This is a genomic window from Frigidibacter albus (assembly GCF_009908165.1).
In the GTDB taxonomy this organism is placed as follows: Bacteria; Pseudomonadota; Alphaproteobacteria; order Rhodobacterales; family Rhodobacteraceae; genus Frigidibacter; species Frigidibacter albus.
The window spans coordinates 1-55672 of record NZ_JAAAUC010000011.1; the positions used below are offsets into that span (position 1 = coordinate 1).

Genomic DNA, 55672 nt, shown 5'->3' on the forward strand with positions numbered 1-55672 from the left:
CGACTACATCGAGCGCTTCTACAATCCGCGGCGACGCCACTCGAAGCTGGGCTATCTCAGCCCCATGGCGTCCGAGGACCGCGATATGCAAACCTAACCCCGTGTCCACGGAACCGGCAGCAGCCCATTCATCGACCGCTGGCCGAAGGGCTTCTTTGAAGAACGCGCCGAGGAGCTCTTCTGATGCTCTTCGAATACGCGGTGGAGCCGCAGGCAATCGGCTCAAGCTGGCAGACGTTCCTGTACCTAATCGAGAAGTTCGGTTTTGATCGGGGGCGGCTGATTTCGCGGTTGCCGGGAAAATGGGAGAAGAAGGTCATACAGGCCGCGAAAGAGGCGGGCGTTCCGGACATTCGGATGGCAAGCATTGTCGAGCGCCTGAGGAACGCCAAGTTGGCTGTGGTTGATCTTAATCGACCCTATGATTCTGAAAAGTCGTGGATTGAAAATGCTCTGACCGAGCACGGGCGCGCCCCTTTCCATGCGATCATTGCCCGGCAAAATCTTGGCGGAAACGCGGTCGTATTACCTGTCGCGGATATCGACGAGAACCGGCCGCTGATGGCAGCGGCACAAGATCGCGCGGTACCACGGGAGAGTGAATCCATCGCTGGAGCGCTGAGTGGCTTTCTTCGAGCCAGCACTCGCATTCTTTTCGTCGATCCGTTTTTTGACCCGTACAACGCGCGCTACAAGAGCACGCTTCGGGCGTGCCTCGCAGTCGTAAAAACGGATAACCCAGGCGCGGCTTGCGAAATCCACTACCGCTACCACAACAACAAGCCGACCAATGCCGAACTGGAGCGGGAGGCGGCCCGGCTGTTCAATGGAGTGATCCCAGAGGGTCTGGCCGTTTCAGTCTATTGCTGGCGGGAGAGGAACGGCGGAGCCGATTTCCACGCACGTTACCTGCTAACCGACCGTGGCGGTGTCGGCATCGACGCTGGATTCTCGGCCGAAGGCGGGCATCAAACTACGGACATGCATCTCATGGGCGTCATGCTATCGCAGGTCAGACTTGCAGCGTTCTCGAGAGATGCAACCGAATTCGAGCTTATGGAGCCAGTCTTGGAGATCCGATCGGATGGCAGTGTTCGTCGAATTTGAACCATTGGGCACATGTGCTTGCCTATCGCGCACCCGGGCGTAGTCCAGCATTGCCCGTTCCAAAGCCGCGCGGGGTGGCATGCGTTCGATTTTGTCCGGAAGCCGTTCTTCGAAGGCAGGGCGGTAAGCCGCGGCCGGAGGGCAGACAATGGTGGGCTGAGAAGGTGCCGTCGCGTAGGCGGTAGGCGGTAGGCGAAGGTGTCGCGGTCACGAGGAGTGGCCGCGCCTGCGCTGAGCATGCGGTCCTTGGCGTCACAGCATCCAACTTGATCGACTTCGATCCAGAACTGGCGGAAGTTCGATTTCTGTTCCTTCTCGAAACGTGCCCCTGAAATCGAAGTGTTCAGCTGACACGTGATTATCCAACGCAATTTCAACAGCTTGGTGGAAATTCACCAAATAGGCGCAGTCATGAGGTCCGGAGAATTTCGGCCCTGAGAGACCGCTTCCGGACCTTCTGGCGCCGGCACCAGTGCTCAGCCCCACCCGCATAACCCTCGAATACAACGGGAAAATCCTGCCGCAGCCGGATCGGGAGAACGCTTTCGCTGGGGCAAGTGGCGGAGCCGAAGGGATTCGAACCCTCGAGACGTTGCCGTCTGCACCCTTAGCAGGGGTGTGCCTTCGACCACTCGGCCACAGCTCCGCCGATGCGTATAGGGGGGAGACAACCGGGAAACAAGGCCGAAAATCCGGGGCGGGTGCCGCCCGCAACGCAAAGGGCCCCCGCCTTTCGGCAGAGGCCCCGTCAGCAGGCAGACGACTGGCTTACACCACCCGTTCGACCATCATCTTCTTGATCTCGGCAATCGCCTTGGCCGGATTCAGCCCCTTGGGGCAGGTCTTGGCGCAGTTCATGATCGTGTGGCAGCGGTAGAGCTTGAACGGATCTTCCAGATCGTCCAGACGCTCACCCGTCGCCTCGTCGCGGCTGTCGATGATCCAGCGATAGGCGTGCAGCAGGGCCGCCGGCCCGAGGTAACGGTCAGAGTTCCACCAGTAGCTGGGGCAGGAGGTCGAGCAGCAGGCGCACATCACGCATTCATAAAGGCCGTCAAGCTTCTTGCGGTCGCCGATGGACTGCTGCCATTCCCGCGCAGGCTCGTTGGTCTTGGTTTCCAGCCAGGGCATGATGCTGGCATGCTGGGCGTAGAACAGCGTCAGGTCGGGGATCAGGTCCTTGACCACCGGCATATGCGGCAGCGGGTAGATCTTGACGTCATCCTTCACCTCATCGAGGCCATAGATGCAGGCCAGCGTGTTGATGCCGTCGATGTTCATCGCGCAGGACCCGCAGATCCCCTCGCGGCAGGACCGGCGGAAGGTCAGGGTGGGGTCGACCTCGTTCTTGATCTTGATCAGCGCGTCCAGGATCATCGGGCCGCACTTGTCCATGTCGAGGAAGTAGGTGTCCACCCGCGGGTTTTCCCCGTCATCGGGGTTCCAGCGGTAGATCTTGAACTTGCGGACGTTCTTGCCGTCCGGCTTCGGCCAGGTCTTGCCGACGCGGATCTTCGAGTTCTTGGGAAGTGTGAACTGAACCATTTGTTAGGTTTCCCTTCCAGTCATTCCGGGGGTCTGGCGGCCAAGGCGGGTGCTGGCCGGAGGTCTGGCATCTGCGGGGCGGGGCGGCGGGTCATGGCGCGGCGCCGCGTTGATAGAGCGGGCGGGTCGGGTATTCACCGGACTTGCGCACCACGCAGGCGGTATAGGCCGCCGACGGGTCGCCAGAGCTGATGCTGGGGGCGAACTCCACCTCGAAATCGGTGACGACACCGCCGTTCGAGGAGACTCCTGCCTTCGCCCTGCCCGAGATCGGCGGCGGGGTGGCAAAGCGGTCGGCGCAGAAGGCTTCGGCCCGGGCAACCGGGATCGGGCCGCAGCTGGCGAGGGCAAGCCCCGCCAGCGCCAGCACATATCCCGGCCGCAGCGGCATCAGTAGACCCGTGCCTTCGGCGCGATCTTCTTCATGTCGATCCCGCCCTGCGCCTCGGTGGTCAGCGGTTCCAGATGCACCGGACGGCTGGACAGCGAGACAGAAGCGCCATCGACATGCGCAAGGCTGTGAACACGCCAGTTCACGTCATCGCGGCTGGGGTAATCCTCATGCGCATGGGCGCCGCGGGACTCCTTGCGCGCCTCGGCCGCCACGATGGTGGCAAGCGCGTTCGGCATCAGGTTCTGCAGCTCCAGCGTTTCCATCAGGTCGCTGTTCCACACCAGGCTGCGGTCGGTGACCTTGATGTCGGCCATCTTGCCGGCCACCGCGATCATCTTCTCGACGCCTTCGGCCAGCGTTTTGTCGGTGCGGAACACCGCCGCGTCCGATTGCATGGTGCGCTGCATTTCCAGCCGCAGGTCGGCCGTCGGGATCGCGCCCGAGGCATGGCGGGCGGCGTCGAAGCGGGCCAGGCCCTGATCGATGCTGGCCTTGTTAGCTGCCGGGGTCGCATCGGCCGGGTTCACGATTTCCGCAGCGCGGATCGCGGCGGCGCGGCCGAAGACCACGAGGTCGATCAGCGAGTTCGAGCCCAGACGGTTGGCCCCGTGGACCGATGCGCAACCGGCCTCACCCACCGCCATCAGGCCCGGGAACACCGCATCGGGGTTGCCCGGCTGCGGGTTGAGCACTTCGCCCCAATAGTTGGTGGGGATGCCGCCCATGTTGTAATGCACGGTCGGCAGCACCGGGATCGGCTCTTTCGTCAGATCGACACCGGCAAAGATCCGGGCGCTTTCGGAAATGCCCGGCAGACGCTCGTTCAGCGTTTCCGGCGGCAGGTGGTTGAGGTGCAGGTAGATGTGGTCCTTGTCGGGGCCCACGCCGCGGCCCTCGCGGATTTCCATCGTCATGCAGCGGCTGACCACATCCCGCGAGGCCAGATCCTTGTAGGTCGGTGCGTAGCGTTCCATGAACCGCTCGCCTTCCGAGTTGGTCAGGTAGCCGCCTTCGCCGCGGGCGCCCTCGGTGATCAGGCAGCCCGAGCCATAGATGCCGGTCGGGTGGAACTGCACGAACTCCATGTCCTGCAGCGGCAGGCCGGCGCGGGCAACCATGCCGCCCCCGTCGCCGGTGCAGGTATGGGCGCTTGTCGCGCTGAAATAGGCGCGGCCATAGCCGCCCGTGGCCAGCACGACCATCTTGGCGCTGAACACATGCATGGTACCGTCATCGAGCTTCCAGGCCAGAACGCCGGTGCAGCGGCCATTCTCCATGATCAGGTCGATGGCGAAATACTCGATGTAGAATTCCGCGTTGTGCTTGAGCGACTGGCCATAGAGCGTGTGCAGGATGGCGTGGCCGGTGCGGTCGGCGGCGGCGCAGGTGCGCTGCACCGGCGGGCCTTCGCCGTATTCGGTGGTGTGGCCGCCGAAGGGGCGCTGGTAGATCCGGCCCTCCTCGGTGCGGCTGAACGGCACGCCGTAATGCTCCAGCTCATACACCGCCTTGGGCGCTTCCCGCGCGAGGTATTCCATCGCGTCGGTATCGCCCAGCCAGTCCGACCCCTTTACGGTGTCGTACATATGCCATTGCCAGCTGTCGGGGCCCATGTTGCCAAGGCTGGCGGCGATGCCGCCCTGGGCTGCCACGGTATGGGACCGGGTCGGGAACACCTTGGTCACGCAGGCGGTGCGAAGCCCCTGTTCCGCCATGCCCAGTGTCGCGCGAAGGCCAGAGCCCCCGGCGCCAACCACCACGACGTCATAGATATGCGTCTCGTAATCGTAAGCTGCCATTTGTCTTCGTCCTTGCCTCAGAGCGCGATCTTCGCCAGGGCGAACAGCCCCGTCGCCGTCACCGCCCAAGAGAGCGAAATGGCGCCGATGATCAGCGCCTTGCGGGTGGTGCCTTGTGCATAGTCCTCGATCATCGTCGTCGCACCCTTGGCGAAGTGCCGCATCGAGGCCACCAGCGTCAGGCCGGTGAGGATGGCGATGAAGGGCCGCGCGAAGAAGGCCAGAACCTCTTCATGCGAGCCGCCAAGTGCGCGCCCGAAGGCGATCACGAAGGCGGGGATCAGGAAGGCCAGCGCCACCGAGGACACCATCATGAACCAGTGATGCTCGGTGCCGGTATGTGCGGCGCCCTTGGGATTGGCGCGCTTGCGGTCGGTGATGTAACGCATGTCAGCCCCCTCAGATCACGATCAAGGTCAGCACGGTCAGCACGACCGAGCCGATGACGACACCCCAGCCCAGCTTCTCGGCCGTCGGAATGTCGAGGCCATGGCCCGAATCCCAGATCAGGTGCCGCAGCCCCGCCAGGTAGTGATAAGCCACCGCCCAGAGCGAGAGGAACAGCACGATATTGCCGAACCACGAGGTGACGACCGCATCGGCGGTGGCGAACTGTTCGGGGCCTGCCGCCGCTGCCACCAGCCACCACACGAACAGCACGGTCCCGACGATCAGGCCGTTGCCGGTGATCCGGGTCAGGATCGAGGTGATCGAGGTCAGCTGCGGGCGATAGACCTGAAGGTGGGGGGAGAGTGGCCGGATGACCCGGTTGGACTCAGCCATGATGGATTCCTTCTGTGTCTGGCAACCCGTCGGAGATGTCGGCGGGCGGGCTTGTTTTCCCGATATTCAATAGCGGGTTTTTCGGGCAAGTCACGCCCCGGATGCTTTCAAAGCGTCGGACGATGGGTATTGCACTGCAGAAAATCAGCTTTGTGATCACCAATTTTCGGGGCGTGATCACAGTTTGCGCTAACGCCGGGCGGTGTGGCGGGGGAGGCGGCGTCCTGCGCAGGCGGTCAATGCGCCACGTTGTTGGGCGGGATGGCGGCGGACTATGCTAGGATCGGGGTCAGGTGCCGCCATGAACCGCTGCCCGGCCCGGCAGCACCCGGCAGGGGAGGATCGCGCGTGACCCAAAAGCCCGAGGACCGGCCCGGTTTCGCCGAGATGTCGGCCCTGTTCTGGCCGGCAGCCACCGGGGCCGCGCTCACCACCGCCTGGTTCGATGCCTGGCACAGGGAGTTCAGCTTTGCCGCCGCAGCCGCGGGAATGATGGCGCGGCCACCGCCGGACTGGGCCAGCCCGAACCGCGTGGCGCTCGACCTTGCCACGATGGAGCTGCGCGACTTCTCGGCTCCGGCCCCGGCCCCGGACCCGCGGGCAGAGGCGGTGCCGGTCCTGATCGCCGCGCCCCATGCCGGCAACAGCCCCACGCTGGTCGATCTGGCGCCGGGGCAGAGCCTGGTGCAGGTTCTGCTGGAAGCTGGGCTGCAGCGGGTGCTGGTCACCGACTGGAAGACGGCGACCCATCCGATGCGCGATCTGGGCATCGACGCCTATCTGGCCGATCTGGATATGGCGGTGGATGGCCTCGGCGGACAGGTCAATCTGGTCGGCATCTGCCAGGGCGGCTGGATGTCGGCCATGTATGCGGCACTGTTCCCGGGGAAGGTGCGCAGCCTCGTGCTGGCCGGCGCGCCCATCGACACGGCGGCCGGGGCGGGACGGCCGGGGATGCTCGCGAGCAGCCTGCCGCTCGGGGTCTATCGGCAACTGGTCGGCATGGGGCAGGGCCGGATGTCCGGCCGCTACCTGATGGAAAGCTGGAAAACCCTGCATCCCGGCCATTACCTCGGCCGGATGCTGGAGCTGCACCGCGACTTCGCCGCCCATGGCGATCTGGCCCGCAGCGACGCCTTCCAGCGCTGGATCGACGCCGCGCTGGACCTGCCCGGCCGCTATTACCTGCAGGTGATCGAAGAGCTGTTCCAGCAGAACCAGCTGGCGCGGGGATGCTTTGCCGGGCTGGGCCGCACCCTGTCGCTAGGGGACGTCATGTGCCCGGTCTGGCTGCTGGCGGGCGAGGCCGATGACATCGCCCCCGCCGCGCAGGTGCTGGCCGCCGCCGCCCTGCTGGGCACGCCCGAGGCCGAGATCGTGCAGCAAAGCCTGCCCGCCGATCACCTCGGCCTGTTCATCGGCGCGCCCGCCTTGCAGGAGGCCTGGCCCGCCATCGCCCGCTGGATCGCCGACAAGGGCGGCGCCTAGAGCGGCATCAGCGCCCAATAGTCGAGGTCCAGCAGCACCTCGGGCAGATACTTGCCATCGGTTCCGCGCAGCGCAAACGGCTCTGCGCCCTGCTTGGTCGCCACCAGCCGCAGCCGGATCGCGCCGACGCCGGGCGCCGAAGTCTCCGCCTTGTCCAGCACCTCGGACCAGGCCTTGACGGTATCGCCTGCGAAGCACGGGTTGGCATGGGCACCGCCGTTCAGCGCCACGATCATCTGCGCATTCGCGAGCCCGTTGAAGGACAGCGCCCGCGCCAGGCTGATGACATGGCCGCCATAGATCAGCCGCCGCCCGTCGGGCCGGAAGGTGGCATCGAAATGCACCTTGGCGGTGTTTTGCCACAGGCGCGTGGCGATCATGTGCTCGGCTTCCTCGATGGTCACGCCATCGACATGGTCGATCTGCTCGCCCACCGCATAGTCACTCCAGCGATGCGGTTCGCCCGCCAGCGCGAAATCGTAGCCCTCGAAGGTCAGACCCTCCGGCACTACCAGATCCGCAGGCGCCACCACCTTGGCCAGCACCGGCACCACCGGATCGGGCGCAGGCGCATCGGCCCGCGCCTTGCGGACCATCACCCACCGCACATATTCCAGCACCGTCTCGCCGCGCTGGTTCAAACCCCGCGTGCGCACATACACATTCCCCGAAGCGCCATTCGAGTTCTCTTTCAGTCCGATCACCTCGGACTGCGCGCGCAGCGTGTCGCCGGGATAGACCGCTCCCAGCCAGCGCCCCTCGGCATAGCCAAGGTTGGCCACCGCGTTCAGGCTGATATCCGGCACTGTCTTGCCGAACACCGTGTGAAAGGCGATCAGGTCATCCACCGGGCTTTGCGGCAGCCCGCAGGCCTGCGCGAAGGCGTCCGACGAATAGAGCGCCCCCCGGGCCGGGTAGAGCGCGTGATACAAGGCGCGCTCCCCGCCCGAGACGGTGCGCGGCACCGCATGGTCGATCACCTCGCCGATGCGATACTCCTCAAAGAACCGGCCCGGGTTGGTCTTCATTCACTGCTCTCCCAGCTTCATCTCGGGGTGGTAGTCCCCGGGCACTTCCTTCACCACCGCCTGACCGCAGCGCATCACACCGCGCGCCGCGTCAAAGGCATAGGTCGGACTGCCATGCAACTCCCACCCCTTGGACAGGGCAAGGCTGACCTTGTGGCAAAAGGCCGAGGTGTCGTCTTCGGTCAGCAGGCGATAGAGTTTCATTTTCATCCGTAGGTTCCCAGGAATGGATTGTAGCCGAGCCAGATGTGGACAGCGGCGATCAGCCCGAACAACACCAGCGTGCCGACAAGGTTCATCGCGTCGCCCTTGACTCCGCGCACCGGCGCCGGTCGCTGCCACGGCGTGCGGTTGATGACGGCCATTTCCACCAGCGCCCAGAGGCCGATGCCGCCGAACAGCACCAGCGAGGCGAGATCGCCGTTGACCAGCAGGTGTGCGCCCGACCAGATCACCGTGCCCCACAGCATCGGATGGCGCATCTTCGGGTACAGCGTGCCCTTGGTGCCGCCGACCCCGAACAGGAAGACCGAGATCAGCATCAGCGTGTTGTTGGCATGGCCCATGCCCGGCAGCGGCGTATAGACCGGCATATGCCCCGCACTGCGGTAGCCGATCACCATCAGTACCAGCGCGGCACCGAGCGCGATGGCGACATAGCCCTTGCCGCGGTCACCCAGATTGGCGCGGGCATCGGGCGCCGCGCGCTTGAACAGATGCGCGCCCCACCACAGCAGGAGTCCCAAGATCAGAAGCGTCATGGCTGGCCTTTCAGCTTGCGTGCAATGCGGCAATCGCCTCCGCTTTTGCCAGAGTCTGCCGCGCGGTCACGATATGCAGGTTTTCGACGATCCTGCCATCCACGACTGCGACACCCAGCCCCTGCGCCTCGGCCTCCTCGAAGGCGGCGATCTGCCGGCGGGCGAGGTCGATCTCGGCCTGCGACGGCGCAAAGGCGGTGTTCGCGATGTCCAGCTGCGCGGGATGGATCAGCGTCTTGCCGTCAAAGCCCATGTCGCGGCCCTGCTCGCATTCGGCCAGCAGGCCAGCCTCATCCTTGAAGGCATTGTAGACGCCATCGACGATGGTCAGCCCATGCGCCCGCGCCGCCAGCAGGCACAGCCCCAGCCCCGCCTGCATGGCAAGGCGGTCGGCGCGGAAGCGGCTGCCGAGCTCCTTGGCGAGGTCATTGGTGCCCATCACCATCCCCGCCAGCCGCGGATGCGCGGCGATGCTGGCAGCGTTCAGCATCCCCAGCGCGGTTTCCATCATCGCCCAGAGCGGCACATCCGGAATCAGCGCCGCGACGGCATCGAGGTCTGCGGGGGTAGAGACCTTGGGGATCAGGATCGCATCCACCTTCGCCCCGGCTGCAATCGCCGTGGCAAAGGCTGCCACGTCATCCCGGCCCCAGTCGCTGTCCAGCCCGTTGATCCGCACGATCCGCGCGCGCGGGCCATAATCGGCCTCGGCCAGAACCTGCGCCAGCAGCGCCCGCGCCGCCGGTTTCTCCTCCGCCGCCACGGCATCCTCGAGGTCGAAGATGATCGCATCGGCCGGCAGATCCTTGGCCTTCTCCAGCGCCCGCTCCTTGGAGCCGGGGATATACAGCACCGACCGGAAGGGGCGGGCGCGCCCGTCTGTGACCGCAGCCATGATTCTCTCCTCGCAACTTTGTTTCGCCAAGGACCACATACGCGGCAGATTCGGCAACCCCGGAATTGCCGCAGCGCAGCGGGCGCTTGGCATCGGCGCGCATCGTTAACCAATTATTACCAAGGTAGGCCGCAGTCTTTGCCCATACCGCGCCCCTTGCCGGGGCAGAGTCATCGGGGCACAGGTCATGCAACACAAACTCTTCGCACTCTCGCTCGGCTTTGCAGGAATGTTCCTCGCGGCGCAGGCCGCCTTTGCGGAAGGCGGCCCCAGCTGCGGCATCCGCGCCTCGGTGGTGGAACGGCTCGCCGCCACCTACGGCGAAACCCGCCGCGGCATCGGCCTTGCCACCGGCAACGCTGTCGTGGAGGTCTTCGCCTCGGATGCCACCGGCACCTGGACGATCACCGTCACCCTGCCCGATGGCCGCACCTGCCTCATGGCCTCGGGCCAGCATTACGAGGCGATGGTCGAGTCCCTGCCGCCCGAAGGCACCGACGCCTGACCCTCAGCCCGCCGCCGCCTGCCACAGCAGCCGCAGCGAGACCAGCAGCAGCGCCCATGTCACCAGCGCGAAGAACAGCTTCTCGGGCAGCACCTTGACCAGCTTCAAGCCGGCGAACACCGCAAGGCTCGCCGGCAGCATCAGCACCGCCGCCACCTTCAGATTTTCCACCGACAATTGCCCCAGCGCCCAGTAGGGGACCAGCTTCACCGCATTCACCACGGCAAAGAACAGCGTCGTGGTGCCGGCGAAGACCGTCTTCTCCATCCGCTGCGGCAGCACATAGACCTGAAAGGGCGGCGCGCCGGCATGGCTGACAAAGCTGGTGAACCCCGCCAGCGCGCCCCAGAACAGCCCCGGCCCCACATCGGCGCCGCGCTGCTCCGGGATCGTCCGGCGCAGCAGCAGGTTCAACGAGAACACCAGCCCGATCAGCCCCACCAGCCCGGTCACCGCGCGTTCCGGCACCACGCTGGCCGTCGCCCAGCCAAGCGCGATGCCCACGACCGCGCCCGGGATCAGGATCGCCAGATTGCGCCGGTCGAACGACCGCCGGAACGCCCAGACCCCGAACATGTCCGACACCACATAGACTGGCAGCAGCAGCCCCGCCGCCATCACCGGCGGCATCACCAGCGACAGGATCGGCACCGACAGCATCCCGGTCACCGGCAGCCCGCCCTTGGCCGCGCCGACCAGCACGGCGGCGGTCAGTGCCGCCACCCAGAACAGCACGGAATCTTCCACGCCCGCCTCGCATTTCACAGAATCGCCCGCCCACCGCAGGCCCCCGCGCCCGGTTTTCGGGCGGCGGCCGCCCGGCGCGCCGGCTCTTTAGCGCAAACATCGGCGCTGATCCATCCGCAAACCCCGCCGGGCCCGCGCCGCACTTGCACGGCGGGCCGTGACAGACTACGCATCCCCGCGTCAGCTGCGCTTCCCATGCTGGAAGCGCCTGCGTCACAGTCATAACCTGACCCGGAGGAATTCATGGCCAGACCCAAGATTGCGCTGATCGGCGCCGGTCAGATCGGCGGCACGCTCGCCCATCTCGCTGCGATCAAGGAACTCGGGGATGTCGTCCTGTTCGACATCTCGGAAGGCACGCCGCAGGGCAAGGCGCTCGACATCGCCGAATCCGGCCCCTCCGAAGGCTTCGATGCCGTGATGAAGGGCACCAACGATTACGCCGACATCGCCGGTGCCGATGTCTGCATCGTCACCGCCGGCGTCCCGCGCAAGCCGGGGATGAGCCGCGATGACCTGCTGGGCATCAACCTCAAGGTGATGAAGGCCGTGGGCGAGGGCATCAAGACCCACGCGCCGGACGCCTTCGTGATCTGCATCACCAACCCGCTTGACGCGATGGTCTGGGCGCTGCGCGAATTCTCGGGCCTGCCGCACAACAAGGTCGTCGGCATGGCCGGCGTGCTGGATAGCGCCCGCTTCCGCCACTTCCTGTCGGTGGAATTCGGCGTGTCGATGCGCGACGTCACCGCCTTCGTGCTGGGCGGCCATGGCGACACGATGGTGCCGCTGGTCCGCTACTCGACCGTTGGCGGCATCCCGCTGCCCGACCTCGTGGACCTCGGCTGGACCACGCAGGACAAGCTTGACGCGATCGTGCAGCGCACCCGCGATGGCGGCGCCGAGATCGTCGGCCTGCTGAAGACCGGCTCGGCCTTCTACGCGCCGGCGACCAGCGCCATCGAGATGGCCGAGGCCTATCTCAAGGACCAGAAGCGCGTGCTGCCCTGCGCCGCCTATGTGAAGGGCGCGCTCGGCCTCGACGGGATGTATGTGGGCGTGCCCACCATCATCGGCGCCGGCGGGATCGAGAAGGTCATCGACATCAAGATGACCAAGGACGAACAGGCGATGTTCCAGAAGTCGGTCGACGCCGTGAAGGGCCTCGTCGACGCCTGCAAGGCCATCGACCCCTCGCTGGCCTGATCTTCCGCCTTGTTGCACGAAGGGCCGCGCCGCCAAGGCGCGGCCCTTTCCGTTTGCGCGCCCGTGTGCAAGCCGGCCATTTCCCCCGCGACCGGTCTGTGGCAGGTAAGCAGACAGACCGACGAGGAGTGCCCCGGATGACCGACCCCACCTCCGCTGATCCCCGCGACGGCGTCGTCTTCGCCGCCACCGGCGAGGGCTTCACCCGGCTGGCGATCGAGGCGGCGCGCAGCCTGCGCGCCACCAATCCCGGCCTTGCGGTTGACCTGTTCACCGATGGTCCCGTAGACGACCCGGTCTTCGACCGCGTCCACCAGCTTGGCCGCAGCTGGTTCCGCCCCAAGTTCGAGGCGCTGCGCCGCTCGCGGTTCCAGCGCACGATCTGCCTTGATGCCGATGTGATCATCGTGGCCGACCTGCGCGACGTGTTCGAGGTGCTGGGCCGCTTCGATCTCGTCGCCACGCATGAACAGCGCCGCAATACCGCCTCGGCGATGCGGCAACTGACGCGGCCGATGCCCGCCGCCTTCCCGCAGATCAACGGCGGCATGATCGGTATCCGCCAGTCGCCCGCCACACTGGCCTTCATCGACCTTGTGGAGCGCACCATGGTCGAGGGCAATCACGGCCGCGACCAGTATGTGCTGCGCGAGCTGCTGTTCGACAGCGACCTGCGGATCTGGGTGCTGCCGCCCGAATACAACCTGATGGCGGTACGGCAGGTCGAGGTGCAGGGGACCAAGTTCACCGCCCCGCGGGTGCTGCACCTGCCGCGGCTGCATGACCATGTGAAGGGCAGCACAAAGCGGCTGGAAAGCCCGGCCGCGGTGATCGGCCCGGCGCTGTGGCGGCACATCCAGCGGATGATCGCCGCCGACATGACGCTTGGCGGCACCGGCAAGCGCCTTGCCCGGCCAGTGGACCGGGGCGTCTTCGGCAGCCTGCGGGCGATTTCGGCCAATGCGGCGCTGGGGCTGTCGCGGTTGCTCGGCCGCTGACCTGTTAGCGCCACCTGATTCGGCGCCCGTCACAGGGGCGATTCATGCGAAATCCAGGCATGAATCGGATTGTGATCACAGGTTTCAAACCCGTGATCACAAAACCCGCAAAAGCGGCTGCAAACCGCCGATCCCACCGAAATTCCTTTTGCCGCCAAGGAAGCTGTGCCATTCAGCCCCAAATTGAACCAGCATGGGACGCTACCATGAACATCCACGAATACCAGGCGAAGGCGCTTCTGCGCAGCTACGGCTGCCCGGTCTCGGACGGCCGGATCGTCCTGCGCGCCGAAGAGGCCAAGACCTGCGCCAGCGAGCTTGACGGCCCGCTCTGGGTCATCAAGGCCCAGATCCATGCAGGCGGCCGCGGCAAGGGCTCCTTCAAGGAGGCCGAGGCCGGCGAAAAAGGCGGCGTGCGCCTTGCCAAATCGGTCGAAGAGGCCGAGGCGATGACCAAGCAGATGCTGGGCCGCACCCTCGTGACCCACCAGACCGGCCCCGCCGGCAAGCAGGTCAACCGCATCTACATCGAGGACGGCAGCGACATCGCCCGCGAGCTGTATCTTGCGCTGCTGGTCGACCGCGCTTCCAGCCGCGTGTCCTTCGTCGTCTCGACCGAGGGCGGCATGGACATCGAGGAAGTGGCAGCCCACACCCCCGAGAAGATCATGTCCTTCAGCGTCGATCCGGCCTCGGGCCTGTCCGACTTCCACGGCCGCCGCGTCGCCTTCGCCCTCGGGCTTGAAGGCGGGCAGGTCAAGCAATGCGTCCAGCTGGTCAAGAACCTCTACCGCGCCTTCATCGAGAAGGACATGGAGATGCTCGAGATCAACCCGCTGATCGTGACCCCCGACGGGATGATCAAGTGCCTCGACGCCAAGATCGGCTTCGACAACAACGCCCTCTACCGCCAGTCCGACATCATGGCGCTGCGCGACGAGACCGAGGAAGACTCCAAGGAACTCGCCGCCTCGAAGTTCGACCTGAACTACATCGCGCTCGATGGTGAGATCGGCTGCATGGTCAACGGCGCCGGTCTGGCGATGGCGACGATGGACATCATCAAGCTCTACGGCGCCGAGCCTGCCAACTTCCTCGACGTCGGCGGCGGCGCCACCAAGGAGAAGGTGACCGAGGCGTTCAAGATCATCACCTCTGACCCCAACGTCAAAGGCATCCTCGTGAACATCTTCGGCGGCATCATGCGCTGCGACATCATCGCCGAGGGCGTCATCGCCGCGGTGAAGGAAGTCGGCCTGCAGGTTCCGCTGGTCGTGCGCCTTGAGGGCACGAACGTCGAACTGGGGAAAGAGATCATCCGGAACTCCGGCCTCAACGTGATCGCGGCCGACGATCTGTCGGACGCGGCCAAGAAAATCGTCAAAGCGGTGAAGGGCTGAGAACTTGCGTCGTAAACTTCCTGCTCTGGTTCTATGTGTCATCGGGAGTGCAGCTTCTGCTGTCTCTGCCGGTGACGAAGAGACCTTTGTCAGGGAGTTTATGAGCCTCTGCGTCCGTCACATGCCCTCCTTCGATTCTGCAACGACTGTCGCGGTTTCGATGGGATACAGACCAGTGTCACCCGAGGAGTTCGGCATTGCTCTCCAAGAAAACACCCTTGGGACGTGGGGTAGGCAAATCTCGGAAGACAACATCGCGCTGTTCGAGCTGAGCGACGCAGCGATTCCGGACGAAGTAAAGCCAATGTTTGGCGAAGATCGCCTTTCACGATGCTCGCTTGGGTTGCTTCCGCAAAGTGCGGGCGTCAGCGCAGACGTGGTCTCTCGAGTTATTTCCGACGAATTTCGCCTTGGCCCCTATCGCTCGGAATTTGTGAACAGCGGAAACAGAACACGTGTTTGGACGACCTACACAAACTTCGTGAAGTCGGACCTTTCACTCTTAGAAATCCAGAGCGCCGACGGATCGACCGTCAATCTGGCGCTCGTTGCACCTTACTCGGAATAAGGACAAGTCATGGCCGTTCTCGTCAATTCGAACACCAAGGTCATCTGTCAGGGCTTCACCGGCTCGCAGGGCACCTTCCACTCCGAACAAGCCATCGCCTACGGCACCAAGATGGTCGGCGGCGTGACCCCGGGCAAGGGCGGCACCACGCACCTGAACCTGCCGGTCTTCAACTCGGTCCACGAGGCCAAGGAACGCACCGGCGCCAATGCCTCGGCGATCTACGTTCCGCCGCCCTTCGCCGCCGACTCGATCCTCGAGGCGATCGACGCCGAGATGGAGCTGATCGTCTGCATCACCGAAGGCATCCCGGTGCTGGACATGATGCGCGTCAAGCGCGCCCTGCTGAACTCGAAATCGCGCCTGATCGGCCCGAACTGCCCCGGCGTGATGACGCCGGACGAATGCAAGATCGGCATCATGCCGGGCAGCATCTTCAAGCGCGGTTCGGTCGGCGTCGTGTCCCGGTCGGGCACGCTGACCTATGAGGCCGTGAAGCAGACCACCGACGTTGGCCTTGGCCAGTCCTCGGCTGTCGGCATCGGCGGCGACCCGATCAAGGGCACCGAGCACCTTGACGTGCTCGAGATGTTCCTGGCCGACCCCGAAACCCACTCGATCATCATGATCGGGGAAATCGGCGGCGCTGCCGAAGAAGAAGCCGCGCAGTTCCTGGCCGATGAAAAGCGGCGCGGCCGCTGGAAGCCCACCGCGGGCTTCATCGCCGGGCGCACCGCGCCTCCGGGCCGCCGCATGGGCCATGCCGGTGCCATCGTTTCGGGCGGCAAGGGCGACGCGGAGTCGAAGATCGAGGCGATGAAATCCGCCGGGATCATCGTTGCCGACAGCCCCGCCGGTCTGGGCGAAGCCGTGCTGAAGGCCATCAGCCTGTAATCAGGCCGCAAATCTGTGCCGGAGCGGTCCCCGCTCCGGCACTGTGTTCACCTGCAAAGGCCCTTCGCCGCGCTGCGGCACGGGCCAACCCGGAGCCCGACCCTCGATGGTCATGGTCAGCCATAGGCGCGACGCCCCCCGCCGGGCGCGCAACACGGCAGGCGCCCAAGCCCGGATGCGGCAGGCGCCGCTGGTGTGGCCTTTGGCATCGCTTCCCGCGACTTCGCCGCTTGCAATCCCGCCTGTCGCGCCGCGCGCGCCCACCTTGACGTGTCGTCAGGGTGCGTGCCCGGCTTGCACTCGCAACCCCGGCGCTTCGGCCCGCGTTGGTTCCCTGAACCTCCGCGCCAACTCCGGCCCCCGCTCCGGCCGCGCCGCCCGATCATCCCGGCTCTGCCCGGCCCCGCTCTCCCGCCCGATCCCGGGCACCGACAACCGGCTTGCCGCCAACGAGGTCCAGACATGACCGACCAGTCCCCCAACGATCTTCTGCACGCCTCCAGCTTCCTGCAGGGCCATAACGCGGAATATATCGAGCAACTTTATGCCCGCTATGCCGCCGACCCCTCTGCGGTTGATGCCGCTTGGGCCGATTTCTTCAAAAGCCTCGGCGATGCCGAGATGGACGTGAAGAAAGAGGCCGCCGGCGCCTCCTGGACGCGCGCCGACTGGCCGCCGATGCCGAATGACGACCTGACCGCGGCGCTGACCGGCGAATGGCCGGCTGCCATGCGCGAGATCAAGGGCGCCGGCGCCAAGATCAAGGAAGTTGCCGCCGAAAAGGGCGTGTCCGTCAGCGACGAGCAGGTCAAGCGCGCCGTGCTGGATTCGATCCGCGCGATCATGATCATCCGCGCCTACCGGATCCGCGGCCACCTTGCAGCCGACCTCGACCCGCTGGGGATGACCAGCCAGACCCCGCACCCGGAACTCGACCCCAAATCCTACGGCTTCACCGAAGCCGACATGGACCGCCCGATCTTCCTCGACAACGTCCTCGGCCTGCAGATCGCTTCGATGCGGCAGATCCTCGACATCGTGAAGCGCACCTATTGCGGCACCTTCGCCTTGCAATACATGCACATCTCCGATCCCGAGCAGGCCAGCTGGCTGAAGGAACGGATCGAAGGCTATGGCAAGGAAATCACCTTCACCCGCGAAGGCCGCCGCGCCATCCTGAACAAGCTGGTCGAGGCCGAGGGCTTCGAAAAGTTCCTGCATGTCAAATACATGGGCACCAAGCGCTTCGGCCTCGATGGCGGCGAGGCGCTGATCCCGGCGATGGAACAGATCATCAAGCGCGGCGGCAGTCTTGGCGTGCGTGACGTGGTGATCGGCATGCCGCATCGCGGCCGCCTGTCGGTGCTGGCCAATGTCATGTCCAAGCCGTATCGCGCCATCTTCCACGAATTCCAGGGCGGCAGCTTCAAGCCCGAGGATGTGGATGGTTCGGGCGACGTGAAATACCACCTCGGCGCCTCGTCGGACCGCAGCTTTGACGGCAACACCGTCCACCTGTCGCTGACCGCCAACCCCTCGCACCTCGAGGCGGTGAACCCGGTCGTTCTCGGCAAGGTCCGCGCCAAGCAGTTCCAACTCGGCGACACCACCCGCCATCAGGTGCTGCCCGTGCTGCTGCACGGCGATGCCGCCTTTGCGGGCCAGGGCGTCGTGGCCGAATGCTTCGGCCTCTCGGGCCTGACCGGCCACCGCACCGGCGGGACCATGCATATCGTGGTGAACAACCAGATCGGCTTCACCACCGCGCCGCATTTCAGCCGCTCGTCGCCCTATCCGACCGACATCGCGCTGATGGTCGAGGCGCCGATCTTCCACGTCAACGGCGATGACCCGGAGGCCGTGGTCCACGCCGCGAAGGTCGCCACCGAATTCCGCCAGAAATTCCACAAGGACGTGGTTCTGGACATCTTCTGCTACCGCCGCTTCGGTCACAACGAGGGCGACGAGCCGATGTTCACCAACCCGGCGATGTACAAGCGCATCAAGTCGCACAAGACCACGCTGCAGCTCTATACCGAACGCCTCGTCAAGGACGGGCTGATCCCCGAGGGCGAGATCGAGGACATGAAGGCCGCCTTCCAGGCCAAGCTGAACGAGGAATTCGAGGCCGGCAAGGACTTCAAGCCCAACCGCGCCGACTGGCTGGATGGCCGCTGGTCCGGGCTCGATGCCGAGGGCGCCGAGTATCAGGCCGGCAAGACCGCCATCGCGCCCGAGACGATGGCAGAGATCGGTGCCGCGCTGACCCGCGCGCCCGAAGGCTTCGATCTGCACAAGACCGTCGCCCGCCAGCTCGACTCCAAGGCCAAGATGTTCGAGACCGGCGTCGGCTTCGACTGGGCGACCGCCGAGGCGCTTGCCTTCGGCTCGCTCGCCGTCGAGGGCTATCCGGTGCGCCTGTCCGGCCAGGACTGCATCCGCGGCACCTTCAGCCAGCGGCATTCGGCCTTCATCGACCAGACCACGGAAGAGCGGTACTTCCCGCTCAACCACATCCGCGCGGGTCAGGCCAAGTATGAAGCCATCGACTCGATGCTGTCGGAATACGCGGTGCTCGGCTTCGAATACGGCTACAGCCTTGCCGAACCCAACGCCCTGGTGATGTGGGAGGCGCAGTTCGGCGACTTTGCCAACGGCGCGCAGATCATGTTCGACCAGTTCATCTGCTCGGGTGAGCGCAAGTGGCTGCGGATGTCGGGCCTTGTCATGCTGCTGCCGCACGGCTTCGAAGGGCAGGGGCCGGAACACTCCTCCGCCCGCCTCGAACGCTTCTTGCAGAACTCGGCCGAGGATAACTGGATCGTCGCCAACTGCTCGACCCCGGCGAACTACTTCCACATCCTGCGCCGCCAGATCCACCGCAGCTTCCGCAAGCCGCTGGTGCTGATGACGCCGAAATCGCTGCTGCGCCATCCGCTTGCGGTGTCGGACGCGGCCGCCTTCACCACCGGCTCGCAATTCCACCGCGTGCTGTGGGACGATGCCGAAACCGGCCATTCCGCCACCAAGCTGGCCCCGGATGCCGACATCAAGCGCGTCGTCATGTGTTCGGGCAAGGTCTATTACGACCTGCTGGCCGAACGCGACAAGCGCGGCATCGACGATGTCTACCTGCTGCGGCTGGAACAGTTCTACCCGTTCCCGGCGCAATCCATCGTCAAGGAACTCAGCCGCTTCCTGGGCGCCGAAATCGTCTGGTGCCAGGAAGAACCCAAGAACCAGGGCGCCTGGACCTTCCTCGAACCCAACCTCGAATGGGTTCTGGGCCGCATCGGCGCCACCCACGGCCGTGCCCGCTATGTCGGCCGCGCCGCCTCGGCCTCGCCGGCCACCGGCCTCGCCTCTCGCCACAAGGCAGAGCAGGAAACGCTGGTCAACGAAGCCCTAACGGTCGGAGGATAACCCATGGCCATCGAAGTCCGCGTCCCCACCCTTGGCGAAAGCGTCTCCGAAGCGACCGTTGCCACCTGGTTCAAGAAGGTCGGTGACACCGTCGCCGCCGACGAGATGCTGTGCGAGCTTGAAACCGACAAGGTGACGGTGGAGGTTCCCGCCCCCGCCGCCGGAAAACTGATCGAGATCGTGGCGCCCGAAGGCACCACGGTCGGGGTTGCCGCGCTGCTTGCGCAGATCGCCGAGGCCGGAAATGCCGGCCCCGAAGAAGTGAAGCCGAAGAAAGGCGCCGAAGCCGAAGCTGGCGCGAAAGAGGGCAAGATGACCGATGTGATGGTGCCGACGCTGGGTGAAAGCGTGACCGAGGCGACCGTGGCCACCTGGTTCAAGAAGGTGGGCGACGCGGTCGCGCAGGATGAAATGCTGTGCGAGCTGGAAACCGACAAGGTGTCGGTCGAGGTTCCCAGCCCGGTCGCCGGCGTGCTGACCGAGATCCTGGCGCCCGAAGGCACCACCGTCGATGCCAAGGCCAAGCTGGCCGTCGTGTCGGAAGGCGCCGCCGCGGCGCCCTCCGCGCCGAAGTCGGAAGACGTCTCGCCGGCGCCGGCTGCGGCCACCCCCACCGCCAAGACCAAGGACGTCGAAGACGCGCCCTCGGCCAAGAAGGCGATGGCCGAGGCTGGCCTCTCCTCCGATCAGGTCACCGGCTCGGGCCGCGATGGCCGGATCATGAAGGAAGACGTTGCCCGCGCCGCATCGGCCCCCAAGGCCCCGGCTGCATCGACCTCCGCCCCGACCCCGGCCGCCGCCCCGCGCGCCCCGGTCCCGGCCGAGGATGCCGCCCGCGAAGAGCGGGTGAAGATGACCCGCCTGCGCGCCACCATCGCCCGCCGCCTGAAGGAAGCGCAGAACACCGCCGCCATGCTGACCACCTATAACGAGGTGGACATGTCCGGCATCATGGAGCTGCGCAACGCCTACAAGGACGCCTTCGAGAAGAAGCACGGCGTGAAGATGGGCTTCATGTCCTTCTTCGTGAAGGCCTGCTGCCACGCGCTGAAGGAAGTGCCCGAGGTCAATGCCGAGATCGACGGCGGCGATGTCGTCTACAAGCATTACGTCCACATGGGCGTTGCCGTTGGCACCCCCTCGGGCCTCGTGGTTCCGGTGGTGCGCGACGCCGACCAGATGGGCTTTGCCCAGATCGAGAAGAAGATCGGCGAACTTGGCCTGCGCGCCCGCGACGGCAAGCTGTCGATGGCCGAAATGCAGGGCGGCAGCTTCACCATCTCCAACGGCGGCGTCTATGGCTCGCTGATGTCCTCGCCGATCCTGAACCCGCCGCAATCGGGCATCCTCGGCATGCACAAGATCCAGGACCGCCCGGTCGTGGTGAACGGCCAGATCGTGATCCGCCCGATGATGTATCTGGCGCTGAGCTACGATCACCGGATCGTCGACGGCAAGGGGGCGGTGACGTTCCTGGTGCGGGTCAAGGAAGCGCTGGAGGATCCGCGGCGGTTGCTGGTGGATATTTGAGCTACGTCCCCGTCGTACTTGAAACTTAGGAGACCCGCCCTTGTCACAAGCTAATGCACTTATGGTGACAGGGGCGGTCATCGGTCTTGTTCTTGGCACGTCGATGGGGATTGCCGTTGGCGGAACAGCCTACAACGCAGCTGTTTTTCTGACTCCTCTGGGTGCGTTCATTGGGTGGCTGATCTCCAGAAGTATTGGCGGCCCAACGAAGCATGCGGCAGCAGGCGTAGAGCCGGCGGCCAGCCTGCAGGACAGGCCTCAAGATGCGCTTTCAGAAAACTCGGTTAGTGAAGTGCCAAACCGGAATTTCTTCGAGCATCTTGTCTGGTCTGTGCTCGCACTCTTCGCCACCCTCTGGAATTTTCAAATTGATCTACTGGATAAGGTCGGAGTTCTTCCCACCTTCGTGCGCCAGCCGCTCTTGTTTGTCGGTCTGTGCGTAGTGATCTCGGCATTTTTCCCTCCGGCTCTCGTGATCTACTTTTTCGCGTGGCTGGGTGCCAACCACTTCAAGATATCTGAAGAAACCAGCTACAGGGCCACGATCAAATGACCCCCGAACTCACAGCCCTCGCCCTCGCCGGCCTCCTGCAAGCGGTCCAGTACATGCTCTTCGCCCTTCCGGCGAATATGGAGCTGGGGACCGGCTACACCTCCAGCGCCCGCGACCGGCCGCCGTCCCGCTCGCTAAGCCCGCGCACCGGCCGGCTGCAGCGCGCGCTGAACAACCATTTCGAGGGGCTGATCCTCTTCACCCTCGCCGTGGTCGTGGTCACGCTTGGCGGCCAGGCGACCGGCTTCACCGCCGCCTGCGGCTGGGTCTATCTGGCGATGCGGGTGCTCTACGTGCCCGCCTATGCCCTCGGCTGGGCCCCCTGGCGCTCGGCGATCTGGGGCATCGGCTTCCTTGCGACGGTGGCGATGATCCTCGCCGCCCTGTTCTGACCAAATTCCCATACGGCAATCGTATGTATGAAAACCATATCGTTTCCATACGGTTTCCAGACACCAAAAAGCCTGAAGGAGACTACCATGGCGAGCTTTGATGTGATCGTGATCGGCGCCGGCCCCGGCGGCTATGTCTGCGCCATCCGCTGCGCGCAACTCGGCCTCAAGGTCGCCTGCGTCGAGGGGCGCGAGACGCTTGGCGGCACCTGCCTGAACATCGGCTGCATCCCGTCCAAGGCGCTGCTGAACGCCACCCACCACCTGCACGAGGCGGAACACAACTTCGCCAAGATGGGCCTGAAGGGCAAATCGCCCTCTGTCGATTGGCCGCAGATGCAGGCCTACAAACAAGATGTGGTAGATGGCAATACCAAGGGCATCGAGTTCTTGTTCAAGAAGAACAAGATCACCTGGCTGAAAGGCTGGGGCTCGATACCTGAGCCCGGCAAGGTCAAGGTCGGGGATGAGGTGCATGAGGCGAAGTCCATCGTCATCGCCACCGGCTCCGAACCCGCCTCGCTGCCGGGCGTGGAAGTGGATGAACAGACCGTCGTCACCTCCACCGGCGCGCTCAGCCTGGGCAAGATCCCGAAATCCCTGGTCGTCATCGGCGCCGGCGTGATCGGCCTCGAAATGGGCTCCGTCTACGCCCGCCTCGGCACCAAGGTGACGGTGGTCGAATACCTCGACGCCATCACCCCCGGCATGGACGCGGAAGTCGCCAAGGCCTTCCAGAAAATGCTTGTGAAACAAGGCTTTGAATTCATCATGGGCGCCGCCGTGCAGAAGGTGGACGTGGCCAAAGGCAAGGCCACCGTCACCTACAAACTGCGCAAGGACGACAGCGAAGCGACGCTGGAGGCCGAGACCGTCCTGCTGGCGACGGGCCGCAAACCCTACACCGCCGGCCTCGGGCTGGAGGCGCTTGGCGTCGAAATGCTGCCCCGCGGCATGGTCAAGATCGACGACCATTTCCAGACCAGTGTGAAAGGCATCTACGCCATCGGCGACGCCGTTCCCGGCCCGATGCTGGCGCATAAAGCCGAAGACGAAGGCATGGCCGCGGCCGAAGTTCTTGCAGGAAAACATGGGCATGTGAACTATGGCGTCATCCCCGGCGTCATCTACACCTCGCCCGAGGTGGCCAGCGTCGGCCAGACCGAAGAGCAGCTGAAAGAGGCCGGCCGCGCCTACAAGGTGGGCAAGTTCCCCTTCATGGGCAACGCCCGCGCCAAGGCGGTGTTCATGGGCGACGGCTTCGTGAAGATCCTCGCCGACAAGGACACCGACCGGGTTCTGGGTTGCCACATCATCGGCCCGGCGGCGGGCGACCTGATCCACGAGATCTGCGTGGCGATGGAATTCGGCGCCTCGGCCCAGGATGTCGCGCTGACCTGCCACGCCCACCCCACCTTCTCGGAAGCGGTGCGCGAGGCGGCGCTGGCCTGCGGCGACGGCGCCATACACGCCTGAGATTTCATGGAAATTTCCGGCCCGGGCAGACCGGGCCGGCCCCTACGCCGCCAGATGCCGCAGCCCCTGCGTCACGTCGGTGCGCACCGCCAGCCGCAGCCCCGGCTCGTCGCCGGCCTTCAGCGCGGCAATGATGATCCGGTGATGCGGCGGCGCCTCCGACCGGCGCAGCTTGCCATACAGCGCCCGCATCGTCGGCCCCAGTTGCAACCACACCGTCTCCACAATCGCCAGCATCGCCGGCGCCTGCGCCCGCAGGTAGAGCGTGCGGTGAAATTCAAGGTTGGTGCGGATGTAGCCGACCGCATCCTGCTTCACCACCGCCTCGGCATTGGCCATGTTGATCGTCTGCAACCGCTCGATCAGCGCCATATGCGCGCGCGGCAGCGCCCGGCTGGCCAGTTCCGGCTCGATCAGCGCCCGCAGCATCGCCAGCTCCTCGATGCGCTCGTTCGACAGCTCCGGCGTGCCCACCCGGCCCGAGGCCGACAGCGACAGCGCCCCTTCGGCCGCCAGCCGTCGCAGCGCCTCGCGCGCCGGGGTCATCGACACGCCATGCGCCTTGCCAAGCCCCCGCAGCGTCAGCGCCTGGCCGGGCGCCAGCTCGCCATGCATGATCTGCTGGCGCAGGGCACGGTAGATCCGCTCATGCGCGGCGGTTTCTGGCGGGCGGACGGGCTTGTGCATCCGGCAGCGTGATCACGGAACGGGCCGCCGCGTCAACTGTCCGCGTGCAGCCGCAGCCGGTGCAGCGTCGCACCCTCGGCGCGCAGCCAGGCCCGGTGGCGGGCATAGTCCGGCATCAGCCGCGCCACCACCGCCCAGAAGGCCGGCGAGTGGTTCATCTCGGCCAGATGCGCCACCTCATGCGCGGCGACGTAGTCCAGCACCTCGGGTGGCGCCAGAACCAGCCGCCAGGAATACATCAGCGCCCCGTCCGAGGTGCAGGAGCCCCAGCGGGACCGGGTATCGCGCAGCGTGATCCGGCTGTAGCGCAGGCCAAGCGCGGCGGCGTGGCGGTCCGACGCCTCGGTCAGCCGGTCCCGCGCCGCCAGCTTCAGGAAGGCCGTCAGCCGTGCCGCAACCCGCGCCGGATCGGCGGGCATCAGCAGCGCGCCCCCCTCCACCCGCGGGCTGCGGATCGCAGCCGGTGTCAGCACCAGCGCCCGGCCCTCGAACGGCACCGCGTCGCCAAAGCGCAGGCCCGGTTCGGCAACGGCCCCCGGTCCGAAGCCCATCTGGACCAGCACCTGCCGGATCCAGCCATCCTTGCCGCGGGCAAAGGCCAGCGCCTCGGCCTCGCGCGCATGGTGCGGCAGGGTCAACGTTACCCGCCCGTCGAGCCGCGACACCCGCAGCGAAAAGCGCCGCGCCTGCGCGGACCGGCGCAGCGCAATCTCCAGCGGCGGTGTGCCATCAAGGCGGGCGATACGGGTCATGCGGGCTCCGGTCGGGCTCCGGTGGGGGACGCGTGCAGCATAGCTGAGCCTGCGCTGGCGGAAAGCCCGTCCTGACACACGGGACTGTGGGTGGAAAGGCTTTGACACCCCCCGGCACTTGTGGCAGTTGACGCCGACTCTGCACTCAGCTTTTGCCACGGAAAGGGACGTTCATGCCCAAGGAAGAATGGGGCGTCAAGCGCCTGTGCCCGCACTGCGCCAGCCGGTTCTACGACCTTCAGCGCGACCCGATGACCTGCCCGGAATGCGGCCAGAGCTTCACCGCCGACAGCCTGATCGTCAGCCGCGGCCGCTCGATGATCGCCGAGAAGGCCGCCGTGCGCGACCGGGATCGTGAGCGCGTGCGCGCCGCCGAGAGCGACGAGCTGGTCGATGAGGAAGTGCTGGAAGACGAAACCGCCGACGTCGATCTGGATGACGATCTGCTGGAAGACGACGAGGACGACAACGTCTCGCTGGACGAGATCGCCGACGTCGCCGGCACCGAAGACGAGGTTTGACACGGGCTGCGGGGCAGGGCCCGGGGCGCCGTTCGGCGCCTCGCCCGCTCCCCGGCGTTTCTGCGGCAGGCGCACCGATTTTCTCTTGCGCCCGCCTTTGCACTTGCCTATACGGCGCGACACGGGCAGCGACGGCATCCGCCAAGCTGACCGGACCTCCGGTGGGGCCATAGCTCAGTTGGGAGAGCGCTTGAATGGCATTCAAGAGGTCAGCGGTTCGATCCCGCTTGGCTCCACCAAAAAAATCAAAGACTTACGACGCACATAGCCCCGCCCATTCGGCGGGGTTTTGCTTTTGGAGCGTCGTTGGAAAGGGAAACTGCGCAACATGGTTTGCCCCTCATTCTTCAAGGCGCAGGCGTCGCCAGCGGTGAGTCTTTTATCACGCAGGCAAAGCCAGATTTGCCGGATGCGGATTGACGAAGGCCCTACCGGAGGAGCAAAAATGCACTACATAGTTGTCGTGACAGGGAAGTGAGGGTGGCGAAAAAGCGGGCGATCCTCGAGCGGATGCAGGAAAATCCCGCAGGGGATTGGAAGATCGATGACTTCATCGAGGAAGCGCGGCGGGTTGGCCTCGTCGTTAGGGCACCGGCGAGAGGAAGCCACTACACCTTCGCCAGCCCGCATGTCGAGGTCATCGTCACTGTCCCTTTTCGCCGCCCGATCAAGCCGACTTATCCCCGCCAGTTCGTGTCCCTTGTCCGGCGGCACCTGGCCGAAAAGGAGAAGCTGAATGGCTGATTATGCAATCGTGATCATGCCGCTCTCCGTTGAAGACGGGGGCGGATTTGCAGGCTATGTCCCCGATCTTCCTGGGTGCATCAGCGACGGCGAGACCTATGAGGAGGCGCTGGCGAATACCCAAGATGCCATCGCTGCGTGGATCGACATGAACACCGAAATGGGCAGATCTGCCCCTCAGCCCGGGACTGCTGCAGAGCGGATGCGTGCGCGGGACGAGGCGCTGTTTTCGGCGCTGCGCGCCGCCTTCAATTATGCTGATGCTGCGGACGGAAAGATTTCTGACCTTGAGCGCAAGGTCGAGACGCTCCTACGGCTCATGCAAGACGAGGTGGCTCCGCGGCGGACGTTGTTCGAGGCTGTCGTTTCTGACAGACGGTCCATCACGCGGGCAAACTGACGCCCCATCCGCGTTACGCCTTGCGGGTCGGGTTTGGCGCACGGCGCAGTCCACCTGCAGCCCAGGTGCGCTGCCATCCCCCCCAAATCGGAAAGGGCCGTTTCCTGTCCGGAAACGGCCCCCGAGATCTACGGAGATGGGCCAGTTAGGGTGTCGAAGCTCGACGAGGCCCAGTCAGGGATCAAAGCCTTCGGGGCTGCCCTCAGGCCACGGCCCCCCTGACTGTCCCGACACCTCTCTCCACTATCACTCTAGACACTGGACCACCTCCTTTCAATGCGTTGCCGTTAAGCCAAGGTTGCCACAGATTTTGTGTGTGTCAAACTTTTTTACGCAATGGGTGCGGTGTTTCCCAATAGCCTTGAAACGATCAGGCGGAAGGGTACCAGTGCTGCCAAAGCCAGCGCCAGCTTGACCAGCCAGTCGGCGACGGCCAGCGAGACCCACAGCGGGGCCACCGGGCCGAGGCCCAGAAGCGGCAGCATCTCGCCGGCCCAGGACACGTCATTGCCGGGTTCGAGGACCGCCAGCGCGCCCGAGAAGGCGACCGTGAAGAAGATCGCGGTATCGAGCGACGATCCGACCAGGGTAGAGACCAGCGGCGCGCGCCACCAGGCGCCACTGCGCATCCGGTCGAACACCGCCACATCCATCATCTGCGCGACAAGGAACGCGAGGCCCGAGCCAAGCGCCACGCGCAGCGTGACCAGCGGGCCGAACTCGCCGACGATCTGAGTGCCGATCAGCGAGCAGGCGATGCCGGTGACGAACCCCGCCAGCACCACGCGACGGGCGGCAGCCGGGCCATAGACGCGGTTCATCACATCGGTGACGAGGAAGGCGAGGGGATAGGTGAACGCACCCCAGGTGAGCCAGTCCCCCAGCAGGATCTGCACGAGGATGTTCGAGGCCACGACGATGGCGGCCATGGCAAGGATGCCAGGAAGGTATCGGGTCATGTTTGATCCGTTTTGACAAGGTTGCGGACACTTGGCCCCGCGCGGCGGGACGCGGCGGGATAGGGCCGAAGCGGGTGCCGGGTCAAGCGGTTTCGGTCAGGGCAGCCTGTTCAGGGCGCCAGCCGGTAGTCCACGAACTCGGTCCGCTGCACCAAGAAGAAATTGTCGTCCGAGATCATGGTCAGCCGGATCGCGCCGGCCGCGTCCCGCCACACCGCGATGCCTTCGAGGTTGTCATGGGCGGCGGTGCGGGTCTGCAGCAGCACCTCGCCGCCGGTCGCGCTGTCGCCCTCGATCCCGAAGCGCCGGACGCGGCTGAGGAAGCCGATGCCGAAAAAGTCCCGCTCCAGCAGGTAGAACTGCCCGTCCGGTCCGAAATCGGCGCCCACCGGCAGCCAGTTGCCATCGCGCGGCAGGGCGAAGGGCTGGTCCCACTCGCCGCTCCTGAAGCGCCAGACCGGGAAGGCGCGGTCCTTGGCGCCCGACCGCTCCGGCAGGGTGTAGAGCGCGCCATCCGGCCCGATCGCCAGCGCCTCCAGCGAGGAGTTGTTCTGCATCGCGTCGAAGGCCTCGGGGCGTGGCAGCCGCTCGGCCGCCGCCTCGGGGCTCGGATACTGCGCCACCCGTGCATAGCCCTCGAATGAGACGTAGAGGCTGCCATCAGGCGCCATCGCCAGCCCTTCGGCATCGGTGAAGCGGCCGGTCAGGGCCTCGCCCTTGCTGTCGCGCAGGGGCAGCAGCGTCGCCTGCTCCACCCCGATGACGCGCCCGTCCGCGTCGCGCTTCAGCCGCCCCTGCGCCAGCGTCCCACGATCCGACACCGCGGCAAAACCCAGCCCGTCCGCCGACAGCTCCAGCCCGGAAAACCCGCCGAACCGCGCGACGCTGCTGCGCCAGACCCAGCTGCCGACATGCTCGGCCGCCTGCGGTTCGGCAGCGCCGCCAAGGCGGGCGTTGATGCCGAAAGCCAGCGGCAGGCAGGCCAGCGCCGCGATCAGTCCGAGGCGAGAACGGCGGCGCATTGGCTGGGCAGGTCGGCCATGGTGAATTCCCTGGGCGTCTTCGCGCGCGGGCCGGGCACCTTGGGCCGTTTGGGCGGGTTGCGCAGTTCCTCAAGATAGGTGGTCACCCACCACTGCAGGCTCTCGTCGCAGCCATCGTCGCCCTTGGACAGTTCATCGACCGTCGGCGTCTGCGTCTCGCACAGGCGGTCGCCGCGCGGGCATTTCAGGCGCACATGGAAATGGGTGTTATGGCCATAGATCGGGCGGATCTTCTGCAGCCACTTCGCGTCGCGCGGGCGGGCGGTCTTGCACATCTCGACCTTGACGGCGGCGGCGACAAAGATCCGGTCCACCCGCGGATCGGCAGCGGCCGATGCCAGCAGCGCCTGATGCTGCGGGGTCCAGTTGCCGTTGACCCGCGTCTGGTCCTCGGTCCGGACCGAGATCGAGGACAGGTTCTCGCGCTCCTGCCGCGTCAGGTTCAGCCGCTGCGGCGGCAGCATCCAGATATCGGCATCGAGGCCCATCTGGTGGCTGTTATGCCCGCCGGTCATCGGCCCACCGCGCGGCTGGCTGATATCGCCGATATAGAGCCCGGCCCATCCCAGCTTGCGCGCCGTCTGCGACAGGTCCACCAGATAGCCGATCATTTCGGGGTGGCCCCAGTTGCGGTTGCGCGACAGCCGCATCGCCTGCCAGGTCGGCCCGGATTCGGGCATCGCCTGCAACCCCGCCGCGCAGCCCTTGGCATAGCTGCCGATGGCGGCGGGGGCTTGGGCCGAGGGGGCAGGCTGCGCGCCGAACAGGTTGCGGGCCAGTTGTTGGGCACTGACCGGCAGCGCCAGCCCGGCCAACGTGGCAACCAAAAGTGCGAAACGGATCATGCCGTGGCCTCCTCTCCATCGGGTTTCACCCAGACTAGCAGGACCAGCCCCAGAAGGAACAACACGATGAGGGGAGAAATCCCCGCCTGCTGGCTGCCGGTCAGATGGGTGACCACCCCGATCGACAGCGGCGCGATGAACGAGGTGGCCTTGCCGGCGAGGGCGTAGAGGCCAAACGCCTCTGTCATCCGCGTGACGTCTGCCTGCCGGACCAGCATGGTGCGGCTGGCCGATTGCAGCGCGCCCCCCGCCGCGCCGATCAGCGCGCCCATGGCATAGAAGGCGATGTCGGGCAGGGCGCTGTCCGGCCCCACGGGCATCCCGAAGACCGACGTGCGCGAGATGTAGATGACCCCAAGCGCCACCAAAGACAGCACCACGACGTTGAAGGCGATCACCGGCTTTGGCCCGAAGCGCGCGTCGGCCCGCCCGCCGATCCAGGCGAACAGCGCCCCGGTCAGCACCGCCAGCAGCCCGAACTTGCCGACATCGGTCACCGTCCAGTCCAGCACACCCGCCGCATAGATGCCGCCAAAGACATACATGCCGTTCAGCGCATCGCGGTAGAACATCGACGACAGCAGATAGGCCGACAGGCTGCGCCGCGCGGGCAGGGTGGCCAGCGTCTGGCGCAGCTGCGGCACCGCCTCGCGCGCGGCCTGCAGCACCGGCACCGCGCCCGGCACCCGCGGCTCTCGCACCCACAAGAAGAACGGCACCATGAACAGCGCATACCAGATCGCGGTCAGCGGCCCCACGGCCCGGGTGCCCTCGCGCAGCTCCGGGTCCAGTCCAAGGATCGGGGCGATGTTGATCATCGTGCGCCCGGTCTCGCCATTTTCGGCCAGCAACGCCAGCATCAGGATCAGCGCCAGCAGTCCGCCCAGATAGCCGAACGCCCAGCCAGAGCCCGAGATGCGGCCGATCTCGGCGCGGCTGCCAAGGCCGGGCAGCATCGCATTGGTGAAGATCGTGGCGAATTCCATCGCCGCCAGCCCCACGCCGAAGCACAACATCACCAGCAGCAGGTTGAAGTCCCCCGGCGCCGCGAACCACAGCCCCCAGGCCCCCAGCACGTAAAACACCGAGAAAACCCAGATGAAGCCCATCCGCCCGCCGGCCCGGTCGGCAATCGCCCCCAGCAGCGGCGCCGCCAGCGCGATGGCGAAGCCGGTGATGCCTATGCCATAGCCCCAGACCGTCTGCGCCGCTGTGCCGCTGCCCAGAAGCTCCTTGATGTAGGGTCCGAAGATGAAGGTCAGCAGCAGCGTGTTGTAGGGCTGGCTGGCCCAGTCGAAGAAGAACCAGCCCCAGATCCGCCTGTTCGCCGAAATCGCCATGCCGCCCGCTCCTGCCGCCCCGCTGCCGGCGCGATCAAGCCCCAGAATTGGGCGCGGCACAAGCGGGGGAACGCGCCCCTAAGACTGCGGCGGCCAGGGCCGTTCGGCATCGGCAGCAATCCAGGCCTGCACCCAGCCGGGCAGGGCCGGGCTGACTTCCTGGCTGCCCATCGCCGCCAGCACTGCGGCCGGGGCAACGATCCCTTCGCGCCCCGTAAAGGCCGACCGGATCAGCACCTGGCTGGTGCACTCGCCATTCCGCCACATGCTCTGGTCCATATACAGGAACCTGGCATCCCAGCCGAGGCAGCGACTGCGCATCTCGAACCGCTCCATCATCCGCACCCGGCGGCGATAGCGAACCGAACTGCCCGCCACGGTAATCCCCCAGCGATTGGCACGCAGCACCCCGATCAGCCCGGTCCGCATCGCCAGTGGGATGCGCCCCAGATCATAGAGCGTCAGCGTGCGGCCATTGTTCAGCTCGGACCACAGGTCGAGGTCCCAGGGCCAGCAGATATGCTGCGAGACATGGGTGCCGGTGATCCGCAGCGGCGGGGCTTTGCGGAACTTGACCATCGCATGGGCCATGCGGACGAAAGGATACATGGGGCGCCTCCTGATTACGCTCCGGCGTGACGCAGGGGCAGGCCCCCGTCAACCGCAGACGTTGCGTTACAGCGTGCCGCGCCGCGAGTGGTTGCATGAACGGCGCGCAGGCCTTACCTCTGGCGCCGCACCCCCAGCCGGAGAACATGGATGACGACGCTCTACCAAGCCCTGATGCTGATCCTGAACGTCGTCTGGTTCGTGATGATCGCGCATATCATCCTGTCCTGGCTGATCAGCTTTCAGGTGCTCAACACCCGTCAGCCCACTGTGGCGCAGATCTGGTTTGGCCTGAACCGCCTGCTGGAGCCGATCTACGGCCCGATCCGCAGCATCCTGCCCAATACTGGCGGGCTTGATCTTGCGCCGCTGGTGGCCTTCATCATCCTCATCATCCTGCAACGTGCGCTTCAGAACAACGCGGGCTTCTTCTACGGCTTTTGAGGCCGCAGCATGACCGCACCTTCCGCCACCGCGCTGCTTGCCTCGGTCTTCGGCTTCCCCAGCTTCCGTCCGGGGCAGGAAGAGATCGTGCGCGCCGTGCTGGCCGGGCAGAACGCGCTGGCGATCATGCCCACGGGCGGCGGCAAGTCGCTGTGCTTCCAGCTGCCCGCGCTGTGCCGCGAGGGGGTGACGGTGGTCATCTCGCCGCTGATCGCCCTGATGCGTGATCAGGTCCGCGCCCTGCGTGCGGCGGGGGTCGAGGCGGGGGCGCTGACCTCTGGCAATACCGATGCCGAAACCGAGGAGGTCTTCGCCGCGCTGGACGAAGGCCGCATGAAACTCCTCTACATGGCGCCCGAACGCCTTGCCTCGGGCGCAACCCTTGGCCTGCTGCGCCGGATCGGAACCAGCGCGATTGCGGTGGACGAGGCGCATTGCGTCAGCCAGTGGGGCCATGACTTCCGCCCCGACTATCTGCGGATCGGAGAGCTGCGCCGCGCGCTGGATGTGCCGCTGGCCGCCTTCACCGCCACCGCCGATGAGGAAACTCGGGCCGAGATCGTCACCCGCCTGTTCGACGGCCAGCCGCCCGAGATCTTCCTGCGCGGCTTCGACCGGCCCAATATCCACCTCGCCTTCGCCGCCAAGGACAAGCCGCGCGAGCAGATCCTGCGCTTTGCCGACGCCCGGCGCGGCCAGTCCGGCATCGTCTATTGCGGCACCCGCGCCAAGACGGAAACGCTGGCGCAGGCGCTGCGCGAGGCCCGCCACGCCGCCTGCCACTATCACGGCGGCATGGACCCGGAAGGGCGGCGCGAGGTCGAGGCGCGGTTCCAGCGCGATGACGGGCTGATCGTGGTGGCGACGGTCGCCTTCGGCATGGGGATCGACAAGCCCGATATCCGCTGGGTCGCCCATGCCGACCTGCCCAAATCCATCGAGAGCTACTATCAGGAAATCGGCCGCGGCGGCCGCGATGGTGCCCCGGCCGAGACCCTGACGCTCTATGGCCCCGACGATATCCGCTATCGCCGCACCCAGATCGACGAGGGCCTCGCCCCGCCCGAGCGCAAGGCCGCCGACCATGGCCGGCTGAACGCGCTGCTTGGCCTTGCCGAGGCAACCGCCTGCCGCCGCCAGCGCCTGCTGGCCTATTTCGGCGAGACGGCAGAGCCCTGCGGCAATTGCGACCTCTGCGACACGCCGCCCGACGTGTTTGATGCGACAGAGCCGGTGCGCAAGGCGCTGTCGGCGATCCTGCGCACGCAGGAAACCTTCGGCGCCGGGCACCTGATCGACATCCTGACCGGCACCGCCACCGACAAGGTGCGCGAGCGCGGCCATGACGGGCTGCCGACCTTCGGCGTCGGGCGCGACCTTTCCCGCCCGCAATGGCAGGCGCTGTTCCGGCAGATGATGGGCCATGACCTCGTGCGCCCCGATGCCGAGCGCCACGGCGCGCTGCGCATGACCGACATCGCCCGTCCGATCCTGCGCGGCGAGGCGCAGATCACGCTGCGCCGCGACACCGTCGCCCGCGCGCAGTCCCGCCCCGTGGCGAAAGCCCTCGTCAGCGAGGAAGACGCGCCGCTGCTGTCCGCGCTGAAGGCCAAGCGCCGGGCGCTGGCCGAGGCGGCGCGCGTGCCGGCCTATGTGGTCTTCACCGACCGCACCCTGATCGAGATGGCCGAGACCAAACCGGGCAGCCTCGACGCCATGGCCCACATCACCGGCGTCGGCGCGAAAAAGCTGGAAAGCTACGGCGCCGAGTTCCTTGCGGTCATCACCGGCGCCACAGAGCACATGCACCCCTCGCGCCTGCGCTTGGCCGGGCGCCCCGAAGGCGTGCTGTTCGACCGGCTGGCAGAGGTGCAGCTGGCGCTGGCGCGGGGCGAGGACGGCAACGAAAAGTTCCTGTCCTGCACCCACAGTACCCTGCGCCAGATCGCCGAGCGGCGCCCCGCGACGCTGGGCGATCTGGCCCGCCTGCAAGGTATGGGCGAACAAAAGACCGACCGCTTCGGCGCAGCCTTCCTTGCGGTGCTGGCCGAAGGGTAGGCGCCTTCAGCTCACCGTCAGATCAGCCAGCACCCCGCCAAGCGCAGAGGCGGGGTCGGCCAGCGACAGCACGATGGTCAAGTGGTTCAACCCCGGCTCGCGGCGCAGCTCACATGGCTGGCCGTTGCCGGTGATCAACCCGGCAAAAGCGGCCGCCTGATCATGAAACGGCGCCGTTTCCAGCGCGCCCCGTGTGAGGGTCCGCGATGGTCCGATCAGTTGCGCCGAGGTCAGCGGCGACCATGCCGCTGCCTCCTCGTCCGTCATCTCGGCCTCATGCTTCAGGAAGCTCCCGGGAATGCCTGCAAGGTCATAGATGCCGCTGACCATCAGGATACCGCGCAGCGCCGGCAGACCCGGAGACGCTTCCTGCGGACCGAGGGCCGCCAGATAGCTGGCCAGGTGCGCGCCCGCCGAATGGCCGCTGACGGTGAAGCGCGCGGGATCGGCGCCAAGCGTGGGCGCGAGCGTCTGCAGGTGCAGCGCCGCCGCCCGCACCTGCGCCACGATCCGCCCCAGCCGGGTGCCCGGCATCAGGTCATGGGTGGTGATGGCCGCGATGCCGCCCGCCGCCAGAACCGGCGCCGCGACAAGGTGGTGGTCGGTCTTGCTCCCCGACCGCCAGTAGCCGCCATGGATGAACATGTGCAGCGGCGCGCCTTTGGCCGGGTTCGGGGGGAACAGGATATCCAACCGCTCGCGCGGCGAGGGGCCGTAGGCCACATCGGCCCGCACATCCACCCGCGCCGCAAGCTCCGCCGAGCGGGCGGCGGTTTCGGCCAGGATGGCGTCGAAATCGGGGATGAAATCGCGGTTGCGGTAAAGGTCCTGTTCCATGCCTGTGCCCTAGAAGTTCACCGCGAAATACTTCGGCTCCATGAATTCCAGGATGCCGGTCACCCCACCCTCGCGCCCCAACCCGCTTTGCTTGGCGCCGCCGAAGGGGGCGGCCGGGTCGGACATCAGGCCGCGGTTGATGGCGACCATGCCGGTCTCGATGCCCTTGCCCACCCGCAGCGCGCGGGAAAGATCCCCGGAATAGACATAGGCCGCAAGCCCGTATTCGGTGGCATTGGCGAGGCGGATCGCCTGCTCCTCGGTCTCGAAACGGTAGATGGGCGCGACGGGGCCGAAGATTTCCTCATGGGCGATCTCGGCATCCTCTGGCACATTCTCGATCACCGTCGGCGGGTAGAAATAGCCCGATCCCGGCAGCGGCGCGCCCCCGGTCGTGACCCGCGCCCCGCGCGCGACGGCCTGGCTGACCAGCCGGTCGATCTTGGTCACAGCCTTGGTCGTGATCATCGGGCCGACCTGCGTGGCGGCATCGGTGCCCGCCCCCACCACCAGCGCCGCCATGCGCGCCGTCAGCCCCGCGACGAAGGCATCATGGATCCCCGCCTGCACGTAGAAGCGATTGGCGGCGGTGCAGGCCTCGCCCGCGTTGCGCATCTTGGCGATCATCGCGCCGTCGAGGGCGGCATCCAGATCGGCATCGTCGAAGACAAGGAAGGGCGCGTTGCCGCCAAGCTCCATCGAGCAGGAGACGACGGTCTTCGCCGCCTCGGCCAGCAGGGTGCGGCCCACCCCGGTCGATCCGGTGAAGGACAGCTTGCGCACCCGCGGATCGGCCAGCATGGCACTGACTACGGGGCCCGGCTGGCTGGTCGTCAGCACATTGACCACGCCCGGCGGCACCCCCGCCTCGGCGCCAAGGCGGGCCATCGCATAGGCGGTCAGCGGCGTTTCGGACGCTGGCTTCAGGATCACCGTGCAGCCCGCCGCCAGCGCCGGGCCGATCTTGCGCGTCGCCATTGCGGCAGGGAAGTTCCACGGCGTGATCAGCACCGCAATGCCGATGGGGTCATGGTCCACAAGAATGTGGTGCGCGCCCGAGGGGGCATGGCGAAACTCGCCGGGGATGCGCACCGCCTCCTCGGCATACCAGCGGAAGAACTCGGCCGCATAGGCGACCTCGCCGCGCGCATCGGGCAGCGCCTTGCCGTTCTCCAGCGAGATCAGCCGGGCGAGGTCTTCGGCATGGTCGGTCATCAACCCGAACCAGCGGCGCAGAATCTCGGCACGCTGCCGCGGCGGTGTGGCGCGCCAGCCGGCGGCGGCGGCCTCGGCCGCATCGACCGCGCGCATCGCATCCTCAACCGAAGCATCCGGCACCTCGGCCAGCACCTCCGCGGTCGAGGGGTTCGTCACCGGGATGCCGCCACCCGGCAGCCAGTCGCCGCCGATATAGAGGCCGCGGGCGTGCAGGCCCGGATCGGCAAAATCGGCGCGGGGGGAATCGAGGGTCATGTCCGGTCCTTCCGGGTTACTGGATCAGGCTGAGCTCGCCCCTGAAGGCGGCGGTCAGCAAAAGCGTCATGTCGGCGCGGGTCAGCGGGCGCGGGTTGTTCTGGATCAGCCGCTCGATCCCGCAGGATTGCTCGGCCACCCAGCCGATGCGGTCCTCGGCCAGCCCAAGCGCGGCCAGCGTTGGCGGGATGCCGATGCGGGCGAACATCGCGGCGATGGCAGGGATCACCTCATCGCCCGAAGCCAGCCCGATAGCCGCGGCGATCTGCGCCAGCTCGGGGCCAATCGCCGGGCGGTTCCACGCCATCACATAGGGCATCAGGCAGGCCACGCCCTGCCCATGCGCGGTATGCGTCAGCGCGCCGACCGGATACTGAATCGCATGGGCCGCAGCCGTGCCCGCCACGCCGAAGGCGAGCCCGGCAAAGGTCGCGCCCTGCATCACCTGCGCGCGGGCGGTGGCCTCGCCACTGGTGCAGGCCGCCTCCAGCCCCTGCCACAGCAGCGCAATCGCCGTCAGTGCGAACTGGTCCGACAGGGCGTTCTTGCCGATGAACACCCGCTCTTGGCTCAGGCTGGCCGTCACCTCACGCCGGGTGGCGGTGAAGGCCTCGATGGCATGGGTCAGCGCGTCGGCCCCGGCAATGGCGGTCAGCCCCGGCGGGCAGGTCAGCGTCAGGTCCGGGTCGCAGATCGCCGCGACCGGGATCAGATAGGGGCTGGAGATGCCGACCTTCAGGCTGCGGTCGGCATCGGACAGCACCGCCACCGGCGTCACCTCGGACCCGGTGCCAGCGGTGGTGGGGACGGCAATCAGCGGCAGGATCGCGCCCGGCACCTTCAACTCGCCATAGTAATCCTGCGGCCGCCCGCCATGCGACAGCAGCAGTGCCACGCATTTCGCCATGTCGAGGCACGACCCGCCGCCGATGCCGATCACCAGATCGGGCGCGAAGCCGCGTGCAGCCTCTGCCGCGGCGACCGCCGTCTCCACCGGCACATCGGGCAGGGTGCCGCTTTCGACCCGCAGGGTCAGGCCCGAGGCCTCCAGATCCGCGACCATCCCGAGGAAATCCGCATCCGCGGCAAGCCGCGCATCGGTGACGATCAGCGCCCGCCGTCCCAGGCGCCCGGCGATGGCGCCAAGCGCCCGGCGCTGGCCGGAACCGAAAAACAGCTCTCGCGGGGCCCTGATCGTGCCGAAATAATCCATGGTTCCGTTTCCTCCGGTTCGGTTTCAGGCGGCCCGCAGGGTCTGCAGGTCGTTCAGCAAGCTGTCGGGTATGTCGATGCCGTCGCGCAGCGCCGCTGCCCGGCGAACGCGCATTCCGTCGCCGGGCACCGCCACCGGGCTGGCCGGATCGGCGGGACGAGAGTGGCGCAGCGCGTCCAGATAGGCACACAGCCGCGCCGCCACGCCACCATCGGCGCCGGGGTCGATCAGGATCAGAAGGTCGCCCTTGCTGGCGGGGTGGGAGGCATCGAGCGTGCCGCGCACCTCGGGCGCAAGCTCGGACCCGGCCAGCATCGCCACCAGCAGTTCGAACGCGAGGCCAAGCCCATAGCCCTTCGCCCCGCCGAAGGGGGATATGGCGCCAGTCTTCGCGGCCTCGGCATCGGTCGTCGGATTGCCCGCCGCATCCACGGCCCAGCCGGGGGCCAGCGCCTCGCCCTTCAGCGCGTGATGGTGGATCTTGCCCATCGAGACCACGCTGCTGGCCAGATCCAGCACGAAGGGCGCATCCCCGGTGGGAATGGCGATGGCAACGGGGTTGGTCCCCAGCATCGCCTCAGTGCCGCCGAACGGATGCACCAGCGCCTCGCTGGTGGACAGCACGATGCCGATGACGCCGCGGCTCGCTGCCGCTTCGGCGTAATAGGCCAGCATCCCGATATGGTTGGCATTGCGGATCGCCGCCAGTGCAAGCCCCGCCGCGCGCGTTGCCGGCAACAGCGCCTCCATTGCCGCCATCAACGCCACAGGGCCGAGGGCGCGCTGTCCATCCACCTGCAGAAACGCCGCGCGGCGCCAGTGTTGCTCGCCCGTCGCCACGGGGTCGGCCAGGCCGTTGCCGATCCGCGCCAGCAGCCGTGGCAGGCGCTGCAGCCCGTGCGAGGGCAGCCCGCGCAATTCCGCCTCGATCAGCAGATCCGCCTGCAACCAAGCTGCTTCCGGCGGCGCCCCATGCGCCTCCAGCAGGTCCACCGCCAGCCGCCGCAGGACAGGCTCAGTGACCCGCATCTGAAATCCTATATCGGATCGTATATGATATTGTGTTTGACATTCGATATCGTATTTGCGAGTCATTGCCGCGTGTCAAGTCGAAGATGCAGGAGTGGGTGAATGGCTATCGCAGCGGATCGCATGCCGGATCGGGCAGCAGACAGGGCGCAGTCGGTGCGCCCGGCCAGCGTGGTGGATGGGGTCTATGACAACATCTACGAACGCCTGATGTCGCTGGAGATCCCGCCCCGCGCCCGCATCCCGATCGACGTGATCGCCCGCGACCTGAACGTCTCGCAGACCCCGGTGCGCGAGGCGCTGTCGCGGCTCGAACGCGAGGGGCTGGTCTGCAAGGCACATCTGATCGGCTACTCGGCCGCCCCCCAGCTGTCGCGCAAACAGTTCGACGATCTCTACACCTTCCGCCTGCTGCTGGAGCCGGAAGGCGCCCGGCTTGCGGCGCTGAACATGACGGCGGAGTCGCTGAAGTTCCTCGAGGACGTCGCGGCCGACATGGGCCACGGCGAACAGCCGGTGGACCGCACCAGCCGCTATTCGCGTTTCGCGCGGGCGGACGGTCATTTCCACGACGCGATCCTGGCCGTCGCCGGGAATGAGGTGATCCGCTCCACCCTCTTCAACCAGCATGTGCATCTGCACATCTTCCGCCTGATGTTCCACACCCGCGTCACGCAAGAGGCGCTGGAGGAGCATGAAAGCCTGCTCGCCGCCTTCCGCGGCGGCGATGCCGTGGCGGCCGAGGCTGCGATGCGCGAACATATCCTGCGCTCGCAGGATCGCCTGCTCTCCGCCTTCGAATGACGATGAGCGAGGCCCTGCCCATACCCGGCCCGTCGCCCGTGCAGCCGGCTTTGCCGCTGCCGGCGATGCAGGCCGCCGGCCTGTGCAAGGCCTATGGCCCGATCACGGTGCTGACCGATATCGCACTCGATATCCGCGCAGGCGAGGTCCACGCGATCATCGGCGAGAATGGCGCGGGCAAGTCCACGCTGATGAAGCTGCTGTCGGGGCACGTCCTGCCGACCGCCGGGCATCTGGCGATGGCCGGGCAGCCGGTGGAGTTCGCCGATGCCGTTGCCGCCGAGGCGGCGGGCGTGGTGCTGGTGCATCAGGAGATCCTGCTGGCCGGCGACCTGACCGTTGCCGAGAACCTGTTCCTTGGCCGCGAGCTGACCCGCGGCCCGATGGTCGATGACCGCGCGATGAACCGCCGCGCGGCCGAAATTCTCGCCTCCATCGGCGCCCATTGCCATCCGCGCGACCCGGTCAGCGGCCTGCCTCTGGCGCAACGGCAACTTGTGCAGATCGCCCGCGCGCTGCTGGAACCGCGCAAGGTGGTGATCTTCGACGAACCGACCGCCGTGCTGGCCAATGACGAGGTTGCGGCGCTGCTGGCCGTGGTGCGCGGGCTCCGCGACCGGGGGGCGGCTGTCCTCTACATCTCGCACCGCCTTGATGAGGTGGAGGCGCTGGCCGACCGCATCACCGTGCTGCGCGACGGCCGGATGATCGGCACCTGGCCGGCCCGGGGCCTCACGCAGCGCGACATGGCCGAGTTGATGGTCGGCCGCAAGCTGGACATGCTCTATCCGCCGAGGCGCCCCGCGGCGTCGGGGGACCCGCTGCTCCGGGTGCAGGATCTGTCGGTCGATCACGGCGCGGTGCAGGGCAGCTTTGCCGTGCGCCCCGGCGAGGTTCTGGGCATTGGCGGCATGATCGGATCGGGCAGGACCGAGATGTTCGAAGGCCTGATGGGCCTGCGCCCCGCCACCGGCAGCGCCGTGCTGAACGGCACCCCGATGGTGCATCGATCGGTCGGCGCATGGCAGGCGGCGGGGCTGGTCTACCTGACCGAGGATCGCAAGGGCAAAGGCCTGCTGCTCGACGAACCCCTCGGCCCCAACCTGACCCTGCAGGCATTGACCGAGGTGCATCCCCGCCTGACGCTGGACCGCAAGGCCGAGGGCGCAGCCGTGGCCAAGGCGGTGGCGGACTATGACATCCGGGTTCGGTCGGTGCATCTGGACGCGGGGCAGCTGTCGGGCGGCAATCAGCAAAAACTGTTGCTGGCCAAGGTGATGCTGACCGATCCTCAGGTGGTCATCATCGACGAGCCCACCCGCGGCATCGATATCGGCAACAAGAACCAGATCTACGATTTCATCGACGCGCTGGTGCGCACCGGCAAGGCCTGCATCGTCATCTCCTCCGAATTGCCAGAGCTGGTCGGCCTGTCCGACCGGGTGCTGGTGATGCGCGGCGGGCGGATCGTGGCAGAGCTGACGGGCGACCAGATCACCGAACAGAACGTCGTCTATGCCGCCACCAGCGGCGAGGGACACGGACCACAAGGAGCCCAGCCATGACAGCCGCCGTCGCATCCCAAAGCGCGGGGCCGCGCCGCATCCGCTGGGCCGACATGGGCCCGTTCATCGCGCTGGCCGTGGTGGTGCTGGCGGGGGTGATGATCAATTCCAGCTTCCTCAGCGGCACCAACATCGCCAATGTCGTCACCCGCTCGGCCTTCGTGGCGATCATCGCGGTGGGGGCGACCTTCGTCATCTCCTCGGGCGGACTGGACCTGTCGGTGGGCTCGATGATGGCCTTCGTCACCGGCATCATGATCCTGGCGATGAACCGGCTGGAGCCTTCGATGGGCGGCTATGCCATCGTCGCCGGTGCAGGAATCGGGCTGGTGGTGGGCGCGCTGTGCGGGCTCTTGAACGGGCTGATCGTCACGGTCGGCAAGATCGAGCCCTTCATCGCCACGCTCGGCACGATGGGCATCTTCCGGGCGCTGATCACCTGGATGTCGGATGGCGGGTCGATCCCGATCGAGCGCAGCCTGCGCGAACCCTATCGCCCGGTCTATTTCGGCGATGTCCTCGGCATCCCGGTGCCGGTGATCCTGACGCTGGTTGTGGTGCTGGTCGGGGCCTTCGTCCTTTACCGCACGAAATACGGCCGCCGCTGCATGGCCGCCGGGTCGAATGCCGACGTGGCGCGCTTCTCGGGCGTGTCGGTGGCGAAGGTCCGCACGACGGCCTTCGTGATCCAGGGGCTTTGCGTCGCCATTGCCGCCATCTGCTACATCCCGCGCCTTGGCGCCGCCACGCCCACGACCGGGCAGCTGTGGGAATTGCAGGTCATTACCGCCGTGGTGATCGGTGGCACCGCGCTGCGCGGTGGCAAGGCCCGGGTCTGGGGCACCGTCGCCGGTGCGCTGATCCTCGAGGTGATCGCCAACCTCATGGTGCTGTCGAACATGGTCTCGGAATACCTCGTCGCTGCCGTTCAGGGGGTGATCATCATTCTGGCCATGCTTGCGCACCGGTTCATCAAATAGCCGCCGGGAGGGGCGGGGATTTTCAAAAGGGAGGACTACCAATGACAACCATCACAAGACGGGCCCTCGGCCTTCTCACCGCCGCCAGCTTCACGGCGCTGGCAGCTACCGGGGTCCTGGCGCAGGAAAAGCGGGTCATCGCCGTCTCGATCCCCGCCGCCACGCATGGCTGGACCGGCGGCGTGGTCTATCATGCCGAACAGGCCGAGAAGGAGATCGAGGCCGCGTTCCCGAATATCGACGTGATCGTGAAGACCTCGCCCTCGGCCACGGCGCAGGTTTCGGCGCTGGAAGACCTTGCCGCTGCGCAGACGTTGGACGCGCTGGTGATCCTGCCCTTCACGTCGGAAGAGCTGACGGGCCCGGTGGAGCAGGTCAAGGCCGCCGGCACCTTCATCGCCGTGGTGGACCGCGGGCTGACCGATCCCGCGATTCAGGACCTCTATGTCGCGGGCGACAACATCGCCGTGGGCGCCAACACCGCCAAATGGCTGGCTGAACAACTGGGCAACGAAGGCAACGTGGTCGTGCTGCGCGGCATCCCGACGGTGATCGACGATGAGCGGATCCAGGGCTTCACCGAAGTCATCGAGGGCACCAATATCGAGATCCTCGACATCCAGTATGCCAACTGGAACCAGGATGAGGCCTTCACCCTGATGCAGGACTATCTGGCCAAGTATCCGCAGATCGACGCGGTCTGGGCCAATGACGACGACATGTTGCTGGGCGTGCTCGAGGCGATCCGGGAATCGGGCCGGACCGAGATCAAGTATGCGCTTGGCGGCAACGGCATGAAGGACGTGATCGAGATGGTGATGGCGGGCGATGCCATGACCCCGATCTCGACGCCCTATCCGCCGTCGATGATCAAGTCGGCGATCTACATGGTGGCCGGCCAGTTTACCGGACAGGCGCCGATGCGCGGCAGCTTCAAGCTCGATGCGCCGCTGATCACGCCCGAGAATGCCGAGCAGTTCTACTTCCCCGACTCGCCGTTCTGATCTCGCCGTTCTGATCCCTTGGGGCGCCCCTTGCCGGGCGCCCCTCTCTGCCATCTCAAAGGAGAAGCCAAATGCCTGGCAAGAAGATCCTGATGCTCTGCGGTGAGTTTACCGAGGAATACGAAATCTTTGTCTTCCAGCAGGGGATGGAAGCGGTCGGGCACACCGTCCACGTCATCTGCCCTGACAAGAAGAAGGGCGAGATGATCCAGACCTCGCTGCATGATTTCGAGGGCCACCAGACCTATATCGAGCGCTTCGGCCACCTGGCCGAGATCAACAAGACCTTCTCGGAGGTGGTGCTGGACGAGTACGACGCCGTCTACTGCGCCGGCGGGCGCGGGCCGGAATACATCCGCACCGACAAGCGCATCCAAGCGATGGTCCGGCACTTCCATGAAACGGGCAAGCCGATCTTCACCATCTGCCACGGGGTCCAGATCCTCGTCGCCGTCGATGGCGTGATCCGCGGCAAGAAGGTCGCCGCCCTTGGCGCCTGCGAGCCCGAGGTGATTCTGGCGGGCGGCACCTATATCGACGTGAAACCGCACGAAGCCTATGTCGATGGCACCATGGTCTCGGCCAAGGGCTGGACCGGGCTGGCGGCCTTCATGCGCGAATGCATGAAGGTTCTGGGCACGCAGATCACCCATAGCTGACCGGCACGAGACGCTTTGACCACCGCCGCGGGGGCGCATCTGCGCCCCTGCGGGCGTGGTGGGGGCAGAGTCCCGGCGCAGGTTCGCGCACCGGACGGAGACCCCAGAAAATCATTGCTCGAATGTATATTATAGTATTTATTTTCCGTGGGCCTGCAGCGGGCCTCGGGAATCTCGGGAGGATGACCTATGCTTGAAAGACTTCTGATGGCCAGCGTTGCCGTCTTTTCGCTGGGGGCTGGCGTGGCCGGCGCCCAGACCATCGGCTTTTCTCAGATCGGATCGGAATCCGGCTGGCGCGCCGCCGAAACCACCGTGACCATGAACGAGGCGAAGGAGCGGGGCATCGACCTGCGCTTTTCCGACGCGCAGCAGCGTCAGGAAAACCAGATCGCCGCGCTGCGCTCGTTCATCGCGCAGGGCGTCGATGCCATTCTGGTTGCCCCGGTTGTCGCAACCGGCTGGGATTCGGTGCTGGAAGAAGCGGCCGAGGCCGAGATCCCTGTGGTCCTGCTGGACCGCATGGTCGACAGCTCGCCCGACCTTTACCTGACCGCAGTTGGCTCGGACCTGGTGCATGAAGGCCGTGTCGCGGGCGAATGGCTGGTCAGCGCGGTGAACGGTGAAGAGTGCCGCGTGGTCGAGCTTCAGGGCACTACCGGCTCCTCCCCCGCCATCGACCGCAAGAAGGGCTTCGAGGAAGGCATCGCCGGCGCCGACAATATCGAGATCGTCCGCAGCCAGACCGGCGACTTCACCCGCACGCGTGGCAAGGAAGTGATGGAAAGCTTCCTGCAGGCCGAGAATGGCGGCGCGGATATCTGCGCGCTCTACGCCCATAACGACGACATGGCCGTGGGCGCGATCCAGGCGATCAAGGAAGCCGGTCTGAAGCCGGGTGAAGACATCCTCGTGGTGTCGATCGACGCGGTCCCGGACATCTTCCAGGCGCTGGCGGCCGGTGAAGCGAATGCCACGGTCGAGCTGACGCCGAACATGGCCGGGCCGGCCTTCGACGCGCTGGAAGCCTTCTTCGCCGACGGCACCATGCCCGAGAAGTTCATCCAGACCGAATCGAAACTCTACACCCAGGCCGATGATCCGGCCGGTGAGTACGAGGCCCGCAAGGATCTTGGCTACTGATCTTTGATCGACGCAGCGCCCGGGGCACTCCCTTGCCCTGGGCGCTGTTCGTGCAAGGCGTTCAGGCCTGCCCCCCCTTGCTGGGTGAGACATCCGATGCTGCTATCGACACGCGACCTGACCAAGTCCTTCCCGGGCACGCTCGCGCTCGACCGCGTGAGTTTCGACCTGAAGGCGGGCGAGGTTCATGCGCTGCTTGGCGAGAACGGGGCGGGCAAGTCCACGCTGATCAAATGCCTGACGGGCGCCTATCGCCGCGATTCCGGCGACATCCTGTTCGAGGGCGAGCCGGTCTTCCCGCAAAGCACGCTCGAGGCGCAGGCCATCGGCATCGGGACGGTGTATCAGGAAGTGAACCTGCTGCCGAACCTGACGGTCGCCGAGAACCTGACCCTCGGCCACCAACCGACCCGGTTTGGCATGATCCGCCCCCGCGCGACGCAGGCGCTGGCGCAAGAGATGCTGGCGGGCTACGGGCTGGATATTGACGTGCGCCGCCCGCTGGAAAGCTATTCCGTCGCCGTGCAGCAGATCGTGGCCATCGCCCGCGCGGTGCATCTGTCGGGCCGGGTGCTGATCCTGGACGAGCCGACCGCCAGCCTTGATGCGCGCGAAGTGCAGATGCTGTTCGACGTAGTGCGCGACCTGCGGGTGCGCGGGCTGGGGATCATCTTCATCTCGCATTTCCTCGATCAGGTGTTCGAGATTTCCGACAGCCTGACGATCCTGCGCAATGGCCGCCACATCGCCACCCATCCCGCTGCCGATGTGGACCGCATGCAGTTGATCACCCTGATGCTGGGGCGCGAGTTGGCCGAGGAAACCGCTGTCCGCCACCGCCCCGAAGTGACCGGGACCAGCGCCGATGCCATCCGCTTCACAGGCGTCGGCCGCCGCGGACGCATCGCGCCTTTCGATCTCACGGTGCGCAAGGGCGAGGTGATCGGCATGGCGGGCCTCCTTGGCTCTGGCCGCACCGAAAGCGCCGAGGTGCTGTTCGGCGCGGTGGCCAGTGACAGCGGCACGGTGGAGGACGCGAGCGGCCCCGTCGATCTGCGCAATCCGCGCAGCGCCATCGCCGCCGGCTTCGCCTTCGCGCCCGAGGATCGCAAGACCGACGGCATCATCGCCGAACTCAGCGTGCGCGAGAACATCATCCTCGCGCTGCAGGCCCGCCAAGGCTGGGCCCGCCCGATCCCGCAGGCCGAGCAGCAGCGCATGGCGAACGACTACATTGCCCGGCTCGACATCCGCACGCCCGATGCGGAGAAGCCCGTGGGTCTGCTGTCGGGCGGCAACCAGCAGAAGGTGATCCTCGCCCGCTGGCTGGCGACCAACCCCCGCTTCCTGATCCTTGACGAGCCCACCCGCGGCATCGATGTCGGTGCCCATGCCGAGATCCTGCGGCTGATCGAGGATGTGGTGGCGCAGGGCATGTCGATCCTGGTGATCTCGTCGGAGCTGGAGGAGCTAGTCGCCGTGTCGCACCGCGTCATCGTGGTGCGCGACCGCCAGCATGTGTCGGAGCTGACCGGCGACGATGTCAGCCCCGATACCATTCTGCGCGCCATCGCCGCGCCCCATACCACGCTGGAGGCGGCAGAATGACCGGAGCCACCCTTCTTCGCCGGATCGCCCCGCAGCTGCTGACGCTGGCCGCGGTGATCGTGCTGGTCAGCATCTATTACCCGGCCTTCTATCAGATCGTTTACGTCAACGACCGGCTGGTCGGCATCCCCATCGACGTGATCAAGCGCGGCGCGCCGGTCGCCCTGCTGGCCATCGGCATGACGCTGGTCATCGCCACCCGCGGTATCGACCTGTCGGTCGGCGCGGTAATGGCGATCTGCGGGGCCAGCGCCGCATGGTCCATCGACCAAGGCTACGGCATCGGCGCCGCGCTCGGGCTTGCCGGGGCGGCGGGGCTGGTCTGCGGGCTGTGGAACGGGGTGCTGGTCGCCTTCTTCGGCATCCAGCCGATTGTCGCCACGCTGATCCTGATGGTCGCCGGGCGCGGCATCGCGCAGCTGATCACCGGCGGCACGATCCTCACCTTCGACAGCGACACCTTCTCGTTCCTTGGGTCCGGCACCCTGCTCGGCGTGCCGGTGCCGACGGTGATCTGGATCCTCACCGGGATCGGCTTTGGCCTGCTGGTGCGGCGCACCGCACTGGGGCTGCTGGTGGAATCCATCGGCGTGAACCTGCGGGCCAGCACGCTGGCGGGCATCAACAGCCGCGTCCTGCTGGTCGCCGTCTACATGGGGTCGGGCTTCTGCGCCGCGCTGGCCGGGGTCATCGCCACCGCCGACATCCGCGGGGCCGATGCCAACAATGCCGGCCTGTGGCTGGAGCTGGACGCGATCCTTGCGGTGGTGATCGGCGGCAACTCGCTTCTGGGCGGGCGTTTCTCGATCCTGGCCTCGCTGCTGGGGGCGATGATCATCCAGACCATCAACACCGGCATCCTGCTCGCGGGCTTCCCGTCAGAGTTCAACCTGGTGATCAAGGCGGTGCTGGTGATCGTGATCCTTGTCCTGCAATCGCCGCGGATCGTGCCTTATCTGGAGCTGCTGACGACACGGCGGCAGCGCGTCAAGGCACCTGCGACCAAGATGGAGGCGGGCAAATGAACATCCGCGCCCTGCCGCTCTATGCCACCATTGCCATTTTTCTGCTGGCCTACCTCGTCTGCTACCTGCAATTCCCGGCGATGCTGTCGACCCGCGTCATCGGCAACCTGCTGACCGACAATGCCTATCTGGGCATCGTCGCGGTGGGGATGACGGTGGTCATCATCTCGGGCGGGATCGACCTGTCGGTGGGGTCGGTCATCGCCTTTTCCGGCGTATTCATCGCCGTGCTGCTGCGCGAAACCGGGCTGCATCCGCTGGCTGTGTTCGCCCTCCTGCTGGCGATCACCACGCTTTTCGGCGCAGCGATGGGCGGGATGATCCACCTCTTGGCGATGCCGCCCTTCATCGTGACGCTGGCGGGCATGTTCCTGGCCCGCGGCGCGGGCTACATGCTGACCATCGATTCCGTGCCCATCGACCATGCGTTCTACGAGACGATGCAGCGCGCCTATTACCTGATGCCCGGCAAGGGGCGGCTGACGCTGCTGGGGGGCACGATGGTGGCTTCGGTCATCCTTGGCATGATCCTGCTGCACCGCACCAAGTTCGGCACCAATGTCTACGCGCTTGGCGGAGGCGAGGCGACGGCGCGGCTGATGGGTGTGGCGGTGGGGCGCACGACGGTGCTGATCTATGCCTTTTCCGGCTTGATGGCCGGGCTCGCGGGGATCGTGTTCTCGGTCTACACCTCGGCCGGTTATCCGCTGGCGACGGTGGGGGTGGAACTGAACGCGATCGCCGCGGTGGTCATCGGCGGCACCCTGCTGACCGGGGGCAGCGGCTACATGTTCGGCACGCTGATCGGCGTGCTGACGATGGGGCTGATCCAGACCTACATCGTCTTCGATGGCACGCTGTCGAGCTGGTGGACGAAAATCGTGATCGGGGCATTGCTTCTGATGTTCATCCTGCTTCAGAAGGGGCTGCTGCGGCTGCGTCTCAGCCATTAACGGGTAAGGGTGTGCTATGTCCGGTCTGCTTCTTGACGGGTTGAACGAGGCGCGGGTGCGCAACAGCCACGGTCAGGTGGTCGAGGGCATCGGGCGCGCCATTGTCAGCGGCACCTATCCGCCCGACACCATCTTGCCGCGGGATGAAGAGCTGGCGAGCAAGTTCGGCGTGTCACGCACCGTGCTGCGCGAGGCGATGAAGACGCTGACCGCCAAGGGCATGATCATCGCCCGCACCCGCGTCGGCACTAAGGTGCGGCCCCGACAGGACTGGAACCTGTTCGATGCCGAGCTGCTGATCTGGCATCTTGATACCCAGGCGGGGATGGAGTTCCTGGACCAGCTCTACGAGATGCGCCTGACGATGGAGCCTGCGGCAGCAGCGATGGCGGCGCACCGGGCCGGGGCGGGCGACATCGAGACCCTGTATGCCCATGTCGAGGCGATGCGCATGGCCGAGGGCGACAAGGCCTTTGCGCTGGCCGATCTGGCGCTGCACCGGGGGATCATCAAGGCCTCGGGCAATGTGTTCATGCATTCGGTGGGCACGCTGATCGAGGCGGCGCTGCTGACGGCCTTCCGGCTCAGCTCGCCTTCTTCGGAACCCGCGATCCAGCAGGATGTGTCGGCGGCGCATCTGCGGATTGTCGAGGCGATTGCCGGGCGCGATCCGGCGGCGGCCGAACAGGCGATGCGCAATGTCATCCTGTACGGCCAGCGCCGGATTTCCGATGTGGTGAGCTGAGGCCTTAGTGATTGTGGCCGGCGTGGCTGTGGCCCGTGTCCCCGGCCGCGCCGATCTCGACATGGGCGTGCAGATGCTGGCCGCCGACTTCCACCTCGATCTCGAGTTCCGCGCCCGGCACCAGGTCCATCGGGACCGAGGACCAGCGCAGCGCCAGCACCTTCGGCTCCAGATCCACCTCGGCCCCGGCGGGGATCGGCAGGCCCGGCAGCACCGTCCAGGCCTCGCCCGCGGCGCCATAGCTGAAGCCGACCAGCTCCAGCTCTGCGCCCTCGGCCTCGCCGCCGGTCAGCATCGCTTCGGCGGCCGAGGTATTCTCGACCTCCATGTAGAACAGCGCGTCGCTGCCCTTGGCGGTGGCGGGCGTCCAGACATGGACGACGCGCAGACCCTCGGCCTCGGCGACGTGGTCATGGGTTTGGGCAAAGGCCGGGGCGGCGGTGATCAGCAGGAGCGAGAGCAGGCAGGCACGCATGGGAAACCCCTTTTCAGGTGCGAAGGTCGGTCAGAAGCGGGCGGCGCACGGCCAGCCACGCGGGCAGCAAAGCCATGAACAGTGTCAGGCTGATGAACCCCGCGACCAGATGCGCCTCGGGCCAGCCAAGGTTCGCGGTCACCAGCACATCGATGCGCGCGGTGACGATGGCCGAGATGCCGCGCGCTGCGACCCAGCCAAGCGCGAGGCCAAGCCCGGCACCGGACAGGATCAGCGCCGCGGAATAGGCCCAGACCACCGCAAAGACAAAGCGCAGCGGCGCGCCGATGGCCCGCAGCAGGGCAAGGGAGCGCGCGATCAGCCGAACCATGATCATCAGCCCGATCAGCACCGACAACGTGACCAGCACCTGCGTCAGCACCGCCATCAGCGACATGGCAGAGCGCACATCGCGCATAAGCCCATGCAGCTGCGCCAGCACCGTGCCCGGGAAGAACGCCATCAGGTCGCCGCGGGTGAAGCGCGATTTCAGCGCGTAATTGCCCCACAGCTCTGTCGCATGGACCAGAACCGCCGGGGTGCCCGGCATCATCTCGGGTACGAAGGGCGGGCCGATGCGCGGATCGCCCGGCGCATGGCCATTGGCAAGGCCATGTACCGCCCAGACCCCCTCCACCGGCACCAGCAGCGCCCGGTCCCAGGGGCTGCCGGTCGGGGCCATGCGTCCGGTAACGGCATAGGCGAAACCTTCATGGGCATCATGTTCTGCCGCGGGCCCGTGGCCATGCGCGGGGGTGAAGCTGCCACCGACATCCACGGGGGCATAGGCCCCCGCCACCGCTTCTTCCGCCGTGGCGAACACCCGCCCCTCGGCCAAAGGCCCGGCCAGATGGCTGACGAAATCCACCGTCGTGCCGACCACCGGCGCGCCCTGAAAGCTGTCGCCAAAGGCGATGGGGGCGGCGAAGGCTACGCCCTCGGCCCCCGCGATCTCGGCATATTGCGCGCCGTTGATCAGCGCCATGTCGGACGGCTGCAGATAGACGGCGGCCAGCATCACCGTCACCTCGCTGCCCGGCGCGGCGACGATCAGGTCGAATTTCTCGGCGGCGCGGGCCGATCCCTGCCGCAGCCCGCGTTCCTGCGCCAGCAGCCCGACGCCAAGGCCGACCGACACCGCGATCAGCGCCACGAACAGCGCATTGACCCAAACGAACCGCCGCAGCATCGCGCCGACCAGCGGCAGCGGCCGCAGCCCGCGCAGAACCATCGCCCCGGCCAGCAGCCCCGGCGCGATCAGCGCCAGCGCGAAGAGCACGTCCTGCAGTTCGGGGGGGAGGGAGGCCCAGAGGTCAAGCATCGCTGTCCTCGACAATCCTGCCATCGGCGATGGTGATCTGCCGGCCCATCCGCGCCGCCAGCGCAGCGTCATGTGTCACCGTGATCAGCATGCGCCCACCCTCCGCTGCCAACCGCACCAGATCGGCGCCAAGCGCATCGGCATTGGCGCGGTCCAGCGCGGCGGTCGGCTCGTCCGCCAGGATCACCGGCGGGCCGCCGGCCAGCGCCCGCGCCACGGCGATGCGCTGGCGCTCGCCCCCCGAGAAGCTGTCCACCGCCCGCGCCCCGGCCTGACCCAGCCCGAGCGCCGCCAGCCACTGCGCTGCGGCCAAGCGGATCGGCGCGCGGTCTCGCGCAGGGGCAAAGGCACTCGCCAGCCCGGCATTGCCAAGCGCCGACAGCTCCTCGAACAGATGGCAGTCCTGAAAGATCAGCCCCAGCGTCTCGCGCCGGAACCGGGCCCGGGCATCCTCGGTCAGCGCGGCGATGTCCTGCCCGCCCCAGACCACCCGGCCGGCACTGGGCCGCACCAGCCCCGACAGCACATGCAGCAGCGTCGATTTCCCCGCGCCCGAGGCACCGCGCAGCGCAAGGCTCTGCCCCGCATCCAGCGTCAGCAGCGGGACATCGAGCAGCACCCGCCCCTCGCGGCTGGTAACCCGGAGGTTCTCCACATGCAGGGCGGGCGTCATCTCTCAGGCCCGCGCGAAGCTGGCATCGACAAGGCGCACCTTGGAGTAGAACCCCAGCTCCGGGTCCACCGCATCCCCCAACTCCAGCACGCCGGTCACGGTGATCGGCACGTTGAAGGGGATCACGTCGACCACCCGCTTGGCATAGACAGCCAGAATGTCATCGGGCCAGGGCATCCCCGGCTCGCAGAACGGGCAGACGGCCATCGGCGTCTTGGTCAGCACGAAAAACACCGAGTCGGCCTTCAGCGGCGGCGCCATGAAGCCCGAAACGGTGAGGCGGCCGCCTTCGGAGGACAGCGCCAGATCGGAGAAGCTCAGATCCTTATTGTAGAGGTCGCGGAGCTTGATCGGGTCCCCGGCGGCAAGGGCCAGACGCGGCGACAGGATCAGGGCGGGCAGGGTGGCAAGCAAGGTGCGGCGAATCATGGTCTGTCTCCCGTTCTGGCACCTCAGTGCCAGTGCGGTGCAACGCCCGCATGAAAGAAGCGGGCCCCGGTTTCCCGGGGCCCGCGTCATCTTGCCCGATGATTACTCAGCGGTGACAGCGTGGTTCATCACGTGGAAGATCACGTTCTGCTCGATCACGCCGCCGAAGAGGTGCGACCAGGGACCGCGGGCGAACACCGCGACGTCTTCACCCGAGTGGGTTTCCGACGACATCGGCACCAGCGCCTGCTGCAGGTAGTCCGGGTCGGTGGCTTCTTCTTCGGTCAGCTCGGGGCGCGCGCCCGAGAAGGTGCCGTCGGCCTGTTCGATCAGCACCGATCCGGCGCCGTTCAGGTAGCCCGCAACGGTGTAGGGCTTGCCGTCGGCGGCCAGGTTCGCCTCGCCGGTATGCTCGACGCCGTTGTCGTTCTCGACCATGCACAGGCCGAGGATGTTCGAGCCGCGGCCGCAATAGCCGTTGAACGAGATCGCATGTTCATGGTCGGCGGTAACGATGATCAGCGTCTCTTCCGGGTCGGTCAGTTCCACGGCCTTGGCGATGGCGTCGGCGAAGGCTTTGCCATCCACCAGCACCCGGTGCAGGTTGCCCTCGTGGTTGGCATGGTCGACGCGGCCGGCTTCGACGTTCAGGTAATAGCCGTTCTCATTGCCCGACAGGCCCTTGATCGAGGCTTCGACCATCTCGGCCAGCGACGGCTCGCCGGTGCGGTCGAATTCGTACTTCATGTGGCTGGCTTCGAACAGGCCCAGAACCGGGGCGTTGTTGCCCATGGTCAGTGCCGCGAAGTCCTCATCGCCGAACACGACCTGCGCGCCGGCACCCGTGGCCTCTTCCACCAGATTGCGGCCGTCGGTGCGCTTGCCGGGCTTGCCTTCGACGTCGGTCACTTCGGTCGGCAGGAAGTGGGCACGGCCGCCACCCATGGCGATGTCGATGACGCCGGCCTTCATCTGGTCGATCAGCTGGCTGGCGATGTCCTTCTGGGCGCAGCCCTCGGGGATACCGGTGTTGTCTTCCCAGTCACGGCTGACGCTGCGGGCATAGACGGCGGCCGGGGTGGCATGGGTGATGCGCGCGGTCGAGATGACACCGACCGACTTGCCCATTTCGGTGACGATTTCGGCGAAGGTGGTGGTGCCAGCCTCGGCGCCCGCGGCGCAATCTTCAAGGGCGACAGTGTCGAGCACGTTGATCATGCCGTTCTTGCCCTTGACGCCCGAGTTCATCGCCATGGCGGTGGGGGCAGAGTCCGGGGTCTGGCCGTTCGACGAGTAGGTCTTGACCAGCGCCACATGCGGGAAGGTCTCTTGCGGCTGGACATAGTCGTCGCCGAGGCCGCCGGCCTGCTGGCCCGAGAACAGGCGGATGGCGTAGTTGGTGCCCACGCCATTGCCGTCGGCGGTGAACAGGATCACGTTCTTGGCGGTGTTGGTGTTGGGCTGAACGGCAAGGCGCTCTTCGATGGTCGCCTGACCGGCCTTGAACCAGTCGGAGTTCGCCTGCGGCAGGTCCTGGGCGAAGGCGCCGGTCGTCAGGCCGAGGAGGGCCGCGGTCGAGAGGAGAATCTGTTTCATGGTGGTGCTCCCTGAGAAACTCCGGGGACCGTAGGAGGGCGACATGACACGTATGTGATCGGTTGGTGAACTTCTCAACGAGATCAATTGGTTATGGTATAACATTACAACCATTGGCCCAAGGCTCCAGGCCCTGCAAGCCGGCCCCCTGGAGGATCAGCACTGCCCGGAAATCATTGACGTTCGTCAGCGTCGGCCCGGTGACGACCTGCCCGCCGATCGCGGCAAAGAACCTGTGGGCATCGTTGCGGTCGAGGGCCGCCGCCGCGTCCCATCCTGCGTTCTGGGCGGCTTTTGGCGTATCGGGGCCGATCTGCGCGCCCGCCACTTCGGCGGCGCCATCCACACCATCGGTGTCGCAGGCGAGGGCGTGGATGCCCGCCGCCCCGTCCAGCGCGAGGGCGAGCGCCAGGCAGAACTCGGCATTCGGCCCGCCGATCCCATCCCCGCGCCGGGTGACCGTCACCTCGCCGCCCGACAGCAGCAGCAGCGGCGCCGCCCCAGGTGTGCGGCTCGCCTGCAACTGCAGCGCAAGGGCCGCCTGTGCGCGGGCCACCTCGCGCGCCTCACCCTCCAGCGCGTCACCAAGGATCTGCACCTCGCAGCCCGCCGCCCGTGCAAGCTTTGCCGCGGCCTCAAGTGACTGGGCGGGGGCGGCGCAGATGGTGTTCGTCACCCGCGATAGCCGCGGATCCCCGGGCGCGATCACCCGGCTTCCCCGGCCAAGCGCCGCGGTCACGCTGGCGGGCACCGGCACCTGCCAGCGCGTCAGCACCGCCCGCGCATCCTGCGGAGTGGAGCCGTCGCCCACCGTGGGCCCCGACCCGATGAAGGCCGGATCATCGCCCGGCACGTCCGAGATCATCAGCGCCAGCATCCGCGCCGGATAGGCGGCGGCCGCCAGTTGCCCACCCTTCACCCGGCTCAGATGCTTGCGCACGATGTTCATCTGCCCGATCGGTGCGCCCGAGGCGAGCAGCGCGGCATTCATCGCCTGCTTCTCGGCCAGCGTCACCCCCTGCACCGGCGCGCAGAGCAGCGCCGAGGCCCCACCCGAGATCAGCGCCAGCACGAAATCCCCGTCCCCCAGCCCAGCCAGCAGGTCCAGCATCCGCGCCGTCGCCGCGGCCCCGGCGGCATCGGGCACCGGATGCGCGGCCTCCAGAATCTCGATCCCGCGGCAGGGGCGGGCATAACCATAGCGGGTGACCACCAGCCCCTCGCAGGGCCCCCACGCCGCCTCCACCGCCTCCGCCATCCGGGCGCTGGCCTTGCCGGCGCCGACCACCACCACCCGGCCCGGTGGCCTGGGCGGCAGGAAAGCGGCCAGCGAGCGCATCGGGTCGGCCATCTCGACCGCGCGGTCGAAGAGCGAGGTGAGGAAAGTCCGAGGGTCAGGATGCATGGGCGGCCTGCAACGGAGGGCATGGAAAAACCGGCGCCCGAAAGCGCCGGTTCCTTGCTACGCTACCCCGTCGCCCGCGTCATGGCCAGCGGATCAGTCCTGGCGCGTCAGGCGGATGATCTGCGAGCTGCCGGCATTGCGGTCCTCGGTCACCGCATAGACGGCGCCATCGGGGCCCACCTTCACATCCCGGACGCGGGCTTCCAGCGGCACCCGCTCCTCATAGGCGACCGCATCGCCGTCGAGATGCACGACCACCACGCCTTGCGAGACCAGCCCGCCGACAAGGAACGCACCTTCCCACTCGGGGAATTCGTCACCCTCGTAATAGGCCATGCCCGAGGGCGCGATCACCGGGTCCCAGTAATAGACCGGCTGCTGCGTGCCCTCCATCGCGGTGATGCCATCGCCAACGGCGGCGCCGCTGTATTCGATGCCATAGGTCACCTCGGGCCAGCCGTAGTTCAGCCCGGCCTCGGGCATGTTCAGCTCATCCCCGCCGCGGGGACCATGCTCCACCGTCCACAGCCGCCCCTCGCCATCGAGCGCGGCCGATTGCAGGTTGCGGTGGCCAAGGCTCCAGATCTCGGGCAGCGCGCCCTCGGTGCCGATGAACGGGTTGCCGTCCACGACCTCGCCCTCGGGGGTGATGCGGAAGATCTTGCCAAGGCCGCTGGCCAGCTCCTGCGCCTGCACGCGGGGCTCCTGATCCGACCGCTCACCGACAGTGACATAGAGGTGTCCCTCGGGGCTGAACACCAGACGCGAGCCGAAATGCTTGGTGTTGTCGTAGGTCGGCAGCTGCTGGAAGATCACCGTGACATCTTCAAGCGCTCCGCCG

57 protein-coding genes and 2 tRNA genes (1 of these 59 cut by a window edge) are annotated in these 55672 nt (G+C 66.6%); 30 read left to right on the forward strand and 29 right to left on the reverse strand.

All coding sequences use genetic code 11. The annotated features are described in order from the left end of the window. Window positions 1-97 (forward strand): IS3 family transposase (locus tag GVY41_RS20610; RefSeq protein ID WP_338082801.1); only part of this gene is annotated, 97 nt, incomplete at its 5' end. Between the two features lie 86 nt (window positions 98-183). Then, window positions 184-1107 (forward strand): hypothetical protein, encoded by a 924-nt coding sequence (locus GVY41_RS15895; RefSeq protein ID WP_161348276.1) that lies wholly within the window; start codon window positions 184-186, stop codon window positions 1105-1107. 558 nt (window positions 1108-1665) lie between these two features. Here GVY41_RS15895 and GVY41_RS15900 read toward each other — a convergent pair. The 6 genes from GVY41_RS15900 to sdhC all read right to left on the reverse strand — a co-directional run bounded on the left by GVY41_RS15900 (window position 1666) and on the right by sdhC (window position 5628). Continuing rightward, window positions 1666-1753 (reverse strand) — tRNA-Ser (locus GVY41_RS15900). Between the two features lie 122 nt (window positions 1754-1875). Then, window positions 1876-2652: a succinate dehydrogenase iron-sulfur subunit gene (locus GVY41_RS15905; protein ID WP_161348275.1), complete on the reverse strand. Its 777-nt coding sequence runs from the start codon at window positions 2650-2652 to the stop codon at window positions 1876-1878. A 91-nt stretch (window positions 2653-2743) separates the two neighbouring features. Next, window positions 2744-3043 (reverse strand): hypothetical protein, encoded by a 300-nt coding sequence (locus GVY41_RS15910; protein WP_161348274.1) that lies wholly within the window; start codon window positions 3041-3043, stop codon window positions 2744-2746. Next, window positions 3043-4845, reverse strand: coding sequence for a succinate dehydrogenase flavoprotein subunit (gene sdhA, locus GVY41_RS15915; RefSeq protein WP_161348273.1), 1803 nt, complete (start codon window positions 4843-4845; stop codon window positions 3043-3045). Before sdhA ends, GVY41_RS15910 begins: the two co-directional genes overlap by 1 nt. A 17-nt stretch (window positions 4846-4862) precedes the next feature. Continuing rightward, window positions 4863-5234, reverse strand: a complete 372-nt coding sequence (gene sdhD, locus GVY41_RS15920; RefSeq protein ID WP_161348272.1) for a succinate dehydrogenase, hydrophobic membrane anchor protein — start codon at window positions 5232-5234, stop codon at window positions 4863-4865. Between the two features lie 10 nt (window positions 5235-5244). Continuing rightward, the gene (gene sdhC, locus GVY41_RS15925) at window positions 5245-5628 is read right to left on the reverse strand and encodes a succinate dehydrogenase, cytochrome b556 subunit (protein ID WP_161348271.1); all 384 of its coding nucleotides are present in this window, start codon (window positions 5626-5628) and stop codon (window positions 5245-5247) included. A 348-nt stretch (window positions 5629-5976) separates the two neighbouring features. Here sdhC and GVY41_RS20615 point away from each other — a divergent pair, with 348 nt between their 5' ends. Continuing rightward, window positions 5977-7116, forward strand: coding sequence for an alpha/beta fold hydrolase (locus tag GVY41_RS20615; protein WP_161348270.1), 1140 nt, complete (start codon window positions 5977-5979; stop codon window positions 7114-7116). On the opposite strand, the gene GVY41_RS15935 is transcribed toward GVY41_RS20615, so the two are convergent. The 4 genes from GVY41_RS15935 to GVY41_RS15950 are packed head-to-tail and all read right to left on the reverse strand — an operon-like array spanning window position 7113 to window position 9800. Next, entirely contained in the window at window positions 7113-8144 is a 1032-nt protein-coding gene (locus tag GVY41_RS15935) for a MaoC family dehydratase (protein ID WP_161348269.1), read from the reverse strand. The genes GVY41_RS20615 and GVY41_RS15935 overlap by 4 nt on opposite strands. After that, complete coding sequence (locus GVY41_RS15940; RefSeq protein ID WP_161348268.1) at window positions 8145-8348, reverse strand: DUF1737 domain-containing protein; 204 nt, start codon at window positions 8346-8348, stop codon at window positions 8145-8147. A 2-nt stretch (window positions 8349-8350) separates the two neighbouring features. Continuing rightward, window positions 8351-8905 (reverse strand): NnrU family protein, encoded by a 555-nt coding sequence (locus GVY41_RS15945; RefSeq protein WP_161348267.1) that lies wholly within the window; start codon window positions 8903-8905, stop codon window positions 8351-8353. Window positions 8906-8915: 10 nt separating this feature from the next. Beyond that, a complete protein-coding gene (locus GVY41_RS15950) occupies window positions 8916-9800 on the reverse strand; it encodes a (3S)-malyl-CoA thioesterase (protein ID WP_161348266.1) in 885 nt (294 codons plus the stop codon). Window positions 9801-9987: 187 nt separating this feature from the next. Between GVY41_RS15950 and GVY41_RS15955 the strand changes: the two genes are divergently transcribed. After that, window positions 9988-10305 (forward strand): hypothetical protein, encoded by a 318-nt coding sequence (locus tag GVY41_RS15955; RefSeq protein WP_161348265.1) that lies wholly within the window; start codon window positions 9988-9990, stop codon window positions 10303-10305. Window positions 10306-10308: 3 nt separating this feature from the next. Here the strand turns inward: GVY41_RS15955 and GVY41_RS15960 are convergent, their stop codons facing one another. Next, window positions 10309-11052, reverse strand: a complete 744-nt coding sequence (locus tag GVY41_RS15960) for a sulfite exporter TauE/SafE family protein (RefSeq protein ID WP_161348264.1) — start codon at window positions 11050-11052, stop codon at window positions 10309-10311. Window positions 11053-11295: 243 nt separating this feature from the next. Between GVY41_RS15960 and mdh the strand changes: the two genes are divergently transcribed. From mdh to lpdA, 10 genes are all read left to right on the forward strand, one after another. Continuing rightward, window positions 11296-12258: a malate dehydrogenase gene (mdh, locus tag GVY41_RS15965; protein WP_161348263.1), complete on the forward strand. Its 963-nt coding sequence runs from the start codon at window positions 11296-11298 to the stop codon at window positions 12256-12258. A gap of 137 nt (window positions 12259-12395) precedes the next feature. Continuing rightward, window positions 12396-13256 (forward strand): putative nucleotide-diphospho-sugar transferase, encoded by an 861-nt coding sequence (locus GVY41_RS15970; protein ID WP_161348262.1) that lies wholly within the window; start codon window positions 12396-12398, stop codon window positions 13254-13256. Between the two features lie 206 nt (window positions 13257-13462). After that, window positions 13463-14656 (forward strand): ADP-forming succinate--CoA ligase subunit beta, encoded by a 1194-nt coding sequence (gene sucC / locus GVY41_RS15975; protein ID WP_161348261.1) that lies wholly within the window; start codon window positions 13463-13465, stop codon window positions 14654-14656. Between the two features lie 4 nt (window positions 14657-14660). Continuing rightward, on the forward strand, window positions 14661-15224 hold the full coding sequence (locus tag GVY41_RS15980) for a hypothetical protein (protein WP_161348260.1): 564 nt from the start codon (window positions 14661-14663) through the stop codon (window positions 15222-15224). Window positions 15225-15233: 9 nt separating this feature from the next. Continuing rightward, the gene (sucD, locus tag GVY41_RS15985; RefSeq protein ID WP_161348259.1) at window positions 15234-16118 is read left to right on the forward strand and encodes a succinate--CoA ligase subunit alpha; all 885 of its coding nucleotides are present in this window, start codon (window positions 15234-15236) and stop codon (window positions 16116-16118) included. Window positions 16119-16580: 462 nt separating this feature from the next. Next, window positions 16581-19541 (forward strand): 2-oxoglutarate dehydrogenase E1 component, encoded by a 2961-nt coding sequence (locus GVY41_RS15990; RefSeq protein WP_161348258.1) that lies wholly within the window; start codon window positions 16581-16583, stop codon window positions 19539-19541. A gap of 3 nt (window positions 19542-19544) precedes the next feature. After that, window positions 19545-21071, forward strand: coding sequence for a 2-oxoglutarate dehydrogenase complex dihydrolipoyllysine-residue succinyltransferase (odhB, locus tag GVY41_RS15995; RefSeq protein ID WP_161348257.1), 1527 nt, complete (start codon window positions 19545-19547; stop codon window positions 21069-21071). Between the two features lie 40 nt (window positions 21072-21111). Continuing rightward, entirely contained in the window at window positions 21112-21624 is a 513-nt protein-coding gene (locus tag GVY41_RS16000) for a hypothetical protein (RefSeq protein WP_161348256.1), read from the forward strand. Further along, window positions 21621-22016 (forward strand): MAPEG family protein, encoded by a 396-nt coding sequence (locus GVY41_RS16005; protein ID WP_161348255.1) that lies wholly within the window; start codon window positions 21621-21623, stop codon window positions 22014-22016. The genes GVY41_RS16000 and GVY41_RS16005 overlap by 4 nt, the downstream gene beginning before the upstream one ends. A gap of 87 nt (window positions 22017-22103) precedes the next feature. Further along, the gene (gene lpdA / locus GVY41_RS16010) at window positions 22104-23492 is read left to right on the forward strand and encodes a dihydrolipoyl dehydrogenase (protein ID WP_161348254.1); all 1389 of its coding nucleotides are present in this window, start codon (window positions 22104-22106) and stop codon (window positions 23490-23492) included. Between the two features lie 42 nt (window positions 23493-23534). On the opposite strand, the gene GVY41_RS16015 is transcribed toward lpdA, so the two are convergent. Continuing rightward, window positions 23535-24179, reverse strand: coding sequence for a GntR family transcriptional regulator (locus tag GVY41_RS16015; protein ID WP_161348253.1), 645 nt, complete (start codon window positions 24177-24179; stop codon window positions 23535-23537). Between the two features lie 32 nt (window positions 24180-24211). Next, entirely contained in the window at window positions 24212-24931 is a 720-nt protein-coding gene (locus GVY41_RS16020) for a M48 family metallopeptidase (RefSeq protein ID WP_170301220.1), read from the reverse strand. A gap of 173 nt (window positions 24932-25104) precedes the next feature. On the opposite strand from GVY41_RS16020, the gene GVY41_RS16025 reads away from it, so the two are divergent. The 4 genes from GVY41_RS16025 to GVY41_RS16040 all read left to right on the forward strand — a co-directional run bounded on the left by GVY41_RS16025 (window position 25105) and on the right by GVY41_RS16040 (window position 26596). Next, window positions 25105-25452 carry a TIGR02300 family protein gene (locus tag GVY41_RS16025; protein ID WP_161348252.1) on the forward strand — a complete coding sequence of 116 codons (348 nt, stop codon included), beginning with the start codon at window positions 25105-25107 and terminating at the stop codon, window positions 25450-25452. A 163-nt stretch (window positions 25453-25615) separates the two neighbouring features. After that, window positions 25616-25691: transfer RNA gene (locus GVY41_RS16030), tRNA-Ala, on the forward strand. Between the two features lie 241 nt (window positions 25692-25932). Beyond that, window positions 25933-26196, forward strand: a complete 264-nt coding sequence (locus GVY41_RS16035; RefSeq protein ID WP_161348251.1) for a type II toxin-antitoxin system HicA family toxin — start codon at window positions 25933-25935, stop codon at window positions 26194-26196. After that, complete coding sequence (locus GVY41_RS16040) at window positions 26189-26596, forward strand: type II toxin-antitoxin system HicB family antitoxin (RefSeq protein WP_161348250.1); 408 nt, start codon at window positions 26189-26191, stop codon at window positions 26594-26596. Before GVY41_RS16035 ends, GVY41_RS16040 begins: the two co-directional genes overlap by 8 nt. Window positions 26597-26925: 329 nt before the next feature. Here the strand turns inward: GVY41_RS16040 and GVY41_RS16045 are convergent, their stop codons facing one another. From GVY41_RS16045 to GVY41_RS16065, 5 genes are all read right to left on the reverse strand, one after another. Continuing rightward, window positions 26926-27555 (reverse strand): queuosine precursor transporter, encoded by a 630-nt coding sequence (locus GVY41_RS16045; protein ID WP_161348249.1) that lies wholly within the window; start codon window positions 27553-27555, stop codon window positions 26926-26928. Between the two features lie 110 nt (window positions 27556-27665). Then, window positions 27666-28577 carry an esterase-like activity of phytase family protein gene (locus tag GVY41_RS16050; RefSeq protein ID WP_161348248.1) on the reverse strand — a complete coding sequence of 304 codons (912 nt, stop codon included), beginning with the start codon at window positions 28575-28577 and terminating at the stop codon, window positions 27666-27668. Next, on the reverse strand, window positions 28550-29443 hold the full coding sequence (gene mepA, locus GVY41_RS16055; RefSeq protein ID WP_161348247.1) for a penicillin-insensitive murein endopeptidase: 894 nt from the start codon (window positions 29441-29443) through the stop codon (window positions 28550-28552). Before mepA ends, GVY41_RS16050 begins: the two co-directional genes overlap by 28 nt. Then, a complete protein-coding gene (locus GVY41_RS16060) occupies window positions 29440-30783 on the reverse strand; it encodes an MFS transporter (RefSeq protein ID WP_161348246.1) in 1344 nt (447 codons plus the stop codon). The genes mepA and GVY41_RS16060 overlap by 4 nt, the downstream gene beginning before the upstream one ends. A 78-nt stretch (window positions 30784-30861) precedes the next feature. Further along, window positions 30862-31392, reverse strand: a complete 531-nt coding sequence (locus GVY41_RS16065; protein WP_161348245.1) for a thioesterase family protein — start codon at window positions 31390-31392, stop codon at window positions 30862-30864. Window positions 31393-31542: 150 nt separating this feature from the next. Here GVY41_RS16065 and GVY41_RS16070 point away from each other — a divergent pair, with 150 nt between their 5' ends. Both GVY41_RS16070 and recQ read left to right on the forward strand, forming a co-directional pair. Beyond that, window positions 31543-31836: a YggT family protein gene (locus tag GVY41_RS16070; RefSeq protein WP_161348244.1), complete on the forward strand. Its 294-nt coding sequence runs from the start codon at window positions 31543-31545 to the stop codon at window positions 31834-31836. Between the two features lie 9 nt (window positions 31837-31845). Continuing rightward, entirely contained in the window at window positions 31846-33894 is a 2049-nt protein-coding gene (recQ, locus tag GVY41_RS16075; protein ID WP_161348243.1) for a DNA helicase RecQ, read from the forward strand. 6 nt (window positions 33895-33900) lie between these two features. On the opposite strand, the gene GVY41_RS16080 is transcribed toward recQ, so the two are convergent. The 4 genes from GVY41_RS16080 to GVY41_RS16095 are packed head-to-tail and all read right to left on the reverse strand — an operon-like array spanning window position 33901 to window position 38446. Further along, complete coding sequence (locus tag GVY41_RS16080) at window positions 33901-34731, reverse strand: alpha/beta hydrolase (RefSeq protein ID WP_161348242.1); 831 nt, start codon at window positions 34729-34731, stop codon at window positions 33901-33903. Between the two features lie 9 nt (window positions 34732-34740). Next, complete coding sequence (locus GVY41_RS16085) at window positions 34741-36204, reverse strand: NAD-dependent succinate-semialdehyde dehydrogenase (RefSeq protein WP_161348241.1); 1464 nt, start codon at window positions 36202-36204, stop codon at window positions 34741-34743. 16 nt (window positions 36205-36220) lie between these two features. Beyond that, a complete protein-coding gene (locus tag GVY41_RS16090) occupies window positions 36221-37417 on the reverse strand; it encodes an iron-containing alcohol dehydrogenase (RefSeq protein ID WP_161348240.1) in 1197 nt (398 codons plus the stop codon). Between the two features lie 24 nt (window positions 37418-37441). Next, entirely contained in the window at window positions 37442-38446 is a 1005-nt protein-coding gene (locus GVY41_RS16095) for an Ldh family oxidoreductase (RefSeq protein ID WP_161348239.1), read from the reverse strand. Between the two features lie 102 nt (window positions 38447-38548). Here GVY41_RS16095 and GVY41_RS16100 point away from each other — a divergent pair, with 102 nt between their 5' ends. From GVY41_RS16100 to GVY41_RS16145, 10 genes are all read left to right on the forward strand, one after another. Continuing rightward, window positions 38549-39250, forward strand: coding sequence for a GntR family transcriptional regulator (locus GVY41_RS16100; protein WP_161348238.1), 702 nt, complete (start codon window positions 38549-38551; stop codon window positions 39248-39250). 2 nt (window positions 39251-39252) lie between these two features. Then, window positions 39253-40815 carry a sugar ABC transporter ATP-binding protein gene (locus GVY41_RS16105; RefSeq protein ID WP_161348237.1) on the forward strand — a complete coding sequence of 521 codons (1563 nt, stop codon included), beginning with the start codon at window positions 39253-39255 and terminating at the stop codon, window positions 40813-40815. After that, the gene (locus tag GVY41_RS16110; RefSeq protein WP_161348236.1) at window positions 40812-41795 is read left to right on the forward strand and encodes an ABC transporter permease; all 984 of its coding nucleotides are present in this window, start codon (window positions 40812-40814) and stop codon (window positions 41793-41795) included. The genes GVY41_RS16105 and GVY41_RS16110 overlap by 4 nt, the downstream gene beginning before the upstream one ends. 41 nt (window positions 41796-41836) lie before the next feature. Then, on the forward strand, window positions 41837-42799 hold the full coding sequence (locus GVY41_RS16115) for a substrate-binding domain-containing protein (protein WP_161348235.1): 963 nt from the start codon (window positions 41837-41839) through the stop codon (window positions 42797-42799). 71 nt (window positions 42800-42870) lie between these two features. After that, window positions 42871-43458, forward strand: a complete 588-nt coding sequence (locus GVY41_RS16120; RefSeq protein ID WP_161348234.1) for a DJ-1/PfpI family protein — start codon at window positions 42871-42873, stop codon at window positions 43456-43458. 189 nt (window positions 43459-43647) lie between these two features. Continuing rightward, window positions 43648-44601 carry a galactofuranose ABC transporter, galactofuranose-binding protein YtfQ gene (gene ytfQ, locus GVY41_RS16125; protein ID WP_161348233.1) on the forward strand — a complete coding sequence of 318 codons (954 nt, stop codon included), beginning with the start codon at window positions 43648-43650 and terminating at the stop codon, window positions 44599-44601. Window positions 44602-44697: 96 nt separating this feature from the next. Next, window positions 44698-46209: a sugar ABC transporter ATP-binding protein gene (locus tag GVY41_RS16130; protein WP_161348232.1), complete on the forward strand. Its 1512-nt coding sequence runs from the start codon at window positions 44698-44700 to the stop codon at window positions 46207-46209. Continuing rightward, a complete protein-coding gene (locus tag GVY41_RS16135) occupies window positions 46206-47234 on the forward strand; it encodes an ABC transporter permease (RefSeq protein ID WP_161348231.1) in 1029 nt (342 codons plus the stop codon). The genes GVY41_RS16130 and GVY41_RS16135 overlap by 4 nt, the downstream gene beginning before the upstream one ends. Then, window positions 47231-48187: a galactofuranose ABC transporter, permease protein YjfF gene (gene yjfF / locus GVY41_RS16140; protein WP_161348230.1), complete on the forward strand. Its 957-nt coding sequence runs from the start codon at window positions 47231-47233 to the stop codon at window positions 48185-48187. The genes GVY41_RS16135 and yjfF overlap by 4 nt, the downstream gene beginning before the upstream one ends. Before the next feature lie 16 nt (window positions 48188-48203). Further along, window positions 48204-48932 (forward strand): FadR/GntR family transcriptional regulator, encoded by a 729-nt coding sequence (locus GVY41_RS16145; RefSeq protein ID WP_161348229.1) that lies wholly within the window; start codon window positions 48204-48206, stop codon window positions 48930-48932. Between the two features lie 4 nt (window positions 48933-48936). Here GVY41_RS16145 and GVY41_RS16150 read toward each other — a convergent pair whose 3' ends face one another. The 7 genes from GVY41_RS16150 to GVY41_RS16180 all read right to left on the reverse strand — a co-directional run. Then, on the reverse strand, window positions 48937-49407 hold the full coding sequence (locus GVY41_RS16150; protein WP_161348228.1) for a copper chaperone PCu(A)C: 471 nt from the start codon (window positions 49405-49407) through the stop codon (window positions 48937-48939). 13 nt (window positions 49408-49420) lie between these two features. Then, the gene (locus GVY41_RS16155; protein ID WP_161348227.1) at window positions 49421-50728 is read right to left on the reverse strand and encodes an ABC transporter permease family protein; all 1308 of its coding nucleotides are present in this window, start codon (window positions 50726-50728) and stop codon (window positions 49421-49423) included. Next, window positions 50721-51401 (reverse strand): ABC transporter ATP-binding protein, encoded by a 681-nt coding sequence (locus tag GVY41_RS16160; protein ID WP_161348226.1) that lies wholly within the window; start codon window positions 51399-51401, stop codon window positions 50721-50723. Before GVY41_RS16160 ends, GVY41_RS16155 begins: the two co-directional genes overlap by 8 nt. A 3-nt stretch (window positions 51402-51404) precedes the next feature. Further along, window positions 51405-51830, reverse strand: a complete 426-nt coding sequence (locus GVY41_RS16165) for a hypothetical protein (protein WP_161348225.1) — start codon at window positions 51828-51830, stop codon at window positions 51405-51407. Window positions 51831-51932: 102 nt separating this feature from the next. Next, complete coding sequence (locus GVY41_RS16170; RefSeq protein WP_161348224.1) at window positions 51933-53426, reverse strand: alkaline phosphatase; 1494 nt, start codon at window positions 53424-53426, stop codon at window positions 51933-51935. A gap of 91 nt (window positions 53427-53517) precedes the next feature. Beyond that, on the reverse strand, window positions 53518-54831 hold the full coding sequence (locus GVY41_RS16175; RefSeq protein ID WP_161348223.1) for a glycerate kinase type-2 family protein: 1314 nt from the start codon (window positions 54829-54831) through the stop codon (window positions 53518-53520). A 93-nt stretch (window positions 54832-54924) separates the two neighbouring features. Next, a protein-coding gene (locus tag GVY41_RS16180; protein ID WP_161348222.1) for a PQQ-dependent sugar dehydrogenase crosses the window boundary here: on the reverse strand, window positions 54925-55672 show its 3' portion. It continues 551 nt past the right edge of the window; the window shows 748 of its 1299 coding nt (coding positions 552-1299); its start codon lies off the right edge, out of view; the stop codon is at window positions 54925-54927.

Bases quoted from the DNA above. Each gene is read 5' to 3' on its own strand.
- GVY41_RS16145 (WP_161348229.1), top strand. From the start codon at position 48,204: ATGTCCGGTCTGCTTCTTGACGGGTTGAACGAGGCGCGGGTGCGCAAC.
- GVY41_RS15895 (WP_161348276.1), top strand. From the start codon at position 184: ATGCTCTTCGAATACGCGGTGGAGCCGCAGGCAATCGGCTCAAGCTGG.
- sdhC (WP_161348271.1), bottom strand. From the start codon at position 5,628: ATGGCTGAGTCCAACCGGGTCATCCGGCCACTCTCCCCCCACCTTCAG.
- GVY41_RS16065 (WP_161348245.1), bottom strand. From the start codon at position 31,392: ATGTATCCTTTCGTCCGCATGGCCCATGCGATGGTCAAGTTCCGCAAA.
- GVY41_RS16070 (WP_161348244.1), top strand. From the start codon at position 31,543: ATGACGACGCTCTACCAAGCCCTGATGCTGATCCTGAACGTCGTCTGG.
- GVY41_RS16090 (WP_161348240.1), bottom strand. From the start codon at position 37,417: ATGGATTATTTCGGCACGATCAGGGCCCCGCGAGAGCTGTTTTTCGGT.
- GVY41_RS16085 (WP_161348241.1), bottom strand. From the start codon at position 36,204: ATGACCCTCGATTCCCCCCGCGCCGATTTTGCCGATCCGGGCCTGCAC.
- GVY41_RS16080 (WP_161348242.1), bottom strand. From the start codon at position 34,731: ATGGAACAGGACCTTTACCGCAACCGCGATTTCATCCCCGATTTCGAC.
- recQ (WP_161348243.1), top strand. From the start codon at position 31,846: ATGACCGCACCTTCCGCCACCGCGCTGCTTGCCTCGGTCTTCGGCTTC.
- sdhD (WP_161348272.1), bottom strand. From the start codon at position 5,234: ATGCGTTACATCACCGACCGCAAGCGCGCCAATCCCAAGGGCGCCGCA.
- odhB (WP_161348257.1), top strand. From the start codon at position 19,545: ATGGCCATCGAAGTCCGCGTCCCCACCCTTGGCGAAAGCGTCTCCGAA.
- mepA (WP_161348247.1), bottom strand. From the start codon at position 29,443: ATGATCCGTTTCGCACTTTTGGTTGCCACGTTGGCCGGGCTGGCGCTG.
- mdh (WP_161348263.1), top strand. From the start codon at position 11,296: ATGGCCAGACCCAAGATTGCGCTGATCGGCGCCGGTCAGATCGGCGGC.
- GVY41_RS16165 (WP_161348225.1), bottom strand. From the start codon at position 51,830: ATGATTCGCCGCACCTTGCTTGCCACCCTGCCCGCCCTGATCCTGTCG.
- GVY41_RS16095 (WP_161348239.1), bottom strand. From the start codon at position 38,446: ATGCGGGTCACTGAGCCTGTCCTGCGGCGGCTGGCGGTGGACCTGCTG.
- GVY41_RS15990 (WP_161348258.1), top strand. From the start codon at position 16,581: ATGACCGACCAGTCCCCCAACGATCTTCTGCACGCCTCCAGCTTCCTG.
- GVY41_RS16175 (WP_161348223.1), bottom strand. From the start codon at position 54,831: ATGCATCCTGACCCTCGGACTTTCCTCACCTCGCTCTTCGACCGCGCG.
- GVY41_RS16020 (WP_170301220.1), bottom strand. From the start codon at position 24,931: ATGACCCGTATCGCCCGCCTTGATGGCACACCGCCGCTGGAGATTGCG.
- GVY41_RS16115 (WP_161348235.1), top strand. From the start codon at position 41,837: ATGACAACCATCACAAGACGGGCCCTCGGCCTTCTCACCGCCGCCAGC.
- GVY41_RS15970 (WP_161348262.1), top strand. From the start codon at position 12,396: ATGACCGACCCCACCTCCGCTGATCCCCGCGACGGCGTCGTCTTCGCC.
- GVY41_RS16150 (WP_161348228.1), bottom strand. From the start codon at position 49,407: ATGCGTGCCTGCCTGCTCTCGCTCCTGCTGATCACCGCCGCCCCGGCC.
- GVY41_RS16105 (WP_161348237.1), top strand. From the start codon at position 39,253: ATGAGCGAGGCCCTGCCCATACCCGGCCCGTCGCCCGTGCAGCCGGCT.
- lpdA (WP_161348254.1), top strand. From the start codon at position 22,104: ATGGCGAGCTTTGATGTGATCGTGATCGGCGCCGGCCCCGGCGGCTAT.
- GVY41_RS15945 (WP_161348267.1), bottom strand. From the start codon at position 8,905: ATGACGCTTCTGATCTTGGGACTCCTGCTGTGGTGGGGCGCGCATCTG.
- GVY41_RS15940 (WP_161348268.1), bottom strand. From the start codon at position 8,348: ATGAAACTCTATCGCCTGCTGACCGAAGACGACACCTCGGCCTTTTGC.
- GVY41_RS16045 (WP_161348249.1), bottom strand. From the start codon at position 27,555: ATGACCCGATACCTTCCTGGCATCCTTGCCATGGCCGCCATCGTCGTG.
- GVY41_RS16060 (WP_161348246.1), bottom strand. From the start codon at position 30,783: ATGGCGATTTCGGCGAACAGGCGGATCTGGGGCTGGTTCTTCTTCGAC.
- GVY41_RS16050 (WP_161348248.1), bottom strand. From the start codon at position 28,577: ATGCGCCGCCGTTCTCGCCTCGGACTGATCGCGGCGCTGGCCTGCCTG.
- GVY41_RS16025 (WP_161348252.1), top strand. From the start codon at position 25,105: ATGCCCAAGGAAGAATGGGGCGTCAAGCGCCTGTGCCCGCACTGCGCC.
- sucC (WP_161348261.1), top strand. From the start codon at position 13,463: ATGAACATCCACGAATACCAGGCGAAGGCGCTTCTGCGCAGCTACGGC.
- GVY41_RS16130 (WP_161348232.1), top strand. From the start codon at position 44,698: ATGCTGCTATCGACACGCGACCTGACCAAGTCCTTCCCGGGCACGCTC.
- GVY41_RS16100 (WP_161348238.1), top strand. From the start codon at position 38,549: ATGGCTATCGCAGCGGATCGCATGCCGGATCGGGCAGCAGACAGGGCG.
- sdhA (WP_161348273.1), bottom strand. From the start codon at position 4,845: ATGGCAGCTTACGATTACGAGACGCATATCTATGACGTCGTGGTGGTT.
- yjfF (WP_161348230.1), top strand. From the start codon at position 47,231: ATGAACATCCGCGCCCTGCCGCTCTATGCCACCATTGCCATTTTTCTG.
- GVY41_RS15950 (WP_161348266.1), bottom strand. From the start codon at position 9,800: ATGGCTGCGGTCACAGACGGGCGCGCCCGCCCCTTCCGGTCGGTGCTG.
- GVY41_RS15910 (WP_161348274.1), bottom strand. From the start codon at position 3,043: ATGCCGCTGCGGCCGGGATATGTGCTGGCGCTGGCGGGGCTTGCCCTC.
- GVY41_RS16015 (WP_161348253.1), bottom strand. From the start codon at position 24,179: ATGCACAAGCCCGTCCGCCCGCCAGAAACCGCCGCGCATGAGCGGATC.
- GVY41_RS16040 (WP_161348250.1), top strand. From the start codon at position 26,189: ATGGCTGATTATGCAATCGTGATCATGCCGCTCTCCGTTGAAGACGGG.
- GVY41_RS15905 (WP_161348275.1), bottom strand. From the start codon at position 2,652: ATGGTTCAGTTCACACTTCCCAAGAACTCGAAGATCCGCGTCGGCAAG.
- GVY41_RS16135 (WP_161348231.1), top strand. From the start codon at position 46,206: ATGACCGGAGCCACCCTTCTTCGCCGGATCGCCCCGCAGCTGCTGACG.
- GVY41_RS16170 (WP_161348224.1), bottom strand. From the start codon at position 53,426: ATGAAACAGATTCTCCTCTCGACCGCGGCCCTCCTCGGCCTGACGACC.
- GVY41_RS16120 (WP_161348234.1), top strand. From the start codon at position 42,871: ATGCCTGGCAAGAAGATCCTGATGCTCTGCGGTGAGTTTACCGAGGAA.
- GVY41_RS16110 (WP_161348236.1), top strand. From the start codon at position 40,812: ATGACAGCCGCCGTCGCATCCCAAAGCGCGGGGCCGCGCCGCATCCGC.
- GVY41_RS16160 (WP_161348226.1), bottom strand. From the start codon at position 51,401: ATGACGCCCGCCCTGCATGTGGAGAACCTCCGGGTTACCAGCCGCGAG.
- GVY41_RS15955 (WP_161348265.1), top strand. From the start codon at position 9,988: ATGCAACACAAACTCTTCGCACTCTCGCTCGGCTTTGCAGGAATGTTC.
- GVY41_RS15935 (WP_161348269.1), bottom strand. From the start codon at position 8,144: ATGAAGACCAACCCGGGCCGGTTCTTTGAGGAGTATCGCATCGGCGAG.
- GVY41_RS16155 (WP_161348227.1), bottom strand. From the start codon at position 50,728: ATGCTTGACCTCTGGGCCTCCCTCCCCCCCGAACTGCAGGACGTGCTC.
- GVY41_RS16005 (WP_161348255.1), top strand. From the start codon at position 21,621: ATGACCCCCGAACTCACAGCCCTCGCCCTCGCCGGCCTCCTGCAAGCG.
- ytfQ (WP_161348233.1), top strand. From the start codon at position 43,648: ATGCTTGAAAGACTTCTGATGGCCAGCGTTGCCGTCTTTTCGCTGGGG.
- sucD (WP_161348259.1), top strand. From the start codon at position 15,234: ATGGCCGTTCTCGTCAATTCGAACACCAAGGTCATCTGTCAGGGCTTC.